This window comes from Vibrio lamellibrachiae (genome assembly GCF_050337265.1).
GTDB lineage: Bacteria > Pseudomonadota > Gammaproteobacteria > Enterobacterales > Vibrionaceae > Vibrio > Vibrio kyushuensis.
This window is the reverse complement of the sequence record NZ_JAKJSU010000004.1, coordinates 865,070-922,740: the sequence shown is the minus strand read 5'-3', so window position 1 is coordinate 922,740 and position 57,671 is coordinate 865,070. Positions and strand designations below refer to the sequence as shown.

Annotated in this window: 54 protein-coding genes and 1 pseudogene (2 of these 55 running past the window's edge); 34 read left to right on the top strand and 21 right to left on the bottom strand. The window is 42.5% G+C overall.

The window, feature by feature from the left end:
- Nucleotides 1-1,466 carry the 5' end (the start) of a ribonuclease E gene (gene rne, locus L4C54_RS04375; protein ID WP_428807224.1) on the bottom strand. 1,540 nt of this gene lie to the left of the window's left edge, so only the first 1,466 of its 3,006 coding nucleotides appear in the window; the start codon lies at nt 1,464-1,466; the stop codon falls past the left edge of the window.
- 596 nt (nt 1,467-2,062) lie between these two features.
- On the opposite strand from rne, the gene rluC reads away from it, so the two are divergent.
- Entirely contained in the window at nt 2,063-3,013 is a 951-nt protein-coding gene (rluC, locus tag L4C54_RS04370) for a 23S rRNA pseudouridine(955/2504/2580) synthase RluC (protein WP_428807223.1), read from the top strand.
- An 80-nt stretch (nt 3,014-3,093) separates the two neighbouring features.
- Here rluC and L4C54_RS04365 read toward each other — a convergent pair whose 3' ends face one another.
- Nucleotides 3,094-3,678 (bottom strand): Maf family protein, encoded by a 585-nt coding sequence (locus L4C54_RS04365; RefSeq protein ID WP_428807399.1) that lies wholly within the window; start codon nt 3,676-3,678, stop codon nt 3,094-3,096.
- 147 nt (nt 3,679-3,825) lie between these two features.
- On the opposite strand from L4C54_RS04365, the gene yceD reads away from it, so the two are divergent.
- The 15 genes from yceD to L4C54_RS04290 all read left to right on the top strand — a co-directional run bounded on the left by yceD (nt 3,826) and on the right by L4C54_RS04290 (nt 16,868).
- On the top strand, nt 3,826-4,353 hold the full coding sequence (yceD, locus tag L4C54_RS04360; RefSeq protein ID WP_428801334.1) for a 23S rRNA accumulation protein YceD: 528 nt from the start codon (nt 3,826-3,828) through the stop codon (nt 4,351-4,353).
- 48 nt (nt 4,354-4,401) lie between these two features.
- Entirely contained in the window at nt 4,402-4,572 is a 171-nt protein-coding gene (gene rpmF / locus L4C54_RS04355; RefSeq protein ID WP_004737376.1) for a 50S ribosomal protein L32, read from the top strand.
- Nucleotides 4,573-4,581: 9 nt separating this feature from the next.
- A complete protein-coding gene (plsX, locus tag L4C54_RS04350) occupies nt 4,582-5,607 on the top strand; it encodes a phosphate acyltransferase PlsX (protein WP_428807222.1) in 1,026 nt (341 codons plus the stop codon).
- Between the two features lie 5 nt (nt 5,608-5,612).
- Entirely contained in the window at nt 5,613-6,563 is a 951-nt protein-coding gene (locus L4C54_RS04345; RefSeq protein ID WP_428801336.1) for a beta-ketoacyl-ACP synthase III, read from the top strand.
- Nucleotides 6,564-6,659: 96 nt separating this feature from the next.
- Complete coding sequence (gene fabD / locus L4C54_RS04340) at nt 6,660-7,586, top strand: ACP S-malonyltransferase (RefSeq protein ID WP_428807221.1); 927 nt, start codon at nt 6,660-6,662, stop codon at nt 7,584-7,586.
- A 44-nt stretch (nt 7,587-7,630) separates the two neighbouring features.
- Nucleotides 7,631-8,365, top strand: a complete 735-nt coding sequence (fabG, locus tag L4C54_RS04335) for a 3-oxoacyl-ACP reductase FabG (protein ID WP_428801728.1) — start codon at nt 7,631-7,633, stop codon at nt 8,363-8,365.
- Between the two features lie 236 nt (nt 8,366-8,601).
- Nucleotides 8,602-8,835 (top strand): acyl carrier protein, encoded by a 234-nt coding sequence (gene acpP / locus L4C54_RS04330; protein WP_012603569.1) that lies wholly within the window; start codon nt 8,602-8,604, stop codon nt 8,833-8,835.
- A gap of 91 nt (nt 8,836-8,926) precedes the next feature.
- A complete protein-coding gene (gene fabF / locus L4C54_RS04325) occupies nt 8,927-10,168 on the top strand; it encodes a beta-ketoacyl-ACP synthase II (RefSeq protein WP_428807220.1) in 1,242 nt (413 codons plus the stop codon).
- Between the two features lie 103 nt (nt 10,169-10,271).
- Complete coding sequence (pabC, locus tag L4C54_RS04320) at nt 10,272-11,075, top strand: aminodeoxychorismate lyase (protein WP_428807219.1); 804 nt, start codon at nt 10,272-10,274, stop codon at nt 11,073-11,075.
- A complete protein-coding gene (gene mltG / locus L4C54_RS04315) occupies nt 11,072-12,088 on the top strand; it encodes an endolytic transglycosylase MltG (RefSeq protein ID WP_428807218.1) in 1,017 nt (338 codons plus the stop codon). The genes pabC and mltG overlap by 4 nt, the downstream gene beginning before the upstream one ends.
- The gene (gene tmk, locus L4C54_RS04310; protein ID WP_428807217.1) at nt 12,085-12,720 is read left to right on the top strand and encodes a dTMP kinase; all 636 of its coding nucleotides are present in this window, start codon (nt 12,085-12,087) and stop codon (nt 12,718-12,720) included. The genes mltG and tmk overlap by 4 nt, the downstream gene beginning before the upstream one ends.
- On the top strand, nt 12,721-13,683 hold the full coding sequence (holB, locus tag L4C54_RS04305) for a DNA polymerase III subunit delta' (RefSeq protein WP_428807216.1): 963 nt from the start codon (nt 12,721-12,723) through the stop codon (nt 13,681-13,683).
- Nucleotides 13,674-14,441, top strand: coding sequence for a TatD family hydrolase (locus tag L4C54_RS04300; RefSeq protein ID WP_428807215.1), 768 nt, complete (start codon nt 13,674-13,676; stop codon nt 14,439-14,441). The genes holB and L4C54_RS04300 overlap by 10 nt, the downstream gene beginning before the upstream one ends.
- Before the next feature lie 445 nt (nt 14,442-14,886).
- Nucleotides 14,887-16,320 carry a PTS glucose transporter subunit IIBC gene (gene ptsG / locus L4C54_RS04295; protein ID WP_428807214.1) on the top strand — a complete coding sequence of 478 codons (1,434 nt, stop codon included), beginning with the start codon at nt 14,887-14,889 and terminating at the stop codon, nt 16,318-16,320.
- A gap of 140 nt (nt 16,321-16,460) precedes the next feature.
- Nucleotides 16,461-16,868, top strand: a complete 408-nt coding sequence (locus tag L4C54_RS04290; RefSeq protein ID WP_428801729.1) for a hypothetical protein — start codon at nt 16,461-16,463, stop codon at nt 16,866-16,868.
- 79 nt (nt 16,869-16,947) lie between these two features.
- On the opposite strand, the gene L4C54_RS04285 is transcribed toward L4C54_RS04290, so the two are convergent.
- The 3 genes from L4C54_RS04285 to L4C54_RS04275 all read right to left on the bottom strand — a co-directional run bounded on the left by L4C54_RS04285 (nt 16,948) and on the right by L4C54_RS04275 (nt 19,570).
- Nucleotides 16,948-17,043, bottom strand: coding sequence for a MetS family NSS transporter small subunit (locus tag L4C54_RS04285; RefSeq protein ID WP_017034046.1), 96 nt, complete (start codon nt 17,041-17,043; stop codon nt 16,948-16,950).
- A gap of 2 nt (nt 17,044-17,045) precedes the next feature.
- Nucleotides 17,046-18,515, bottom strand: a complete 1,470-nt coding sequence (locus L4C54_RS04280; protein ID WP_428807213.1) for a sodium-dependent transporter — start codon at nt 18,513-18,515, stop codon at nt 17,046-17,048.
- A gap of 470 nt (nt 18,516-18,985) precedes the next feature.
- Nucleotides 18,986-19,570 carry a porin family protein gene (locus L4C54_RS04275; protein WP_428807212.1) on the bottom strand — a complete coding sequence of 195 codons (585 nt, stop codon included), beginning with the start codon at nt 19,568-19,570 and terminating at the stop codon, nt 18,986-18,988.
- Between the two features lie 132 nt (nt 19,571-19,702).
- Here L4C54_RS04275 and cydH point away from each other — a divergent pair, with 132 nt between their 5' ends.
- Both cydH and L4C54_RS04265 read left to right on the top strand, forming a co-directional pair.
- On the top strand, nt 19,703-19,792 hold the full coding sequence (gene cydH, locus L4C54_RS04270; RefSeq protein WP_428807211.1) for a cytochrome bd-I oxidase subunit CydH: 90 nt from the start codon (nt 19,703-19,705) through the stop codon (nt 19,790-19,792).
- Between the two features lie 13 nt (nt 19,793-19,805).
- The gene (locus L4C54_RS04265) at nt 19,806-20,987 is read left to right on the top strand and encodes a patatin-like phospholipase family protein (protein ID WP_428807210.1); all 1,182 of its coding nucleotides are present in this window, start codon (nt 19,806-19,808) and stop codon (nt 20,985-20,987) included.
- Nucleotides 20,988-21,032: 45 nt separating this feature from the next.
- Here the strand turns inward: L4C54_RS04265 and pyk are convergent, their stop codons facing one another.
- Nucleotides 21,033-22,478 (bottom strand): pyruvate kinase, encoded by a 1,446-nt coding sequence (gene pyk / locus L4C54_RS04260; RefSeq protein WP_428807209.1) that lies wholly within the window; start codon nt 22,476-22,478, stop codon nt 21,033-21,035.
- A 263-nt stretch (nt 22,479-22,741) separates the two neighbouring features.
- Between pyk and mlc the strand changes: the two genes are divergently transcribed.
- A complete protein-coding gene (gene mlc, locus L4C54_RS04255; RefSeq protein ID WP_428801350.1) occupies nt 22,742-23,959 on the top strand; it encodes a sugar metabolism global transcriptional regulator Mlc in 1,218 nt (405 codons plus the stop codon).
- A 123-nt stretch (nt 23,960-24,082) separates the two neighbouring features.
- Nucleotides 24,083-25,030, top strand: a complete 948-nt coding sequence (locus L4C54_RS04250; RefSeq protein WP_428801351.1) for a chemotaxis protein CheV — start codon at nt 24,083-24,085, stop codon at nt 25,028-25,030.
- Nucleotides 25,031-25,344: 314 nt separating this feature from the next.
- Here L4C54_RS04250 and L4C54_RS04245 read toward each other — a convergent pair whose 3' ends face one another.
- From L4C54_RS04245 to L4C54_RS04230, 4 genes are all read right to left on the bottom strand, one after another.
- Nucleotides 25,345-28,416, bottom strand: coding sequence for an error-prone DNA polymerase (locus tag L4C54_RS04245; RefSeq protein WP_428807208.1), 3,072 nt, complete (start codon nt 28,414-28,416; stop codon nt 25,345-25,347).
- Nucleotides 28,417-28,458: 42 nt separating this feature from the next.
- A complete protein-coding gene (locus L4C54_RS04240; protein ID WP_428801353.1) occupies nt 28,459-29,880 on the bottom strand; it encodes a Y-family DNA polymerase in 1,422 nt (473 codons plus the stop codon).
- Between the two features lie 3 nt (nt 29,881-29,883).
- The gene (imuA, locus tag L4C54_RS04235) at nt 29,884-30,561 is read right to left on the bottom strand and encodes a translesion DNA synthesis-associated protein ImuA (RefSeq protein ID WP_428807207.1); all 678 of its coding nucleotides are present in this window, start codon (nt 30,559-30,561) and stop codon (nt 29,884-29,886) included.
- Between the two features lie 176 nt (nt 30,562-30,737).
- Entirely contained in the window at nt 30,738-31,478 is a 741-nt protein-coding gene (locus L4C54_RS04230) for a YciK family oxidoreductase (RefSeq protein WP_428807206.1), read from the bottom strand.
- A 108-nt stretch (nt 31,479-31,586) separates the two neighbouring features.
- Here L4C54_RS04230 and sohB point away from each other — a divergent pair, with 108 nt between their 5' ends.
- Nucleotides 31,587-32,648 (top strand): protease SohB, encoded by a 1,062-nt coding sequence (sohB, locus tag L4C54_RS04225; protein WP_428807205.1) that lies wholly within the window; start codon nt 31,587-31,589, stop codon nt 32,646-32,648.
- Nucleotides 32,649-32,728: 80 nt separating this feature from the next.
- Here the strand turns inward: sohB and rrtA are convergent, their stop codons facing one another.
- Nucleotides 32,729-33,280, bottom strand: a complete 552-nt coding sequence (gene rrtA / locus L4C54_RS04220; RefSeq protein WP_428807204.1) for a rhombosortase — start codon at nt 33,278-33,280, stop codon at nt 32,729-32,731.
- Between the two features lie 3 nt (nt 33,281-33,283).
- Here rrtA and L4C54_RS04215 point away from each other — a divergent pair, with 3 nt between their 5' ends.
- A complete protein-coding gene (locus L4C54_RS04215; RefSeq protein WP_428807203.1) occupies nt 33,284-33,928 on the top strand; it encodes a tRNA-uridine aminocarboxypropyltransferase in 645 nt (214 codons plus the stop codon).
- Nucleotides 33,929-33,931: 3 nt separating this feature from the next.
- Here L4C54_RS04215 and L4C54_RS04210 read toward each other — a convergent pair whose 3' ends face one another.
- From L4C54_RS04210 to L4C54_RS04195, 4 genes are all read right to left on the bottom strand, one after another.
- Nucleotides 33,932-35,251, bottom strand: a complete 1,320-nt coding sequence (locus L4C54_RS04210) for an anti-phage deoxyguanosine triphosphatase (protein ID WP_428807202.1) — start codon at nt 35,249-35,251, stop codon at nt 33,932-33,934.
- A 79-nt stretch (nt 35,252-35,330) separates the two neighbouring features.
- On the bottom strand, nt 35,331-37,823 hold the full coding sequence (locus tag L4C54_RS04205) for a bifunctional diguanylate cyclase/phosphodiesterase (RefSeq protein ID WP_428807201.1): 2,493 nt from the start codon (nt 37,821-37,823) through the stop codon (nt 35,331-35,333).
- Nucleotides 37,824-37,888: 65 nt separating this feature from the next.
- Nucleotides 37,889-38,491 (bottom strand): 5'-deoxynucleotidase, encoded by a 603-nt coding sequence (yfbR, locus tag L4C54_RS04200; protein WP_428807200.1) that lies wholly within the window; start codon nt 38,489-38,491, stop codon nt 37,889-37,891.
- Between the two features lie 171 nt (nt 38,492-38,662).
- Nucleotides 38,663-39,877 (bottom strand): pyridoxal phosphate-dependent aminotransferase, encoded by a 1,215-nt coding sequence (locus tag L4C54_RS04195; protein ID WP_428801362.1) that lies wholly within the window; start codon nt 39,875-39,877, stop codon nt 38,663-38,665.
- 217 nt (nt 39,878-40,094) lie between these two features.
- Between L4C54_RS04195 and L4C54_RS04190 the strand changes: the two genes are divergently transcribed.
- The 6 genes from L4C54_RS04190 to menE all read left to right on the top strand — a co-directional run bounded on the left by L4C54_RS04190 (nt 40,095) and on the right by menE (nt 47,495).
- Nucleotides 40,095-41,402: an isochorismate synthase gene (locus L4C54_RS04190; RefSeq protein ID WP_428807199.1), complete on the top strand. Its 1,308-nt coding sequence runs from the start codon at nt 40,095-40,097 to the stop codon at nt 41,400-41,402.
- Nucleotides 41,402-43,141 (top strand): 2-succinyl-5-enolpyruvyl-6-hydroxy-3-cyclohexene-1-carboxylic-acid synthase, encoded by a 1,740-nt coding sequence (menD, locus tag L4C54_RS04185; RefSeq protein WP_428807198.1) that lies wholly within the window; start codon nt 41,402-41,404, stop codon nt 43,139-43,141. Before L4C54_RS04190 ends, menD begins: the two co-directional genes overlap by 1 nt.
- A complete protein-coding gene (menH, locus tag L4C54_RS04180) occupies nt 43,131-43,913 on the top strand; it encodes a 2-succinyl-6-hydroxy-2,4-cyclohexadiene-1-carboxylate synthase (RefSeq protein WP_428807197.1) in 783 nt (260 codons plus the stop codon). Before menD ends, menH begins: the two co-directional genes overlap by 11 nt.
- A 58-nt stretch (nt 43,914-43,971) precedes the next feature.
- On the top strand, nt 43,972-44,838 hold the full coding sequence (gene menB, locus L4C54_RS04175) for a 1,4-dihydroxy-2-naphthoyl-CoA synthase (protein ID WP_428801366.1): 867 nt from the start codon (nt 43,972-43,974) through the stop codon (nt 44,836-44,838).
- A 258-nt stretch (nt 44,839-45,096) separates the two neighbouring features.
- Complete coding sequence (gene menC, locus L4C54_RS04170; protein ID WP_428807196.1) at nt 45,097-46,083, top strand: o-succinylbenzoate synthase; 987 nt, start codon at nt 45,097-45,099, stop codon at nt 46,081-46,083.
- Complete coding sequence (gene menE / locus L4C54_RS04165) at nt 46,083-47,495, top strand: o-succinylbenzoate--CoA ligase (protein ID WP_428807195.1); 1,413 nt, start codon at nt 46,083-46,085, stop codon at nt 47,493-47,495. The genes menC and menE overlap by 1 nt, the downstream gene beginning before the upstream one ends.
- Before the next feature lie 107 nt (nt 47,496-47,602).
- Here menE and nagE read toward each other — a convergent pair whose 3' ends face one another.
- Nucleotides 47,603-49,072 (bottom strand): N-acetylglucosamine-specific PTS transporter subunit IIBC, encoded by a 1,470-nt coding sequence (gene nagE, locus L4C54_RS04160; protein ID WP_428807194.1) that lies wholly within the window; start codon nt 49,070-49,072, stop codon nt 47,603-47,605.
- Nucleotides 49,073-49,250: 178 nt separating this feature from the next.
- Here nagE and L4C54_RS04155 point away from each other — a divergent pair, with 178 nt between their 5' ends.
- Together L4C54_RS04155 and L4C54_RS04150 are read left to right on the top strand one after the other, a co-directional pair.
- Nucleotides 49,251-50,129 carry a LysR substrate-binding domain-containing protein gene (locus L4C54_RS04155; RefSeq protein ID WP_428807193.1) on the top strand — a complete coding sequence of 293 codons (879 nt, stop codon included), beginning with the start codon at nt 49,251-49,253 and terminating at the stop codon, nt 50,127-50,129.
- Nucleotides 50,130-50,245: 116 nt separating this feature from the next.
- On the top strand, nt 50,246-50,419 hold the full coding sequence (locus L4C54_RS04150) for a hypothetical protein (protein WP_428807192.1): 174 nt from the start codon (nt 50,246-50,248) through the stop codon (nt 50,417-50,419).
- Between the two features lie 36 nt (nt 50,420-50,455).
- On the opposite strand, the gene L4C54_RS04145 is transcribed toward L4C54_RS04150, so the two are convergent.
- The 3 genes from L4C54_RS04145 to L4C54_RS04135 form a co-directional block, all read right to left on the bottom strand.
- Nucleotides 50,456-51,379: a YeiH family protein gene (locus L4C54_RS04145; protein ID WP_428807191.1), complete on the bottom strand. Its 924-nt coding sequence runs from the start codon at nt 51,377-51,379 to the stop codon at nt 50,456-50,458.
- 147 nt (nt 51,380-51,526) lie between these two features.
- A complete protein-coding gene (locus L4C54_RS04140; RefSeq protein WP_428807190.1) occupies nt 51,527-53,401 on the bottom strand; it encodes an MFS transporter in 1,875 nt (624 codons plus the stop codon).
- Nucleotides 53,402-53,416: 15 nt separating this feature from the next.
- On the bottom strand, nt 53,417-54,007 hold the full coding sequence (locus L4C54_RS04135; RefSeq protein WP_428807189.1) for a TetR/AcrR family transcriptional regulator: 591 nt from the start codon (nt 54,005-54,007) through the stop codon (nt 53,417-53,419).
- A 177-nt stretch (nt 54,008-54,184) separates the two neighbouring features.
- On the opposite strand from L4C54_RS04135, the gene L4C54_RS04130 reads away from it, so the two are divergent.
- A complete protein-coding gene (locus tag L4C54_RS04130) occupies nt 54,185-55,075 on the top strand; it encodes a Tim44 domain-containing protein (protein ID WP_428807188.1) in 891 nt (296 codons plus the stop codon).
- 90 nt (nt 55,076-55,165) lie between these two features.
- On the opposite strand, the gene aqpZ is transcribed toward L4C54_RS04130, so the two are convergent.
- On the bottom strand, nt 55,166-55,861 hold the full coding sequence (aqpZ, locus tag L4C54_RS04125; RefSeq protein WP_428801376.1) for an aquaporin Z: 696 nt from the start codon (nt 55,859-55,861) through the stop codon (nt 55,166-55,168).
- Between the two features lie 249 nt (nt 55,862-56,110).
- On the opposite strand from aqpZ, the gene L4C54_RS04120 reads away from it, so the two are divergent.
- Nucleotides 56,111-56,431 carry a DUF1244 domain-containing protein gene (locus L4C54_RS04120; RefSeq protein ID WP_428807187.1) on the top strand — a complete coding sequence of 107 codons (321 nt, stop codon included), beginning with the start codon at nt 56,111-56,113 and terminating at the stop codon, nt 56,429-56,431.
- Between the two features lie 143 nt (nt 56,432-56,574).
- Here L4C54_RS04120 and L4C54_RS04115 read toward each other — a convergent pair whose 3' ends face one another.
- Entirely contained in the window at nt 56,575-57,201 is a 627-nt protein-coding gene (locus L4C54_RS04115; RefSeq protein WP_428807186.1) for an outer membrane beta-barrel protein, read from the bottom strand.
- 112 nt (nt 57,202-57,313) lie between these two features.
- Between L4C54_RS04115 and L4C54_RS04110 the strand changes: the two genes are divergently transcribed.
- Together L4C54_RS04110 and L4C54_RS04105 are read left to right on the top strand one after the other, a co-directional pair.
- Nucleotides 57,314-57,481: a hypothetical protein gene (locus L4C54_RS04110; RefSeq protein ID WP_428807185.1), complete on the top strand. Its 168-nt coding sequence runs from the start codon at nt 57,314-57,316 to the stop codon at nt 57,479-57,481.
- Nucleotides 57,447-57,671: pseudogene (locus L4C54_RS04105) on the top strand (PhnE/PtxC family ABC transporter permease); its annotated part runs 24 nt beyond the window's last position; the annotation flags it as partial. The gene L4C54_RS04110 and the pseudogene L4C54_RS04105, both read left to right, overlap by 35 nt.

Here is a 57,671-nt window from a genome sequence, read left to right as displayed (position 1 = left end):
TCACGGACACGAATAACCTCGAAGTGAGGTGTTTCCATATCTGAATTAGGAACAACAGTGATCTTAACTTCTTGGTTCTTCTCAATGTGGTTAACTGAGCGACGTTTTTCATTTAGAAGGTAAGAGGCGATTGGCACAGGAACAACAGCTAATACTTGAGCTGTATTGTCTTTTAGTGCTTCTTCTTCAATTAAACGAAGTACAGATAGCGCTAAAGATTCGTTATCACGTACCACACCAGTACCGGTACAACGAGGACAGATATGGTGGCTAGCTTCTGCCAATGAAGGGCTTAAGCGTTGGCGTGACATCTCTAATAAACCAAATCGCGAGATACGACCAATTTGAACGCGTGCACGATCTAGACGAACGGCATCACGAAGGCGGTTTTCTACTTCACGTTGGTGGCGAACTGGTGTCATATCGATGAAGTCGATAACAACCAAGCCACCCAAGTCACGTAGACGCAGTTGACGAGCAATTTCATCAGCCGCTTCAAGGTTTGTATTTAATGCTGTCTCTTCGATATCGCCGCCTTTAGTTGCACGAGCAGAGTTGATATCGATAGAAGTAAGAGCTTCTGTTGGGTCAATAACAATTGAGCCGCCGGATGGAAGACGAACTTCACGTTGGAAAGCAGATTCAATTTGGCTTTCGATTTGATAGTGACTAAATAGAGGCACCTCACCGTCATACTTTTTAACGCGACTAACAAAGTCAGGACGAATTAAACGAATATGCTCAAGAGCGCGTTCATAGATAGTGTTGCTATCAATCAGTATCTCACCAATATCACGACGTAAATAATCGCGAATTGCACGTACAATAACGTTGCTCTCTTGGTGGATAAGGAAAGGCGCAGAGTTAGAGTCAGATGCCTGTTTGATAGCGCCCCAATGGTTTAATAAAACATTAAGGTCCCACTCTAGCTCTTCTGCACTTTTACCAACACCAGCAGTACGAACAATTAGTCCCATGCCTTGTGGTAGTTCAAGTGTGCTCAGTGCTGCTTTAAGTTGGGTACGCTCATCACCTTCGATACGGCGAGAGATACCGCCAGCACGAGGGTTATTTGGCATAAGAACTAGGTAACTACCCGCAAGTGAAACGAAAGTCGTTAATGCAGCACCTTTGCTGCCACGCTCTTCTTTTTCAACTTGGACAATAACTTCTTGTCCTTCTTTCAATACTTCTTTGATGTTTGGGCGACCTTGGTAGGTGTAACCTGCTGGGAAGTATTCGCGAGCAATTTCTTTAAGAGGAAGGAAACCGTGTCTGTCTGCACCATAATCAACAAAAGCAGCTTCTAGGCTTGGTTCGATGCGGGTAATACGGCCTTTATATATATTTGCTTTCTTTGATTCGTGCCCAGGACTTTCAATATCTAAATCAAACAGTCGCTGGCCATCAACCAAAGCAACACGCAACTCTTCTTTTTGAGTTGCGTTAATTAACATTCTTTTCATTTAATAATCTCGTTATCTTTCTTTATATTAATTGTTCTTATTGCTTTAGTTCGTTTTCACGGTGCCAGATCCCATGGCTAAAAAGTGCAGCCTCCCGGCTGGAGGGGATGCTCTATGGGCACGTCAGTTGTCACAAACTCTAAAGCTTGTGACCCGCGAGTTGCGGAGAATACTCAACATGAAAATACGACGAGTAGAGCAATAAGTTGACTTAATTCAGAAGAGTCTTACGCCAGTTGCGGCACTACGGAATAAAGTAATCTACTCAGTTAACTGTGCTATATCACGTTTGATTTTGTTTAAATAATCATCGAAGCGTGAATTGCAGCTGTGAACTATAGCAGTGCAAAGAAATCACAGCAATCTGCTTTGTTATAAACAGGCAAAAAAAAACAAACTTTACTCTTTCAATTGCTCGGTATTCTATTGTTTTCCTGTGTATTTCTATCTTCATTAGGTCAATGTTTGATAGGGCGTTTATTTTTTATCCACAGCCAAGAGTGGAATACCGCTTAAGGGTTACTTCATATGTAATATCAATATATCTTGCATAAGAAAATATGAAATATAGCGTGTTTGGGTGATACAATAGCGAAATGAGTGAAATTAGAACTAAAGTCCAATTTGTCGATATCGATGAAGACATGGCTGGTCAGCGTATTGATAACTTCTTACGCAACCAATTGAAAAATCTTCCCAAAAGCATGGTTTATAGAATCGTGCGTAAAGGTGAGGTAAGAGTAAATAAAAAACGCATTAAAGCTGAATACAAGCTCCAACCCGGAGATATTGTTCGCATTCCTCCCGTTACGCTTGAAGAGAAAGATGATGAACCAGTCATTAGTACCAAGCTAAACAAGGTAGCGCAGCTTGAAAGCAATATCATCTTCGAAGACGATCACCTTCTGATCTTAAACAAGCCATCAGGTTTAGCTGTTCATGGCGGAAGTGGTTTGAAGTTTGGTGCAATAGAAGCGTTACGTGCTTTACGCCCAACAGCAAGGTTCTTAGAGTTAGTGCATCGTATCGATCGGGATACGTCAGGCATTCTATTGGTTGCTAAGAAACGTTCAGCTCTTCGCCATCTGCAAGCTCAATTTAGAGAAAAAACGGTTAAGAAGTTTTACTTTGCTCTTGTGATGGGTCAATGGAAGGGTACGTGTAAGGTAATCAATGCACCGTTACTGAAAAATGAAGTAAATAGTATTGTGCGTGTTAACCCGAAAGGGAAAGCGTCTGAAACACGTTTTAAAATTATTGAAAAGTTTGATGATGCGACGTTAATTCAAGCAAGTCCGATAACTGGCCGTACACACCAAATTCGTGTTCATGCCCAGTATGCGGGTCACCCGATAGCTTGGGATGACCGTTATGGTGATCGTCGCTTTGATGCCTATACCGGAAAATGTGGTTTAGACCGACTGTTTTTACATGCTGCCAATATCAAGTTTATTCATCCATCAACGGAAGACAGTGTGGATATCAGTGCACCGATGGAAGCGAAACTAGAGCGTGTGATTAAGTCACTTAAATCAAAAAATAGATAACGATTACCATTAATGAAAAGCAGCTAATCTACACACAGATTACGTTAGCTGCTTTTTCAATTCATATTTCCTAATAATAGCTAACCTAGAACATCAAACCCTTGTGAATTAAGCATGCTCACTAATTCAATTAACGGCAATCCAATCAATGCGTTTGGATCTTTTCCCTCTAATTTATTAAATAGAACAATGCCTAATCCTTCACACTTAAAACTTCCCGCGCAATAAAACGGTTGCTCTTTGTCTATGTAATTCTCAATGGTTCTTTTACTTAATTGACGAAAGTGAACATGAAATTCGTCAACAATGGTCTCGCAAAGTTTTGTTTCCGAGTTATAAACGGTTAAACCAGTATAAAATGTGATCTTTTTTCCACTCTGGGCACTAAGTTGAGCTATTGCTTTATCACGATTTAAAGGCTTTCCAACGATATTACCGTCGATGACGCAGACTTGATCACTGCCTATTACCAAGCTTGGTTTTTCAACGTGACAAGATGTGGCTTTTACTTGTGAAAGGCGCGAGACTAACGCCTCAGGGCTTTCGTTTGGGAGCGGTGTTTCATCACAATCTGGTTGCGCTGTTTCAAAGGGAATCGATAGCTTACTAAGCAGCTGTTGCCTAAATGGCGAAGTCGAGGCCAATATTAGTTGGTAATTGTGCATTTTTAGATACAATGTGTGGGTTTTAGACCACAGCATAACTTAATCGTTACTGTTGTTTATAATTCTCTCTCTTGAAAGGCAAAAAAGTCTAACTTTTTTACCTTTTTCTTTGACTAAACGTATTTTGAAAGATAAGATTCGCGCCCTATGCAAAAGGTAAAAATACAACGCACGGTTCATCCTGCAAAAACGGCACAAAGAAGAACAGACATAGATGGCATCATCCAAGTCAGTCTTCTGAAACGTTTAGAGGAAGCAACCGAAGGCGTTAAACGCGACGCAGAAGTCTCAGTGTCATTTGGGCTTGATGAACAGCGACTCGTAGTTATCTCTGGTAAAGCTAACGTCGAAGTCGACTTGGAATGTCAACGCTGTAATGAGGTTTTCACACATAGTTGTGATGTCCAATTCACATATACTCCTTGTAATGAGAAGAGTGAAGAGGAAGCACCGGAAGAGTACGATTTGGTAGATCTGAACGAGTACGGTGAGTTAGACCTGATTGAGTTAGTTGAAGATGAGTTCATCTTAAATTTGCCACAAATAGCAATGCATGACGAAGCGGATTGTAGCGTTAATTCAAATAACATGGTGTTTGGTGAAATTCCTGAAGAAATTATTGAGGAAGAAGAAAAACCGAACCCCTTTGATGTTTTAAAAAACTTAAAGCGCTAACTTATTAACAAATAAGTATCTTTAAGAATTTACATAGGAGTAGGGTCAATGGCCGTACAAAAGAGCAAGAAATCACGTTCAATGCGTGGCATGCGTCGTTCACACGATGCACTTACTACAGCTGCACTTTCTGTAGATGCAACTTCAGGTGAAACTCACCTACGTCACAACGTGACTGCCGAAGGTTTTTACCGTGGCAAAAAGGTTATCAACAAGTAAGGTTGACCTTTGCAAAATATAACCGTTGCGCTTGATGCAATGGGCGGGGATTTCGGTCCTCGTGTTACAGTGCCTGCCGTCGTGCAGGCACTGTCGTCTTTCCCAGAGCTAAAAGTCATTTTAATAGGTGATCGGACTTCGATCGCAACTCAATTATCTTTACTTGGTTATGACACCAATGATCGCCTGATCATTGAACATAGTGACCGAGTCATTTCCAATTTCGAAAAACCTTCTCTAGCTTTACGTAACAGTGCTGGTACGTCGATGCGAATGGCGATTGATGCTGTTGCTAGCAATCAAGCCGATGCATGTCTCAGTGGCGGAAACACAGGTGCTTTAATGGCGTTGTCTCGTTTTCGTTTAAAGCTACTTCCTGGAATTGAAAGACCAGCATTAATTTCAGCGTTGCCCACAGCCCAAGGAAACAAGACTTGGATGCTAGATTTAGGGGCTAATGTTTCTAGTGATGCTGATTCCCTTTTTCAGTTTGCTGTAATGGGGAGTGCCTTAGCAGAGCAGTATTTATCAAGGCCAGCGCGCGTCGCTATCCTCAATATTGGCGCAGAAGAAATCAAAGGCAACGATCTTGTTAAGCGCTGCTCAGAAATGCTATCTCAAACTCAATCTGTTAACTTCATTGGTTACATAGAAGGCAATCAATTGCTTCATGACGCGGCAGATGTGGTCGTTTGTGATGGGTTTGTAGGCAATGTGTGTTTAAAGGCATGTGAAGGTACCGCTCAACTCTTTATCGATAAGCTCAAATCAAGCATGATGAAGAGTTCCATCAAAGGGTGGGTGGCTAGGAAATTATTTTCAGGTCTATTTGACGAGTTAAAAACATTGAACCCCGACCAGTATAATGGTGCAAGTTTGCTAGGATTGCGCGGTATTGTTATTAAAAGTCATGGAAGTGCCGATGTATCTGCCGTCGTTAATGCGATTGGCGAAGCGGTACATGAGGTCAAGCGACAAGTTCCTAGTCGTATTAGCGATCGTTTAGAAGCGGTTTTACTCGAGAGGCATTATTAGTTTTCATGTATAGCAAAATATTAGGCACAGGCAGCTACCTGCCATCTCAGGTGCGTACAAACGCAGATCTAGAGAAAATGGTAGAGACAAGCGACGAATGGATCGTGACTCGTACGGGCATTAAAGAACGTCGTATTGCAGCTGAAGACGAAACGGTTGCAGATATGGCTTATCATGCAGCGGAAAATGCCATTGAAATGGCAGGCATCGATAAGAACGATATTGATTTAATTATTGTCGCGACAACAAGTAGTAGCCATGCATTCCCTTCATCAGCTTGCCAAGTTCAAGGTAAGCTTGGTATTAAGGGGTGTCCTGCATTTGATATCGGCGCGGCATGTTCTGGTTTTGTTTATGCCTTATCTGTAGCAGACCAGCATATTAAGACTGGCATGTGTAAAAACGTGCTAGTGATTGGAGCCGATGCACTGTCTAAAACGTGTGATCCAACCGATCGTTCAACCGTCATTCTATTTGGTGATGCCGCTGGCGCAGTTGTTATTGGTGCAAGTGAAGAGCCGGGCATTCTATCTACTCACATCTATTCAGACGGTAAGTTTGGTGAGTTATTAAGCCTTGGTGTACCTGAGCGCGGTGGCGATGCTGATAAATGGTTGCATATGGCTGGCAATGAAGTCTTTAAGGTTGCGGTAACTCAGTTATCGAAGCTTGTTAAAGACACTTTAGCGGCAAATGATATGGATAAATCTGAGCTTGATTGGTTAGTACCACATCAGGCAAATTATCGAATTATCTCGGCGACAGCTAAAAAACTAACGATGTCGTTAGATCAGGTCGTTATTACACTAGATCGACACGGTAATACTTCTGCAGCCACTGTCCCTACAGCGCTTGATGAAGCGGTTCGTGATGGGCGCATTCAACGTGGTCAGATGCTCTTATTGGAAGCATTTGGTGGTGGTTTTACTTGGGGTTCAGCACTGGTTAAGTTCTAAACTCTTAATAATTTTTAGGTTAAGGCGCACTTGTCGAGGTTAAACCGACGTTGGTGTGCCTTTTCTCTTTCATAAATATGTTTAAGGAAAATAACAATGAGCAAATTTGCTATCGTATTTCCAGGTCAAGGTTCTCAAGCCCTCGGTATGCTTGCAGAGCTAGGTGAACAGTTTGATGTTGTTAAGCAAACCTTTGCTGAAGCATCGGATGTTCTAGGTTATGACCTTTGGGCTTTAATTCAAGACGGCCCTGCTGAAGATCTAAACCAAACGTTCCGTACTCAACCGGCATTACTCGCCTCTTCAGTATCTATCTGGCGCGTATGGCAAGAGCTTGGTCTTGAGCAACCTGCAAACCTAGCGGGTCACAGCTTGGGCGAATACTCTGCACTAGTATGTGCAGGCGTTATCGATTTCAAACAAGCAATCAAATTGGTTGAGCTACGTGGCCAGTTAATGCAAGAAGCAGTTCCTGCAGGTGTTGGCGCAATGTACGCAATTATTGGTCTCGATGACGAGTCAATTGCAAAAGCTTGTGAAGAAGCAGCGCAAGGTGAAGTGGTTTCTCCGGTGAACTTTAATTCTCCTGGCCAAGTCGTTATTGCTGGTAATAAAGATGCAGTTGCTCGCGCGGGTGCACTATGTAAAGAAGCAGGGGCAAAACGTGCGCTCCCACTTCCTGTTTCAGTACCTTCTCACTGTGCTCTAATGCAGCCAGCTGCAGACAAACTTGCCGTTGCTCTTGAAGAGATTGAGTTCAATACACCAACGTTGCCTGTTATTAACAATGTCGACGTAGCAGCAGAAACAGATCCTGCAAAAATTAAAGCCGCTTTAGTTCGTCAATTGCACAGCCCAGTTCGTTGGACTGAAGGCGTTCAATTGATGAGTGAGCAAGGCGTAGAAAAATTATTAGAGTTTGGCCCTGGTAAAGTTTTAACTGGCCTGACGAAACGAATCGTAAAAACACTGACAGCAGCACCTGTGAATGACAGTGCATCTTTAGATGCCGCTAAGTCATAATCAAGTAACGCTTTAGTCGTTAAGAACACAAGGAATAACAAATGATGAACCTAGAAGGCAAGATTGCCCTAGTTACAGGCGCAAGCCGTGGTATTGGCCGTGCAATTGCAGAGTTGTTGGTTGAACGTGGCGCTACAGTGATTGGTACAGCGACAAGTGAAAATGGCGCAGCTGCAATCAGCGAGTATCTTGGCGAGAATGGTAAAGGTCTTGCACTTAACGTGACTGATGTAGACTCAATCGCTGCAACATTGAAGACAATCAATGACGAGTTTGGCGTTATCGATATTCTTGTAAATAATGCAGGTATCACACGCGACAATCTTCTAATGCGTATGAAAGACGATGAGTGGAACGATATCATCGACACTAACCTAACGCCTATCTTCCGCATGTCTAAAGCGGTGCTTCGCGGCATGATGAAAAAGCGTAACGGTCGTATTGTAAACGTTGGTTCTGTTGTTGGCACAATGGGTAACGCAGGACAAGCAAACTACGCAGCGGCAAAAGCAGGCGTGATCGGTTTCACTAAGTCTATGGCACGTGAAGTAGCTTCTCGTGGCATCACAGTTAACACTGTCGCTCCGGGTTTTATTGAAACAGATATGACGAAAGCTTTGAACGATGAGCAACGTGCTGCTACGTTATCAAATGTTCCAGCAGGTCGCTTAGGTGACCCACGTGAAATTGCATCAGCAGTCGCATTTTTAGCGTCTCCTGAAGCGGCTTACATCACGGGTGAAACTTTGCATGTTAATGGCGGCATGTATATGGTTTAATACCACAGTTTTTGACATTTAGAATGAGTTTAAATTTAAACTTGCTCTACACTGTTGAGAACTTGACTGCATCATGCTCAAGAGTTGTGCATGATTTAAGTCAAAAATGTACTGAATTTCGGTTAAAATCGCTAAAATTGTGGTTTGACCAGCAAGGTCTCTCTTGCAACTTTCAATAGTTTGAATAAACTACGGAATCATCGCATTTAGGCGACATCTGTAAAGGAAAAAGAAAAATGAGCAACCTCGAAGAACGCGTAAAAAAAATCATCGTTGAACAGCTAGGTGTAGACGAAGCAGAAGTTAAAAACGAAGCTTCTTTTGTTGACGATTTAGGTGCAGATTCTCTAGATACAGTTGAGCTAGTAATGGCTCTAGAAGAAGAATTTGATACTGAGATTCCAGATGACGAAGCTGAGAAGATCACTACTGTTCAAGCTGCTATCGACTACGTAACCAGCGCTCAGTAATATCTCTCCCAGGCGGCTTTCTAGCCGCCTGTGTTTTTTCTAGTATTTCTATACCTTTCATAGAACAATTTCAATTCCGGAGAATTATATCGTGTCCAAGCGTCGTGTTGTTGTCACTGGCATGGGTATGTTGTCACCGGTAGGCAACTCTGTAGAATCTTCATGGAAAGCCCTGCTCGCCGGTCAAAGCGGTATCGTTGATATCGATCACTTTGACACTACCAATTTTACTACTCGTTTTGCAGGTTTAGTTAAAGACTTTAACTGCGAAGAGTATATGTCTAAAAAAGATGCTCGTAAGATGGATTTATTTATCCAGTACGGCGTCGCGGCAGGTATCCAAGCAATGGATGACTCTGGCCTACAAATCACTGAAGAAAATGCTCCACGCGTTGGCGTAGCAATTGGTTCAGGTATTGGTGGCTTAGAATTAATCGAAAAAGGGCACAATGCTCTTCTCGAAAAGGGTCCCCGTAAAGTAAGCCCATTTTTTGTTCCATCAACAATCGTAAATATGGTTGCTGGACACTTATCTATCATGCGTGGCTTACGCGGTCCAAATATTGCTATCTCTACAGCATGTACTACAGGTCTTCATAATATTGGTCATGCGGCTCGTATGATTGCTTACGGTGATGCTGAAGCTATGCTAGCTGGTGGATCTGAAAAAGCATCATGTGAACTTGGTATGGCAGGTTTTGGTGCAGCTAAAGCGCTTTCAACTCGCAATGATGAACCTCAAAAAGCTTCTCGTCCTTGGGATAAAGACCGTGACGGTTTTGTTCTTGGCGATGGCGCTGGCATGATGGTACTTGAAGAGTATGAACACGCTAAAGCTCGTGGAGCAAAAATCTACGCTGAACTTGTTGGTTTCGGTATGTCTGGTGATGCTTATCACATGACATCACCAAGCGCAGACGGATCAGGTGGTGCGTTAGCAATGGAAGCTGCAATGCGTGATGCTGGTATTACTGGTGAGCAGATTGGCTACGTTAACGCTCACGGTACTTCAACTCCAGCAGGCGATGTTGCAGAAGTTAAAGGCATTAAACGTGCTCTAGGCGAAGCTGGTTCAAAACAAGTATTGGTATCATCAACGAAATCAATGACGGGTCACTTACTGGGCGCTGCAGGTTCTACTGAAGCAATCATTACCGCTCTGTCTTTAGTTGATCAGATTGTTCCACCAACGATTAACCTTGATAACCCAGAAGACGATTTAGATATCGATCTTGTTCCACATACCGCTCGCAAAGTGGATATGGAATTCGCTGCGTGTAACTCATTTGGTTTCGGCGGAACAAACGGTTGTTTAATCTTTAAGAAGATCTAAACAGGCGAAAGTCTTAAATTGACTTGTATTGAAACGGCTTGATGCTTAGCATTAAGCCGTTTCTGTTTTTGTAATCTCGTCAATCTGGATAAAGGGAATCAATATGTTTTGGGTAAATGGATTACCTTGTAACACCATCTCATTGACCGACCGCTCTTTTCAGTACGGAGACGGTTGCTTCACCACAATGCTCACGGCTCACGGTGAGATACAACATTGGCAACAACATCAATCTCGAATGCAGCGTTGCCTTGAACTATTAAATATTGCTCAACCGGATTGGAAGCAAGTCCACGAATGGTTAAAAAATGCCGCTATACACGATCCAAAATCAGGACTTCGGCTTAATATAACGCGCGGAGAAGGTGGGCGAGGCTATAGTTCACTAGGTATATCTGAGATGAATGTGGTGATCAGCGATTTTGCTTATCCAACTCATTATGAGCAATGGGCAGAGCAGGGTATTGAACTTGGCATGTGCAATCGCCGACTTGGGCTCAACCCAACCCTAGCAGGACACAAACACAACAACCGATTAGAGCAAGTGCTTGCAAAGCAAGATATCGATGAGCAAGGACTTTTAGATGGCATTGTGCTTGATATTCATGATCAAATAATTGAAACCACCATGGCCAATTTATTTTGGGTAACGGGTGACACCCTATATACTCCCTCACTGGAAAATAGTGGTGTATCTGGCGTGATGAGACAGTTAGTCATAACTTGCGCAAAGAAGCAGGGAATGCCCATTAAGGTTGGCCAGTATTCGTTAACTGATCTGATGCAAGCGGACGAAATTTTCATAACAAATTCTATTTGTACGGTCGTTCCTATCATCAAAATTAAAAAATCGACATTCACTATCGGGTCGAATACACGAAACTTTCAGGAGAATTTTAATTCGTGATTAAGAAGTTATTTATTTTATTAGTAGTACTTACAGCGATGGTTGTAGGTGCTTTTTTTTACGTAACAGGGGAAGTCGATCAGTATCTAGATCAGCCGCTTAGCCTTGAGTCTGAACAGATTTTTACTATTGAATCAGGTACAAGCTTTAATGGTGTTTTGTCTAAGTTTAAAGCGCAAGGTTGGATAGAAGATAGCCAATTTAAACCTCTAGTACGTCGTTTTTATCCTGATCTCACACAAATCCGGGCAGGGACGTTCCAACTCAAGCCTGAACAAAGTTTACGAGACGGTTTGTTATTTCTTATACAGGGCCGAGAGCATCAGTTTTCGATCACCTTCGTTGAAGGTACACGCTTTGATGAGTGGCTTGAAGCACTGGCGTCTGATCAGTATCTAGAACATACACTGGGTCAACTCAGTGAAGAAGAGATCGCAGCCAAACTGGGTAGTGAGTATGAAAAACTTGAAGGTTTGATGCTTGCAGAGACCTATAACTATACATTGGGTACAACGGATCTTGATATATTAAAGCGCGCCCATAAAAAGCTAAACGAAGCACTTAATGAAGAGTGGCAAGAGAAGCAGTCTGATTTACCGCTGAAATCGCCATATGAAGCCTTAATTTTGGCGTCGATCATTGAAAAAGAGACAGCCGTAGAGTCAGAGCGCGAACGGGTAGCATCAGTGTTTGTTAATCGCCTTAATAAACGAATGCGTCTACAGACCGATCCGACGGTCATTTATGGAATGGGTGATAGTTACCAAGGAAGAATTGGTAAAAAGGGGCTTAGAACGCCAACACCGTATAACACCTATACCATTTACGGCTTACCACCAACGCCAATTGCAATGCCGGGTAGAGCTTCAATTGCAGCAGCACTCAACCCTGAAGATGGTAATTATTTATACTTTGTAGCAAGTGGTAAAGGTGGTCATGTATTTTCTAAAAACTTAAAAGACCACAACACGGCAGTAAGAGCCTACTTAAGAGAGATAAGAAGTCAAAAATGAATAAAGCAAAATTTGTTGTAGTTGAAGGTTTAGAGGGTGCAGGTAAAAGTACTGCGATTAACGCTATTTTGGCGACATTACGTCAATCAGGTATTGCTGACATCACTCAAACTCGTGAGCCTGGCGGTACGGTTCTCGCCGAAAAAATGCGAGCTTTAGTCAAAGGAGAGCATCAAGGCGAAAAACTGCAAGATATGACTGAGTTGCTGCTTATGTATGCGGCTCGCGTACAGCTCGTTGAAAATGTCATTAAGCCCGCATTAAACAGTGGCTCATGGGTTGTGGGCGATCGCCACGATATGTCCTCTCAGGCGTATCAGGGTGGTGGAAGACAGATTCCAGCATCAACAATGCTAGCACTTAAAGAAACCACTTTAGCGGGCTTTAAGCCTGATTTCACACTGTACTTAGATTTAGACCCACGAGTAGGGCTAGAACGAGCACGAGGTCGTGGAGAGTTAGACAGAATTGAAAAAATGAACATTGAGTTTTTCGACAGAACTCGAGCAAAATACTTAGAGCTAGCCGCACAAGACAGCAGTGTGGTTGTCATTAATGCAGATCAGAATATTGAACAGGTATCCGCTGATATTAAAGATGCGTTACTTGTTTGGTTAGGTGAGAATTCATAGATGCAATTGCTTTACCCCTGGTTAGATGAGACGTGGCAACACTGGCAACGAAACTTAGAAAACGATCAGTTTACCAACTCAACACTTCTTGTTGCTCGTGATGGTCTTGGGGCTGAACAGTTAGTTAAACGCTTTAGTCAGGCGCTAATGTGTAGCAATGACAAAACTCAAGCTTGTGGTTTCTGTCATAGCTGTAGTTTGATGCAATCGTCTAATCATCCTGATGTACACTTTATCTCTCCTGAGAAGGAAGGAAAAAGTATTTCGGTCGATCAAATTCGCCAATGTAATCAAATTGCCCAAGAGTCATCGCAGTTATCGGGTTTCCGTCTGTTTGTCATTCAGCCAGCAGAAGCGATGAATGAATCAGCAGCGAATGCTCTGTTAAAAACACTTGAGTCCCCCGGAAATCAGTGTTTATTCTTGTTAGTGACTCAGCGGAAAGAACTGTTGCTACCGACTATAGTCAGCCGTTGCCAACAGTGGAATGTCAAAGCCCCAAGCTCTGAAGTCGCTTCTTTGTGGGTTGCTGAGCGATTAAAACAGGATGTTCCCCAGTATATTGCTCATTTAAATGATAATGCACCGCTAAAGCTAGAAGCATTTATCAAGCAAGATCATCTAAAGAGTTACAACGCGATCGAAGCTTCAATGCTTTCCATGGTTAAGGGTGAAGATAGTTTTTTAACGTTGGGTAAGAACCTAAATGACGGCTCAGTCGAAAAGCTTCAGTGGTTGTGGTATCTACTCTGTGAGGCGCAAAAAGCGCATTTTCAGGTCGCGGAAACATCATCACATTCTGCTGCTTATGAGCTGTCACAATATGTAAGCTATGATTTACTGTATCAACAAACACAAAGTCTTAGTGCTTTGATTACTCAGCTACGAACGTTCCCTGGGCTTAATCATGAGCTGTTGATTTCAGATTGGTTAATTAAATTTAATGAGGAAGTATGTTCGTAGATTCACACTGTCATTTGGACAAACTAGATTACAACGAGTGTCACTCAGGAATAGAAGATGTCCTTGAGAAAGCAAAAAATGCGAATGTTACTCAGCTTCTCTCGGTTGGTGTCACGCTAGATTCATTTCCTAATATGATTGAGATGATAGCGCCGTTTGATCATGTGCACGCGTCTTGTGGCGTACATCCTCTAGATGTAGAGAGTGATTTTGCTTTGGATATTCTTCATGAGTATGCAAAGCACGACAAAGTTGTCGCTATCGGTGAAACTGGGCTTGATTATCATTACAAACCAGAAACGGCTGATTTACAGAAGTTGCGTTTTTCTCAGCAAGTGGAGTTAGCGGTAGAGCTCAACAAACCACTGATTATTCATACGCGTAATGCACAGGCCGACACTTTATCTATTTTGAAAGAAGGTAACGCTCAATCGTGTGGTGGGGTGATTCATTGCTTTACTGAAGATTTAAAGTTTGCCGAAGCTGCTATGGATCTGGGTTTTTACATTTCTATCTCTGGAATTGTTACCTTTCGCCAAGCGAAAGAGCTTAAAGAAGTCGTTAAATCTTTGCCTTTGGATCGCCTTCTAATTGAAACCGATTCACCTTATCTCGCTCCCATTCCCCATCGTGGAAAAGAGAACCAGCCAGCGTATGTTGTCGAGGTTGCTGCTTATATTGCACAGCTAAAAGGTATCTCTTTGTCTGAGGTTGGGCAGAAAACAACCGAAAACTTCTCGAATCTTTTTTTGCGATAGAAAGTGTAACTTGGATATAAAAAGAGCTTAGGCTCTTTTTTTTTGTTTCAAAAGTGATGAAGCACGCAAAAATCTCGTTGTTTACGAAATATGTTGAAATATAGGCATGAATTGGTTGAATTGTAATTTTGTTACATAAAATAACAATCGGGTCTATTTTATTTACTTCGTGAAATTAATCGTTATTAATCTTATTTTTATATTTATCAATTGGATAGGGTGTTATTTGACTATGTTAACGACCGTCACTAACTGTGATCTATCCAATATTTTGAAACTAAATTTCGTAACTGTATAGAAAGTATGAAGGGCATCAATATATATTTAGAGGCGAAAAATATAATGCAATACGTGGTTACATTTTCGCTGGGTGCTAACATCAAAGCTACGGGGGTATGCAGTTAGCACCTTGAAAAATTCTAATAATTTATTCAGGAGCACAATTATGTTTAATAACCTTTTTGCTAATTTGCAAAGAGTCGGTAAGTCACTGATGCTACCAGTATCAGTTTTACCGGTTGCAGGTATTCTGTTAGGAGTGGGCGCTGCCAATCTAGGTTTTATTCCAGAAATCGTTTCAAACTTAATGGAACAAGCTGGTGGTTCGGTATTCGGTCAAATGGCACTACTGTTTGCAGTAGGTGTTGCTCTTGGCTTTACAAATAATGACGGTGTAGCTGGTCTTGCTGCAATCGTTGGTTACGGCATCATGACAGCGACATTAAGTGTTATGGCTGGCGTTATGGGCGTAGAGAGCATTGATACTGGTGTTCTTGGCGGTATTCTTGTTGGTGGTGTAGCTGCATGGGCTTTCAACCGCTACTACAAATTACAGCTTCCTGAGTACCTTGGCTTTTTCGCTGGTAAACGAGCGGTGCCAATCATCACAGGTTTCACTGCTATCGCACTAGCTGTTGTACTTTCTATCATCTGGCCACCTATTGGCGCTGCAATCGGTTCATTCTCTGATTGGGCTGCACACCAGAATCCACAAGTGGCATTCGGTATCTACGGCATCGTTGAGCGTTCTCTAATTCCATTTGGTCTTCACCACGTTTGGAACGTACCATTCTTCTTCGAAGCTGGTAGCTGTGTAAACGCTGCAGGCGAAGCAAATACGGGTGTTCTTACTTGTTACTTAGTTGCTGATGAAGCGACACGTGCTGCAGGTAATGGCTTTGGCCAGCTAGCTGGTGGTTACATGTTCAAGATGTTTGGTCTTCCTGCTGCTGCAATCGCAATTGCACATTCTGCGAAGCCAGAGAACCGCGCGAAAGTTATGGGTATCATGGCTTCAGCGGCACTAACATCTTTCCTAACAGGTATTACAGAACCAATCGAGTTCTCATTCCTATTCGTTGCTCCAGTTCTTTACGCAATTCACGCTCTTCTAGCGGGTTCTGCTTACGTTGTTGCTAACACATTAGGTTTTGTACACGGTACTTCGTTCTCACACGGTCTAATCGACTTCTTAGTTCTTTCTGGCAACGCTCAGAAGATGATACTAATGGTTGGTGTTGGTCTTGTTTACGCGGCAATCTACTACGTAGTATTCCGCGCTGTAATCAAGGCGATGGATCTTAAGACTCCTGGTCGTGAAGACGAAACAGAAGATGCAGCTACTGCTACTTCAGGCTCTGAGCTTGCAGGTGAGTTAGTTTCTGCATTCGGCGGTAAAGCAAACATCACTAACCTAGATGCTTGTATCACTCGCCTACGTGTTTCTGTTGCAGAGACTGATTCAGTTGACCAAGACAGACTAAAACAGCTAGGCGCTGCAGGTGTAGTTGTAGTATCAGGTGGCGTTCAAGCTATCTTCGGTACTAAATCTGATAACCTGAAAACAGACATGGATGAGTGGATTCGTACTAACGGATAATTCGATTCATATCTAACAAAAGGAGGCTTCGGCCTCCTTTTTTGATCGCCTTAGTTTAAGTTTCTTCTTCGCATTTACCTTCTCCTGACATTTTGAACGGTATTCAAAATAGAATACGGGTGATATTTTTGGAGAACATGATGAAAAAGTTAATTCCTTTATTTGCAACCGTTGCTTCCTTTTCTGTTCTCTCTGAAGAGTCTTCTAACTCAACAAACTTTTCAGTGGGAATGGCAGTAGATCAGCAACTCAGTGTTGTGGTTGAACTAGATAGCCAATATCGCTTTACTATTGGTAACAAAGGCGCTGCTTTTGATTACATAATCAAACGAGGCAGCTTTGATGCTGACTTACCGTTGTCTTGGTATGTGGGTGCAGGCGCGTGGGGTGAATGGGATCATGACTTTGGTGCTCGTGTTCCGTTAGGCCTGAAGGTCGATTTACCAAAAGGCTGGGATATGTACGCTCAAGTACACCCTGAACTCAACCTTTATAAAAGTGCTGAGCTTCAAATTGGTGCAGCGGTCGGTATTAAATACGCGTTCTAATCGTGACTCGTTTTGACACTAATTCAGAATGTAAAAAAGCCAGCATTATGATGCTGGCTTTTGTCTTTAGAAGAGCGTGTTACTGCTTATTCATTGCTCTTCGAATACAGTAAATAGCACCGCCCCACGTGATTCCAAGGCCTAATACCATCATAATGATTGCGCTAGTTGTCATAATTAAGCTTCCTTCTTGCTCGTTAGGTTGATAATAACGCCACCGACAAACAGCAGTGCTAATAGACCCCAACCAAGTAGTAATAGGTCAGACTGAGCGTAGCCGCCGTAACCTTCAGCAAGTGTTGTTTTCAATGTATTAAAGACGATCACTGCTAGAATTGCAGGGCTGATGAAGCGTAGGCATATTTCAAACCAACCACCGACTTCAAAATCAGAGACTTTGTTTACGTAGCTACGAACATTAGAGATCTTGAATACCCAAATCATTAGCAGTAACTCAACAAAACAGCTGACAACGATACCGATGTTATTAGTAAAGTAATCAACTAGGTCAAGTAGTAGCAATCCGCCATTTGTTGCGAAGGCAAGTGAAACGATAGCGCCTACACCACAAACAATAGTTGCTGCTTTTTTACGGCCCCAGTTCAGTTTGTCGATGATAGCTGATGTAACTGCTTCAATGATTGAAATATGAGAACTCAATCCTGCAATGGTTAGAGCTAAAAACAGTAGTGGACCAAAAATGTACGGTGCTGGAAGTTCATTAATCGCCGCTGGTAGTGTTACAAACGCAAGGCCAACGCCTGCAGATACAACGTCAGTAAGCTCTTTCCCTTGTTCATGAGCCATGTAACCCAGAATAGAGAAAATCATGATACCGGCAAGAATAGAGAAGCCACAGTTAATCAATACCGTCATAAAGGCGTTGTTATTGATGTCTGACTTTTCAGGTAAGTAGCTTGAGTAAGCCAGCATGATTGCAAAACCAATACTTAGCGTGAAGAAGATTTGACCATAAGCCGCAGCCCAAACTTTCAGATCCCAGATTTTGCTAAAGTCAGGTTCAAATAGGTAGTTAACCCCATTAAGAGCACCTGGTAGGAAAATCATACGCCCAATTAGTAAGATAACCATGATAAACAGTACTGGCATCATGATTTTAGCTGCACGTTCGATTCCTGATTTTACACCGCCAACAATGGCAGCATAAGTCACACCCCATGCAATCAGCATAGCACCAGCGATTTTCCACTGAATAGAGCCAAGATTAGAAGGTGAATTATCACCAAGCTTTAAATATTCGCTAAAGAAGAATGCGTTTGTGTCGGTTCCCCAGCTTTGGTTAAATGACATACCTAAGTATGAGATTGACCAGCCAATAACCGCCACGTAGTAAACAGCGATTGCAGCAGCAATACCTACTTGGAACCAACCAAGCCATTCAAACTTACTGTGAATTTTAGATAGTGAAATTGGTGCAGAACCGCGATTTTTTTGGCCCATACTGAATTCCATGATCATAAATGGAATACCAGCGGTGAGCATGGCAAAAAGGTAAGGGATAAAAAATGCGCCACCACCGTTTTCATATGCCATATAAGGGAAACGCCAAATGTTTCCTAGGCCAATTGCAGATCCTACAGCGGCTAGAATAAATCCAGCTCGAGATCCCCATTGTTCTCGCTTCATATTGAACTCCTTTACAAACTCTGAGGTATGAAGCTTTTCTTAGGCAGATAAGGCGATAAAAGGATGAAGTACACTGCGACCAAGTTTGGTCTGAATAATTGCTCTATCATCCGTGATATAGCGATAAACTAGATGTATATTCTAGCTGCGACAAGAAAACTCAGAATATTGTTCTTTATTGTCTAATGTGTGTTTGCGTAAACTGAAATAATCAGCTGCGCATTGAGAGTGAGATTACCGATATAACTATTATTGTGCAATAGAATATGTTCAGTTGAATATATCGCAGGCTTTGCGAAAGTGCTGATTTTTATGAGCTTGATCGATGTAACGTGTTGCTTAGGTGGGAATAAATGGTGTTATAGGCTGATTTTAAAAATATTACTGAATTATACAACTAATTTAATTATAAGAATGTATGACTATAAAGTAGCCATTTATTAAGATTAACGTGCTGCAGCTAGAGTTGGCTAGAAACGTACTACTAATCCAATATTTGCAGAGAATTGGTTCATCCAATCCGTTTTAAAGTGGATGGTACAGCTTTCAGACGTTGGAAGGTTACAGATCCCTGTAGTTTCGTTGTCGACGACAGTACCTAACCAGCGAAGTTGGCTATTGAGTGAGATGGTATCGCTAATTTCATACTCGAATCCACCAAACATACTGGCAGAGAAGCCGTATTTGTCATCAGCCCAATCAACATCAACATATGATGCTCCAAGGCCTACACCAACATATGTTTTGAATTTATCTTGGACGGGGTAATAAATGCTGCTTTGAAAGTGCAAATATTTGATGGCACTTTTTTCGTTGAGCTTTTCAATGCTGCTATTTTGTTGGCCATAGAATAGACCGATCCGACCTTTATCTAGCGTTGTTTCAAGCGTGAGTGCATAGCTCTCAGAGCCCTTAAGGTCATATTCGACCTCATCTTGGTCAACCACAGAGCCACCTCCTGTATAACCGACCCATGGCGTAAGGTAGAAATCTGCATGGACAAATGTGCTAGCGAACAGAGTACATAATCCTGTAGTGATAATTTTATGGTTCATAACGATGTTCCCTTAAAGGCCAAGCAGTTAACCAAGTGTGAAGCTAATGGCATAATTGTGCACGGAAAATGCACATAATTTGAAGATGCTTCACACAGCTGTTATTACTTTAATATACACAAGGTGGAATTTATGGAACAAGAATTAAAGTACTCGCTTCTTATCACGGTGATTGTTTTTACTGTTTTATTGACGTTTGGAGCAATTGTCGTCACTCACTAGTGGGGTGTTATCTATGAAAAACAGTGGTGTTATTACCAATTTATCAGATCAAGTTGATGCTCATCAGCTTTCTCAATACATCGGTGGAAAACACGCGCTTGTTGCACAAGGAGGAGGGCAGAGAAGTATTTTTACTTCCGGTGTTCTTGATGCGTTTCTAGTGTCGAATTTCGATCCATTTCATGAATTTTATGGTACATCAGCAGGCGCTTTAAACTTGTGTGCCTTTCTTTGTCGGCAGAAAGGGTTAGGTCACTCTTTTCTAGTTGAGCTCACCACAGACTCTCGTTTTTTTAATCTGTTTCACTATATCCGTCGTAAGCAATATCTAGGCATTGAATGGGCGCTCGACAGTATTAGCAGCTACCCGTATAAACTCGATATCGATATGGGGCGAAAAATATTGGGTGAACGTAGAGCTTTTGCTGCGGTGACTCATGGAACGACGTTGCATGATCATTACTTACCTATGCTTAATGAAGATTGGTATAAAGTGATGGTGGCAACCTGTGCAATACCGCGTTTATATCCTCATGAAGTCGAGATTGAAGGTGAAGGGTATGTGGATGGTGGCGTTTCTGCCGCTATTCCTGTTCAACAAGCTTGGCGAAATGAAGCTCGTTGTATCATTGTAATTCGAACCGAAGGCGCTGATCTTGAGGCTGACTCTGAAATTCTAACGTCACCTGCCGATATTCAGTGGTATCGAGAATCGCTAAACTCAATCCAAGAGCAGTGGCAGGAAAAAGTAGGACAGTGGAAATTAGATTGGAATGGTTTTTTTCAGCAACAGGTATTGAAGTCTAAACAACAAAAACATGAGCATCGCCATTTAGAGTCGATTAATGGAGGCCGCTGGTTATTTGGTGCCGATGACATTTATCGATTGAGTCATCTGATTGGCGACAAATTTGATTCAGGTTTAGCTGACATGCTGATGGCGCATTATCAAACGTATTCATTAACACAAGACTTTCTACATAACCCGCCAGATGACTGCTTTATTGTCCAGATAAAACCAGATAGTCCGCTCAAATCCAATTCGCTTATGAGCAGTAAAGAAGACCTTCTACATGATTATCAATTGGGTCTTGATGCTGGGTATCAGTTTGTCGACATGTATACCAAAGTAGAACTGAATGCTGAAAACAAGAGAGGCTCATTGAATGAGCCTCTGCATTATAATTTTGATTAAGCTCTAAGACCTATTAAGCTTCGATGACCTACCAAGCCAATGAAACTAAGTAACCGGTAATATTCTTAGACAGTTTGTGGAACCTGCAACATCCATGATATCACCCTGAGTCATAATCAAAATATCACCAAATTCGACAAGCTTACGCTCTTTGAGTGATTTAAGTGCTTCAATCGCAATATCGACGCCGGATTCAGCGGAAGTATCAAAATACAATGGGGTCACTCCACGGTACATGCTGCAGCGGTTAAGCGTGCCTTCGTTTCGAGATAGAGCAAAAATAGGCAAGCCAGAGTTTAATCTCGACATCATCAGTGCAGTTCGGCCCGATTCAGTCAATGCTACCATGCCTTTAATACCATCCATGTGGTTGGCAGAGTAGATTGTCGCCATCGAGATTGTCTCTTCCGCGGTCATGAAGGTTTTATCAATGCGGTAGCTTGACGTGTTTTCGAGTGCCTTTTTCTCTGCCCCAACACAGACCTCTGCCATCGATTTAACCGTTTCAACAGGGTAAGCACCGGCGGCTGTTTCCCCTGAGAGCATAACAGCATCGGTTCCATCTAATACGGCGTTGGCCACATCCATCACTTCTGCTCGAGTTGGCATAGGAGCGTAAATCATCGATTCCATCATCTGAGTTGCGGTAATAACAGTGCGATTAAGGGCTCTAGCACGCTGTATAAGCTGTTTTTGCACACCGACTAACTCAGGGTCACCAATTTCAACACCGAGGTCTCCACGGGCTACCATGACGGTATCTGACGCCATGATGATATCATCCATATTTTCTATTGTTGCTACGGTCTCTGCTCGTTCCACTTTGGCGACAAGGTTTGCTTCAAGCCCCGCATCTCGAGCTAGACGTCGGGCGTATTTCATATCTTCGCCATTTCGGGGAAAAGATACCGCCAGATAATCAACTTTGAGTTCAGCGGCAAGAAGAATGTCTCGTTTGTCTTTCTCTGTTAATGCATCGGCTGAAAGCCCGCCGCCTTTTTTGTTGATCCCTTTGTTGTTCGATAGAGGACCGCCTATGGTGACGATGGTATGAACGCGGTTTCCCTCGACTGAGACGACTTTTAATTGAACTCGACCGTCATCAAGAAGTAATAGATCATTAGGGACAACATCATTGGGAAGCTCTTTGTAATCTAGCCCAACGGACTCTTTATCGCCTTCGCCAAGGCCAAGGTCGCTGTCTAAAGTGAAACGGTCACCCGGCTCTAATTCTATTTTTCCATCTTTGAAGGTTGAAACACGAATTTTAGGCCCTTGTAAGTCACCTAATACCGCAATATGAATACCCAATTTAGCAGCAATTGCTCGTACTTTTTCGGCTCTATTTTTATGATCTTCTGCGGTGCCATGAGAAAAGTTCATTCTGACGACATTGGCACCCGCTTTAATAATTTGGAGTAAGTTATCGTCTTTATCAGTGGAAGGGCCAAGGGTAGTTACAATTTTTGTTCTTCGTGTTGCTGGGGTCATCCTGTTCTCCTAGATTGCAGATAGCTTTCTTAGTATATGCGGTGTTGATAATTTGGGGTGACGGATCCCTCACAATCCCACATAGAGCGATGAATTAGTTCGCGACAATAAAAAAGATTTCTATGATTTTTACTCTACAATTCGACATCTTCCGCAAAGATGAATGTTTCTACGTGATGCTTGTCACGGCAATATATCAAAGCACTTCACAATTACTTCGCAAAGTAAAAAAATTAATATGTTGTTGAATTTTGGAGTACATCATGTACATCGCCCAACCCGGTCACATTGATCATATTAAGCAAGTCAATGCTGGTCGAGTCTATAAACTCATAGACCAAAAAGGTCCCATCTCTCGAATCGATCTGTCGAAAGAGAGCTCACTTGCACCTGCAAGTATTACAAAAATCACACGTGAGTTAATAGAGTCTCATCTTATTCATGAAACAACGGTTCAGGAGTCGACTAGTCGTGGGCGTCCTGCGGTTGGTCTGCAAGTGAATAATCAAGGTTGGCAGTTTTTGTCGATGCGATTAGGTCGTGGCTATTTGACGATTGCACTTCATGAATTAGGCGGTGATGTTCTTATTGATACCAAAATCGACATTCATGAACTTGACCAAGAAGATGTATTAGCTCGGTTATTGCATGAAATTGATGAATTTTTTCAAACCTATTCAGATCAGCTAGATAGGGTGACGAGTATCGCTATTACTCTACCTGGTTTGGTGAACTCTGAAGATGGTATCGTGTTGCAGATGCCGCACTACAACGTGAAAAACTTGGCACTAGGTCCAGAGATCTACAAAGCGACTGGGCTGCCAGTTTTTGTTGCGAATGACACACGAGCATGGGCGCTAGCCGAGAAGCTGTTTGGTCACTCTCAAGATAATGACAATTCTGTTTTAATTTCAATTCACCACGGCTTAGGTGCCGGAATAATTCTTGATGGCCGAGTTTTGCAAGGTCGTCATGGCAACATTGGTGAGTTAGGCCATATTCAGATTGATCCTAATGGAAAACAGTGTCACTGCGGAAATAAAGGTTGTTTAGAAACGGTCGCGAGCTCTCAAGCGATTCGTGAAGAAGTGGCAAAGCGTATTGAAAACGGTGAAGAGTCTGTTTTGAGTAGCCTCGAAGAGATGACCATTGAATCGATTTGTTCTGCGGCTGCAGAAGGTGATGCGCTTGCGGTTGATGTTATCGAGAAGCTGGGTCGTTATTTAGGCGCTGCAATTGCTATTGTGATTAATCTGTTTAATCCAGAAAAAATCTTGATTGGTGGCGTTATTAATCAAGCCAAAAGTGTGCTTTATCCCGCCGTTTTAACCTGCATTAAAGAGCAAAGCTTACCGGTATATCACCAAGATTTAGAGCTGGTGGAATCTCGTTTTTATAAGCAAGCTACGATGCCTGGAGCAGCACTGGTTAAACAGGCTCTTTTTGATGGGCTACTTTTAATGAAAGTTATTGAAGGTTAAGCAGTTCAACACTACATATTGAAAATAAACCCACATAACATCTCTGTTATGTGGGTTTATTTTTTGTCTAAGCACTACACTATGGACTATGTTATTTATAGGCCAGTAATCCCGAGAGAATGTATGTCCGGAGTTCTTAATTCAGTTGACCAACGTACCAATTTAGTCGGTGAAAATCGTCTAGAGCTGTTGTTGTTCAGCTTAAATAGCCGTCAGATTTTTGCCATTAATGTATTTAAGGTCAAAGAGGTACTTAAGGTGCCTGTTATGACCAAGATGCCAGGGTCTCATCATAATATTACTGGTGTTGCCTCACTTCGTGGTGAGTCTGTCCCTGTGATTGATCTTCGAAGTGCTATTGGTTTTCCTCCTGCGAAAGATGACTGTCAGGAACAAAACCTGATCATTACTGAATACAATCGTTCAACACAGGGATTTTTGGTTGGGCAAGTTCGTAATATTGTGAATACCGCGTGGACTGAAATCCAGCCACCACCAAAAACGACAGGCCGAGCCAATTATTTAACCGCAATTACCCATGTTGAGGAAGATGACCGCTCTCATATTGTTGAGATCATTGACGTCGAAAAAGTATTGGCAGAAATCATTGATTACGATGTGTCTATTTCTGAAGGTATCCTAGATGAGGATCTTGCATCGCAAATGATCGGACGCAATGTGCTGATTGTTGATGATTCTTCAACTGCACGTAACCAAGTAAAGGGGACGCTCTCTCAGCTAGGGCTTAATATCATTGAATGCAGCGATGGTCTTGAAGCACTGAATTTACTTAAGTCTTGGTGTGATGAGGGGAAAGACATTTATTCTGAGCTACTCTTGATGATCACCGATGCTGAAATGCCCGAAATGGATGGGTATAAATTGACTTATGAAGTTCGAAATGACCCAAGAATGAAGGATTTGTACATTACTCTTAATACTTCTCTAAGTGGTAATTTTAACGAGGCTATGGTGGAAAAAGTTGGGTGTGATCGTTTCATCTCCAAGTTTCAACCTGACTTGTTAGTACAAGTTGCTCAGGACAGATTACGAAATGTTTTATCCGGCTAGATCTCAGTTTTTATCTGTTTTTGGAAGCTAACTCATCAATTTTGCTACAATTTAAAAGGTTTCAAAAACCGTACTATCTGTACTCTTTTATTTAAATACTTTTAGGTAGTTTCATTCTATGATCTTGATTGCAACGACATTAAGCATGTTATTGTGGAAAGTATGGAAGAAAAGGTGCACGGAAGCAGAAGTTGAATTGTAATTAACAGGTTCAACCACGGATTAAAATGGGAGGTTCTCCTCCCTTTTTATGCCTGAAATATTGTATGTTTAGATTTAAATACAACACAGAACAATGTCATTACCTGTTGAGATTAATGAAAATCTCTAGAGTGTGTATCTAGCTTTTCAAAATGTTCCGTTAAGTCAATTAATCGCCCTGCCATAATGTGTGTGACTTCGCCCTCTCGTTCTAATATGCCTTTCACCATCAATACTTTCGCAGTTAAGTAAGCTTGCTTTTGTGCTCTTGCTGTTGCTTTCCATACCACAACATTTATGTTGCCCGTGTCATCCTCTAGTGTGAAAAATGTTACGCCTGCTGCCGTGGCGGGGGACTGCCTTCCTGTTACTAATCCAACAACCGTCACCATGGATTGATGTGGTTTTTTAATCAGGTCTTTTTGACGAGTAAATCGCCCAAGTTGATTGGCTTTGTCGAGTAAGGTAATAGGGTGTTGGTTAAGAGAGACACCAGTTGTTGAAAAGTCTTCTAACAGCGTTTGCATATCACTGGGCGCTTCAATTTGGCGTTCATCTGAGTCATTCATACTCTGGAAAAGTGGCAAGTCAGTAATAGAGTCCATCATGCTCCAGCGAGCCTGATAGCGATTATGAGCAAACTCGTGCATGGCATTTGCAGAGGCCAAGAGCTCGATATCTCGCTTGTTTAAGCCAATGTGCTGTAACTGACTTGGGTGTTGATAGCCAGAGGTAGGGCGTGCTTTGATAAGCTGCTTCATCCCATCTCTACTTGCGCCTTTTATCTGCCGCAGCCCAAGGCGAATGGCTAACCCTGAGGCGTGAGGAACAACTAAATGTTGGTAGTCTGAGTGATTGACACAAATGGGAAGTACGGTGATGTTATGTCGTTTTGCGTCTTGGATGAGTTGAGCTGAGCTGTAAAAGCCCATCGGTAAACTATTGAGTAGTGACGTGTAAAATGCTTCTGGATAGTAGTGTTTTAACCATGAAGAGCAATACGCCAAGACGGCAAAGGATGCTGAGTGACTTTCGGGAAATCCATATTCACCAAAACCACAAATTTGATCGAAAATACGTTCCGCAAAATCACGGTCATAGCCACGAGATAGCATCCCATCAATCAGTTTGGTTTTAAACTTAATCAGCTCTCCACTTTTTTTCCATGACGCCATAGCACGACGAAGCTGATCGGCCTCACCGCCAGTAAATCCTGCCGCCACCATCGCAAGCTTAATCACTTGTTCTTGGAAAATAGGCACACCCATAGTGCGAGAAAGTACCTCTTTAACCTCTTCTGATGGATAGGTAACAGCTTCAATGCCATCACGCCTTTTTAAAAAGGGATGCACCATATCGCCCTGAATAGGACCAGGACGAACAATGGCAATTTGAATGACTAAGTCATAATAGCAAGCTGGCTTTAACCGTGGCAGCATGCTCATCTGCGCTCGTGATTCTATTTGGAATACGCCAACGGTGTCCGCACGTTGAATCATGGCATAGACATTGGGATCATCTTTTTTTCGCGTAATGTCCGCAATAGTGAGCGTTTTCCCGTGATGCTTTTCTACCAGAGCAAAGCACTTTCGAATTGCCGTGAGCATGCCAAGGGCAAGGACATCCACTTTAAGTAGCCCAAGGCTTTCTAAATCATCTTTATCCCACTGGATCACCGTACGATCGTTCATCGCTGCATTTTCGATAGGAACGAGTTCATATAAAGGCCCTGATGAAATAACAAAACCGCCAACATGCTGAGATAGATGACGCGGGAAGCCCATGACCTCATTGACCAGCGAGATAAAGTGTTGACCTTTTAATGAATCGGGTTTTAGACCAAGTTCAACTATTTGAGCTTGCCAACCGAGTTGGTGATCTCGACGGTTGATGTTTTTTATAAAAAAATCCAGCTGGGTTTCATTTATCCCTAAGGTTTTTCCAACGTCACGAATCGCACTTTTTAAGCGATAGGAGATAACGGAAGCCGCTAGTGCAGCACGCTCTCTGCCGTATTTTTTATAGATGTACTGAATAACCTCTTCACGTCTTTCGTGTTCAAAATCTACATCGATATCAGGCGGCTCATTGCGTTCTTTACTAATGAAACGCTCAAACAAGACGGAGACTTGCCTTGGGTCGACAGACGTGATTTCTAAGCAGTAGCAAACCACAGAATTGGCCGCTGATCCTCGACCTTGATAAAGAATATCTTGTCGCTTAGCAAACATCACAATGTCATGGATAGTAAGAAAGAAGAACGCATACTTGAGCCGTTCAATAAGCATCAGCTCTTTATCGATGATCTGTTCAATATGGTTTGGAACGCCATTAGGGAATCGACGCTGTTTACCTTGTTCAGTGAGCTGACGCAAATAGCTAATCGGTGTCATTTGATTTGGAATGAGTTCACTTGGGTATTCATAACGAAGTGAACTCAGCTCAAAATCGCAACGTTGAGCAATCGCGTGTGTCTCTGCTATCCATTCTGGCTTAAAAAGCTTCGCGATTTTTTCACGGCTGCGCAGTGCTCGCTCAGTATTAGTGATCATGTGCTGACCAATAGTATCAAGAGTACTGCCGTGTTTGATTGCGGTTAACGTGTGCTGCAGTGGAAGCCTTGTTGCGGTATGCATTAGAACGCCACCACAGGCGGTAATAGGTAGGTGAAACTCTGATGAGAGCATCTGGCAATGCGCAATGTACTCTTTATCGTTGGCGTTTAAGTGTCGTTGTAAACCAACCCAAAGGCGATGTGAGTGATGTTGATTGAGCCAATTCCCCCAATGATGATCGCTCTGTTCATAGCTAGGTAGCCACAGAATAAGACAGTGTTGAACAGACATAATATCCCATTCAGAAAGCTGATATTCGCCCTTACTTGCTCGTCTTCTTGCGTTAGTAATAATGCGGCAAAGTTCCGCGTATGCTTCTCTACTTGGGCAAAGTAAGATCAATTGGCATTCGGAATTAAGCCAAAACATGCTGCCAACAATTTGTTTGATGGCAAGTTGATGATCCTTAATCGCAGTATGTGCTCTGACGACCCCTGCAACTGAGCATTCATCTGTGATCGCTAAGGCGTGATAGCGTAAAAAATCTGCCTGAACGATAAGTTCTTCAGCATGAGAAGCCCCAGTTAGAAAGGAGAAATTACTTTGGCAAAATAGCTCAGCGTATTTCATTGCGTTACCTAGTTAGAGAAAGCTCAATTAAATCAGACACAGCTAGCTAAACTGGCCGTGTAAAAACCACTGCTTTTGATGGTCTCTAAACACCCAAATCCAACGTCCTTCAGTGCTACGGGCAATAAAGTAGTCACGAGTCATTTCATCAGCGTCCCACCAACCAGTCACAATGCGTTCTGGCCCACTGATGATGGTGGCTTTCTCTGTCAGTGGGTATGGCACAGGCTCCATGATAGAAGGTCGTAATCTAGGAGTTAACCGTGAGGTTTTATCCTTCGGAATTGAAGTGGGGTCACATAAAGTGGTGGACTTTTCTGGTCGTGGATCGTGTGTTTTGTAGACCTTACATACCCGATCCAGCCCTAGCTTGGCCTGCAGCAATGAGATCAGTTCTAATTCGGTTTGTTGGCCTTCTTTTCCACGAAAACTGGTCCCGCAGAAAATATCTTGTGTGGTGCTTTGGCGCTCACCACCTCGAGCAATGGTTAATGTGATGCCGTGAGTCGGGGCATTCAGTGCCATCGATTCAAAAGATAACCGGCACAATGTCGACCATTTAGCTGCTAAGTAGTCTCCGTTAGCCGAAGTAAAGCAGATCATTTGATCATCTTTATCTCGCAAGTGAAGTGTTAAACACAGCTCGTAGGCAACTTGATTACGCAGTGTTAAAAATAGCTCTAGTTGCATGAGTAGCTTCATAAGGGGCTTTTCTAGCCATAGCACGTTATCAATATCAAACAGTAGCTCTAAGTAGCGTTTAAAGGCTTCAGGTGGATGATAAAAGACAACAGGGTGCTTAAATTGGCCGAGTAGGCGTCCAACATAATTCACTAAGTCGATATTGAAGCGCTTAGCCAACTCCTGCATTGGCAGAGCAAGTAGCTCTTGAAACGTTTTAATGCCAATTCGACTCAGTTGTTCAACTTGCTTCTTATCAAGCTCACTTGTGGTTAAAAAATGAGACTTTATCTCTTCAATAATCGATTCTTTGTCGTTATAAATGCAGTTCTTCGCTGATTTTGAAAGTAACATCGCCGAATAGGGCGAAAACCCAGTTGAGAATTGATAGCGAAAGTTGAGCTTATTTAAGTGTCGGTGTATTGCTTGCCAGTAGCTATCAAGATCTTGATAAAGCGACAGCATATTGGTCACTTTGAGTAGAATCCCTTTTGATGGGAACAGAGTAATGTCGGAGGTCTTTAGATAAAGCCATTGAGCAATATGCGTTAGAGTTTGTTGCTCTGTTTTTCCGTCGTAGGCATGCACTTGCAGGTTTGAACACAGAGCAGCAGCACTACCAAGGCCCATTCCTATCTTAATCCCCTGATTGAGAGCTTCTTCATTTAACTGGACAATCTGATGTTTCTTTTCCTCAACGATGACTAAAGGCAACGTCGATTGCTCGGAAAAAAGCGCATCGAGTTGTAAGTATGGAAAATGAAGATAGAGCCACAATTGCACCGTTTAACCCTGTTTCAACAGCGGGAAAGGGACAATGATCGGAGACGTTTGATCAAGGGTTAGGCTTGGCCATAAATGTTCCATGTGAAGAATAAAACTTCCTTGAGGCCATCCTCCCTTGCGTTTGGTAATCGTCATTTCAAGGCCACTTCGATGAGGAGCTAATGTCATACTCAAACTCACGGGTAGTGAAAAGCGTCCTTGTTGTTGCTGACGGAAAATGAACTGTAAACAGTCACCCTCTTCACTGGCAACTTGCAGTCTTCGAGCTTGATGAACTTCTAGATCTGAATGCCATAGAAATACGTTGCTACAAGCGCCACTTTTTAAACACTGTTCTGCCGCCCACAATGCTTGTTGCTGAGTTTGAGGGTACATAATCAGAACCTTTTGATTATCAATATCTTCTGCTTCAAGTTGTTCAGCGCATAAGTAACCGGGAGGCTGAATAAATACCGACAACCGCTCAGTATCGTTCTGTTTAATATGGGGAAACATCAAGCGAAGCTCACCAATACCACTGAGAGATTGAACTTCAACGACCCCGTGTCTTGGGTAGCCACCTTCAAGCTTTTGATCCAGAGTTTCAAACCCTGTTGGTAAGTATTCACCAGAGATAGGGGTATGGGCACCTTGCCATATCATTTGGTTGTTTTTCAATTGTTCGATCAGTTCACACATATCAGTGCACACATAATTAACCTGTACATTTATACAGTATATATCATGGGAAGCATGCAGCAATAAAAAGATCAGGATTTTGGAATAAAGGAGTTAGTGCAGAATTCAGATAAGAAAATGCCCCACTGTATTGGTGAGGCATTGTGAAATACGTAAAGAGCATTTAACTTATTAAGTTATTTAGGCTGTGCGTCAATACATTGTCCGTGTAGTTCTTTCCCTTCTGGTGCCATTAAGTAGACGTACAGTGGGATAATATCTTTTGGCGTTTTTAGCAGCTCTACGTCTTCAGCAGGGAAGGCTTTAGCGCGCATACCTGTACGAGTACCACCTGGATTGATGGCATTAACTCGAATTGTTGAGTCAGAGACTTCATCAGCGAGAACTTGCATCATGCCTTCAGTGGCGAATTTAGAGATAGCGTACGCACCCCAATAAGCACGGCCAACGTGTCCAACGGTTGAAGTTGTAAACGTCACGCGTGCATCGTCTGATTTTCGTAGCAGTGGTAGCAAGGCTTGAGTCATCAAGAACTGAGCTTTGACATTTACCTGCATGACTTCATCAAACGTGTCTTCGCCAATTTGGTCAAATGGACTAATAACGCCAAGAAGGCTGGCATTATGTAAGACACCATCAAGACGGCCAAACTGACCTTGAATGGTCTCAACCATATCGATGTAATGCTGTTTTGTTGCGCCTTTCATATCCAAAGGGACAATAGCGGGTTGAGAAAAACCTGCATCGACGATTTCGTCGTAAGTTTGCTCTAATTTTTTAACGGTACGGCCAAGTAAAATAACCGTTGCTCCATGCTCAGAAAAACTCATGGCTGCTTGTTTGCCGATGCCTGCACCAGCGCCTGTGACTAAAATAACTTTATCTTTGAGGGCGTCTGCAGAAACTGAATAATCCACCGTAAGCTTCCTTATTGTTATGATTTTCTTTTTTTCTTTGTGATAAGACGGTTACAATAACCGAGTAGAACGAACAATACACTAATTCGCACATTTGAGGATATGACATTGGAATTTTTGTTGGACTATGGCCTGTTTTTGGCCAAGATTGCGACTGTCGTCGTCGCGATTATTGCGATTTTAGTTATTGCTAAAGCCGTTAGTGGTAAAGGAAGTGGGACTAAGGGTGAGTTAGAGATTACTAATCTGACAGAGCAGCACAAAGAGCGTGTTGAGCAGTTAGAACATCATCTACACGATGAGGCTTTTCTTAAAGCACGTGATAAAGCTGAGAAGAAAAGCGAGAAAGAGAAAACCAAGTCTCGTGAAAAAGACATTAAAAAAGCAGTAAAAGAAGGTGAGCTTGATTCAAAACGCGAACCACACCTGTTTGTCTTGGACTTCAATGGCAGTATTGATGCCAAAGAAGTGGCGTCGCTGCGTGAAGAAGTCACGGCTATTTTGGCGGTTGCACGTGAAGGTGATGAAGTGCTACTTCGTTTAGAATCTGGTGGCGGCATGGTACATGGCTATGGCTTGGCGTCGTCTCAACTTGATCGTATTAAAGCGGCTGGATTACCATTAAGCATCTCAGTTGACAAAGTAGCCGCAAGTGGCGGTTACATGATGGCGTGTATTGCCGACAAAATTATTTCAGCACCGTTTGCTATTGTTGGCTCAATTGGTGTGATTGCACAGCTTCCTAACTTTAATAAACTGCTTAAAAAGCACGATATTGAATTTGAGCAGTTAACGGCTGGCGAATACAAACGCACACTGACCATGTTTGGCGAAAACAGCGATAAAGCACGTGATAAATTCAAGCAAGAACTTGAAGAGACGCATGGACTATTCAAAGACTTTATTCGTGAGCGTCGCCCTGAACTTGATCTTGAAAAAGTGGCAACCGGAGAGCACTGGTTTGGTACTCAAGCCAAAGAGCTTGGTTTAGTCGACGAGATCAAAACATCTGACGATGTGGTTGTTGAAGCATGCAAAGATAAGACAGTATTGTCGATTCATTATGTGCAGAAGAAAAAAATCACCGACAAACTAGCTGGCGTTGCAGGTGAAGCGGCTGACAGTGTATTAATGAAACTGATTGCTCGTGGACAAAAGCCGATCGTTTAGTTACGCATAGTCATTAGCGTGCAGGTAACAACATAAAATTAAACGTTTAGCTTGAAGCTCTTGTTAACAGAGAAGAAAGGCTAGGCGTTTTTTTTTGTGCGGTATAAATGAACAATGTAAGCCAGCATTAAGCCTGATAAAGCGCCAAACAGGTGAGATTCAATGGCGACGCGAGCTTCAATTAAACCACTGGTCAATGCTGAAGCGCCAAAGCTATGCTCCCAAACGACTTTACCGGCTAATCCTAGCACCAGAAACCAACTGCTTTTACGACCTTGTAGGCTCTCACGAAGTGCATAATAACCAAACAGGCCATGTAGTGTTCCAGACAGTCCTGCGTAGAGTTGCATGTCGGTAAATAGGTTGCCAGTGCCTACAGCAACACTAGTCAAGATAAGTGGGATAATAAGCGCTCTTACACTGGGTTTAAAAATGAAGCAAATGAACCATAATCCGAGAAGGTTCATCGCTAGATGCGCAAAGTTGGTATGGGTGAGGTTTCCTGTTAGGATGCGCCACCATTGCCCTATATAAATGGCGTTAGCGTTCCACTCGACATAGGTTTGTAATGGCTCAAACTGTAAGCCGAAACAGATGATACTGATGACAGATAACAAAAGGTAAACGCGCAAGATATGTACCGATATTGTTTACAATGTGGAAAATCACACAAAGCTTGTATTTGTAGTTGGATTAAAAGCCTAACATCGAATGTGGAATTGATCATCCTTCAGCATTCGAGTGAAACACAACGTCCGATGGGAACGGCTAAAATATTAACGCTTTCACTAACAAATAGTTACTGCTTTGTTGGTGAAGACTTTAGCCAAGAACCAAAGCTCAATATCTTACTTAGTGATCCAGAATATACCCATTATATTATGTATCCGTGTGACGACTCTCAATGTGTTTCACCTGCGTTGTTACCATCTAACACCAGTGATTCAACAAGTAGATCAAAACATAAAAAAATAAGAGTCATTTTGCTTGATGGCACTTGGAAAAAAGCCTACAAGATGTGGCAGTTATCAGAAAACTTACATTGTCTTTCAATGCTGCATTTACCTAAAGGGCTGAAGGGGAATTATCGAATTCGTAAAGCCCCTACAGACAATAGCCTATCCACGGTAGAAGCAGGTTATCACTTGTTAAGCATCTTGCAGCCAGAGCTGGACTTTACGCCTTTGCTGACGGCATTTGATAATATGATTCAATTTCATATCAATCAAATGCCGGAAGGTGTCTTTGAACGTAATTATCGCAAAAGCCTGTCTGATTAAGGACTAACTACTAGAAAATAGCTGCTGGTGGAGTCGTTTCGCATGACCATCCGTCATCGCTGATATGTAATCTGCAATAACACGTAATTCAAGACTTTGGTTACCCGCAGCGAGTTGCCATTTCTTCTTTTCAACGTCTGGCAGTAGGCGTTCTGCATTTGCGCTTAACGCTTCGAACAGATCCATGATGATTTGCTGCCCTTTGTATTCAACCACTTGAACTTGTGGGATCTGAATGACATATTGGCTAACAAAACGTTTTAATATATCGAGTGCGTCGGCCATTTTTGGATCCAAATAGGCGTTGTACGCGAGTAACTTACTCTCAAATTTAGCATTAACCGTTTGAATGGTGACGCTAGTCAGTAGCGCGTTAACCATCCCCCCAATCGCATCTTTTCTTTGGTGGTGCTTACCTGAAAATAGCATCTCGGTGATAGAGGCAATATGTTCTTCAAACCAAGGCTCTCCGCATTCAGAAATGAGGCTCGCTGCCGCTTCTACCCATTGGTTACGATTGACCATTCCAAGCGCAATTGCATCTTCAAGGTCATGAACGCCATAGGCGATGTCGTCGGCAAGCTCCATGATTGAACAATCTAGAGATTTAAAGCGAGTTTTATTGTGTTGGTGGCTAGACAATGCAGGCGTACGCAGTTCACACAGTAAGGCTTGCTCATCACTAGATAGGGGTTTAATGACCCAATCGAAGAAGTGCTTGTCACAATCATAGATGCCTTTCGCGGGATGCCACTCTTTTGTTTTTAATCGGCGCTGATCAGAGATTGCTTTCGGCCGCTCTTTTGCTTGGGTTTGACTAAGAAAAGCAGGGTACTTGATAAGCCCTAGCAGTGCTCTTCGTGATAGGTTCATACCAAAATGTTCGGTATAGGGCTCAAGCTGTGTCACGATACGAAATGTTTGCGCGTTACCCTCAAATCCTCCGTGATCACGCATCATATAATTGAGTGCAATTTCTCCACCATGACCATAAGGCGGGTGACCAATATCATGAGCAAGACAAAGTGAATCAATCAAGCTGTCAGAAGGGAGTAACTCTCGAAACTCAGGTTGCTTTTTCTTAAGTTGAGCGACTATACCAGTACCTAGTTGGGCGGCTTCTAGTGAGTGAGTAAGGCGTGTTCGGTGGAAATCATCAACACTGTCACCATGAACTTGGGTTTTGGCTTGTAGGCGTCTAAAAGCAGCAGAATGCAAAATACGGGCGCGATCTCTTTGATACGGGCTGCGGTGATCATCTCGCCTGATTTTATGTTCATCGTCATGTCTATCTTGCCAAAGTGGGCTTAATTCAGACTCCATTCTCATGATCCTTTTGTAATGGATTACCTTTAACCAGATTAGATAGCCCAATGCTAAAGGAGAATATTAGGCTGTATAACTATAATGTACGGTCATTACGATAGTTTACAAGGTCACTCATTAGAATAGGTCTAGAAAAGTAATAACCTTGGCCAAGGTTACACTGATATTGATTCAGTTTACGATATTGCTCTAAAGATTCGATTCCTTCTGCGACGACTTTTAACGAATGAGAATCACCAATCGCGATGATCGCTTTAACCAGTGCATCACTTTGTTCGCTAACTAACAGTTTGTCGATAAAACTTCGGTCAATTTTAATTTCCGTTATTGGCAAGTTACATAGGTAGCTTAATGAAGAGAACCCTGTTCCAAAGTCATCCAGAGAAATAGAAAACTGGCATTCGCGGATCTGTTTCAGTATTGGAGTAACGAGTTCCAAATCGTTAATTAACACGTTTTCAGTGATCTCAACGGTAATACGCTTTCTGTCTATGCCGTTTGAATCCACAATCGCAGTGAGTTCTTCGACAAAGCCTTTAGCGATGAGTTGGCTTGGAGAGACGTTAATTGAAAGATCAATACTCTCAGCACTATTTGGATAGTGATCAATAATTTGTTTGCAAGAACGTTCAATGACAAATCGGCCAATTTCATGAATCAACCCAATCTCTTCTGCTTTGCGAATTAGCTCAACGGGTGAAACATGACCTAAGATGGGGTTTTCCCAGCGAATAAGTGCTTCCACGCCTTTAAGGTTGCCACTATTTAGGTCAATTTGAGGTTGATAGACCATATATAGTTCGTCGTTCTTGAGCGCGCAGCGAAGTTCTTTTTCAAGAGAGAGCTCATACTGAACTTGCTGATTTATCGATTCATCGTAGAAAAGAACATGACCTTTTTTACGAGCTTTCGAGGTGTAAAGTGCGGTATCTGCTTTAGCAATAAGATCTTCGGCGTAATGAGCATCTTGAGGGTAAAGAGCGACACCGACACTACAACTCGAAGAGATCACTTTTCCTGAAATGGTGAAATCTTTGGTTAATAGGTCACAAATATCGAGCCCTATTTTTTCAGCATCTAGGACACAGGATAAGTTAGAAAAGCAGAATACAAACTCATCACCGCCAAATCGTGCAACAATATCCTCTTTGCCAAGTAATGTTTCAAACTGAGAGCCAACTTTAGCCAGCAGGCGATCCCCAGTTGAGTGACCAAATGCGTCATTCACTTTTTTAAAATCATCCAGGTCGACGAACATAATGGCTAAAAAGTTTCCATTGTCTCGACTTTTTTCAAGTTGTTGTTCGATGAACTCAATAAGAAATAGTCGGTTGGGCAACTCGGTTAAGCTGTCATGCAGTGCAAGATATTGGAGTTTATCTTTGGTCTCTTCAAGTTCATGGAAGTCTTGTTTAATCTGTTTTTGAAAGCGCATGAAACGTCGCCCTACGGCATCACCTATATACCAGGAGAGCGCGGCCAACAGCAATGAAGCAATGAGACTAAAAAAAGTAATTTTTAGAACCTCTTCAGAGTTCTTTTGCTCGATAGAATATTGCCTTTTATCAATAAAACTCTCGATCTCTTGGGTGTAGACACCGGTTCCAAGAATCCAATCCCAATCTGGAAGGTAGCTAAGATAGCTAAGCTTGTCTGGCTCTGTAGTACCAGCAGGTAGATAGCTTGATCTATAGTTTATGAAGCCACCGCCTGTGAGTCCTTTATCAACAATCCTTTTTATATAAAAGTCACCGTTGATATCTTGCGCACCCAATCGCTCAATACCAATAAGTGCTTTGTTAGGGTGAGAAAGCAACACGCCCTTACTGTCCATGACATAAACATATCCGCCATTGCCATATTGATAGCCGGATATACGTTTTAAAAGGCGAGACTTAATATCTTGCTCTACATCGACAACGTATTCGCCTGTACCAATAAACCAATCAAATGGTTTGAAGTGAGAGACATAACCAATTTTGTCGAATTCCTTATCAACCTGATCCGGTTTACTCCACCACCAGCGGTGAAAGCCTTGCTTTTGACTAATCGCGACATTGGAGAGCTCTTGAATTACGTATGACCCACGAACATCCTGCAAATCCCACAATGATTTTCCTTCAATATGAGTCAAGATAGGGTGCATGATATTGATGCCATCGAGCTTGTAGATAAAAAAGTAACCACGACCATTATTGAAACGTACTTCACGTAGTGCGTCGGTGATCATTTCCGTAACAGCCGACTCGCTAAGCCCTGGGTTTTGTAGGTAGATGTTTTCTGCGATTGCTATCGCTTCATCAACACGATTTTTTATGTCTTGTTTAAGAATGGTTTCAGTATTGGCTTTCTCAAACTCAATCTGCTCTCTGATATTGGTTACTCGGTATTGAATCGCCTCTCGCTGTGTCTGGTAAAAATTGTCACGCAGAGATGAGATGTCTTCTCGTAGGGCTGAACGATTGGCAGAGAGAATGATAGTAATTAATATAACTACAAAAATGCCAATGATTATCATCGGAAGATATTTGATCAGGTATAGAAGCTTTCGGTCACCAGTCAAAGACACAACCGTCCTCTTATAAATATGCTTATTGAGTAAAGTGTAGTTAAGCATTTAAGAGTTGGTAGCCGTTAGGTGATTTCATCAAGGGATAACTCGAAGCTAGGAGCAAAGGTATTGAGGAAATAGTCCATTTCATCAGTGCGCCTCTCTCTTAGAGTGACATCTAGGCGCTTTTTGGCCAACGCATATTCATGATTGCCCGCACTGAGTTCCTCTAAGCATTTTAGGTATGCACAGATGGTGTCTGCTTGTTTTACCACGGCAGCGTCTTCTGGGTGGGCTTCTTGCGTAATGAGGTAGGGGGCAAAGTCCTCGCGAAACTCTTCAGGCAGCATTGACAACAGTTTTTTCTCCGCCGCGGCCTCGATTTTCTTATACTCCTTTGCTATTTCGGCGTTGTAATACTTAACAGGCGTAGGAAGATCGCCTGTGAGTACTTCACTGGTGTCATGGTACATCCCCAAAATAGCGATACGCTCTGGGTTGAGTTGTCCGTTAAATTTTTTATTTTTGATAACCGCTAGCGCATGAGCGACGAAAGCGACTTGAAGGCTGTGCTCTGAGATATTTTCGGTTGAAATAGAGCGCATCAAAGGCCAGCGCTGAATCAGCTTCATACGTGCGAGGTGAGCAAAAAAATGGCTCTCTTTTACTGCGGACTTATCTTCCATAGCGTTGACATCCTTAAGTATCACTCTTTCTTAAAGCATAAGCTAAAAGCATAAGTTAAATTGTCTTAAACAAAAATGGACACTCTCTCACTTTATGAGTAATCACTCATATATGAAAAAGTATCCATTAAGAAGCGCTCTCCATGGCTTCAGGTATTATCAGTAAACTAGCTACTGGCGATACGTCGTCAGGAAGCGTTCAAAGCGTCCAATAGCGGTTTCTAGGTCCTCTATATGTGGCAGAGTCACAATACGGAAGTGATCTGGTTTAGGCCAATTGAAGCCACTCCCTTGTACAAGTAGAACTTTCTCTTGAATCAAAAAGTCGAGCACCATTTTTTGGTCATCTTTGATGCTGTACTTCTTGGTGTCGATTTTCGGGAATAGATACATCGCTCCTTTTGGTTTCACACAAGAAACGCCGGGAATTTGGTTAATTAGTTCCCATGCTCTATCACGCTGCTCTAGTAAACGACCACCAGGTAAGATCAACTCGTTGATGCTTTGGTAGCCACCAAGCGCAGTTTGGATTGCGTGTTGCATCGGCACATTGGCACACAAACGCATTGAGGCGAGCATTTCTAAACCGGATATATAACCTGCGGCGGTATGTTTAGGGCCGGTTAAGAACATCCAACCACCACGGAAACCACACACTCGGTAAGCTTTAGATAGACCGTTAAACGTCACAACCAATACGTCTTCTGTCAGTGTTGCAATTGAGGTGTGAGTCGCGCCGTCGTACAAAACTTTGTCATAGATTTCATCGGCAAAAATGATCAGTTTGTGTTTACGGGCAATTTCGATCACTTCAAGCAAGAAGTCTCGGCTATACACCGCACCAGTTGGATTGTTTGGGTTAATTAGAACGATACCGCGAGTCTTTGGCCCGATCTTCTTTTTAATATCATCAAGATCTGGATACCAATCAGACTCTTCATCACACATGTAGTGAACGGCTTTACCGCCTGACAGCGCAACAGACGCCGTCCAAAGTGGATAGTCTGGTGAGGGTACTAGCATTTCGTCGCCGTTATTTAGCAACGCTTGCATCGCCATAACGATTAACTCAGAGACACCATTGCCAATATAGACATCTTCGACATCAAGAGAGTGGATGCCTTTTTTCTGATAATGCTGAACGACTGCTTTACGAGCAGGGTAGATCCCTTTCGAATCACAGTAGCCTTGAGAAGTAGGAAGGTTACGAATTACATCAACAAGGATTTCGTCTGGGGCGTCAAAACCAAATGGGGCGGGATTGCCAATATTCAGCTTAAGAATTTTATGCCCTTCTTCCTCCATGCGTTTAGCATGTTTGAGTACTGGACCCCTAATGTCGTAGCAGACATTATCGAGTTTTGACGACATCCCGATATTTTCCATTGCACAATCCCTAAAAATGATTCAATTCTATATTTAAAGTATCTTAATTTAGGGTTTGATAGAATTAAAATCTGCCATTTATTTAGCTGATGATTAATCTTTGTACGTTTGTTATCACAGGAATATGTAAAAAATGGGAGACAGCCTTGATTTGAGGGAAGTCTATAAATAAAGTAGCCATCTAATAATAGCAATGTCATCGATATAAGAGGTTGGTTTGTCTCATTTTCATCAAGCTGTTTCTGAACTTATTGAACGTGTAAAGAGCGCCAAAGAGGGCGAAGTACGTCTAGTTCAAGTTCTTGAGGAAAACCCAAATTTTGCTTTTATAGACTGGTTAGAAGCGCAGCCAATTTTTCCAAAATTTTATTGGCAATCAAGAGATACTCGTGAAGAGGTCGTTGCACTCGGCCAATTGTATACTTTTTCTGATCCCGCTCCTGCTTATGCCATATTAGGTGAAGACCAACGCATCTGGGGTGGTCGATCGTTTGATGGTAATACGGAAAAAAACCGCCGCTGCATGCCTTCGTTTTTCTTTTTACCACAGGTTGAGTTGATTCGATTTGATGATACTTGGTCTCTTGCCGCTAATATCACAACAGACAAACACCGTACTTTAGCAACATTAAACAAACTGAAAGGCGATGTAACTCCACTGCTTCCTTTGTCTTCTCATATCGACAGTGTTAGCCACACACCAAGTAACAGTGAATGGCAATATTTAGTCGATAAGGTACTGTATGGCATCGCAGTTGGTGATTTTAAAAAGGTTGTGCTCGCTAGAAAAACTGTACTTCAGCTTGATAAGCCGGTGTGCGCTGCTCAATTACTCAAAGCCAGCTACCAAAAAAATCATCACAGTTTTCACTTCTTGATGTCACTTGATCAGAAACACAGCTTCATGGGCTCAACCCCAGAGCGTTTATATTCTCGTTTAGGTCAGGAGCTTCATACAGAAGCGTTAGCGGGTACGATTGGCCGCGGTGTCAATGCGACTCAAGATATGAAATTAGCCAATTGGCTCTCGCAAGATACAAAGAACCTGAATGAAAACCAGTATGTTGTGGATGACATCGTTGATCGCTTAACGCCGCATTCCGAAGATATCTATGTTGAGCAAGACACTCGTTTGGTTAGGTTGCGGAAGGTTCAGCACCTAAAACGAAGTATTCGAGCGCATTTACACAAAGGTACCAATGGTGTTCAGTTGTTAAGTGCCCTCCAGCCTACTGCTGCTGTCGCGGGGTTGCCTCGTAAAGAATCAATCGAATTTATTCGTCAACATGAACCTTTTGCCCGTGGGTGGTATGCGGGTTCGGTTGGCTATGTGAGTCATCAAAAAGCGGAATTTTGTGTTGCTATACGAAGTGCACTTGTACTTAATGATCAAGTTCAGCTGTTTGCTGGGGCAGGCATTGTACCGGGTTCTGTCGCGAGCCATGAGTGGCAAGAGTTGGATAAAAAAATGTCTACGCTGCTCTCGCTAATTTCAGACAGTACTCCACTAGGTGTTGCATCATAATGGCTCATCAAGCAGTGATGAATCGAATATGGTGTGAAGTGATTCTAGAAGAGTTGACTCGCTTTGGTGTTACTGACGTGTGTATTGCTCCCGGTTCACGATCAACACCATTAACGCTTGAAGCTGATGCGAACGCTAAGCTAAACATACATACCCATTTTGACGAACGTGGTTTAGGTTTTTTGGCGTTAGGTTTGGCCAAAGCGAGCAAAAAGCCCATTGCTATTATCGTCACCTCTGGCACCGCGGTTGCTAATTTACTTCCTGCTATAGCTGAAGCGAAATTAACCGGCGAGAAGTTAGTTGTATTGACGGCTGATAGGCCACAACAATTAGTGGGTTGTGGTGCTAATCAAGCCATTGCCCAGCAAGGTATCTTTTCATCGCATGCGAGTGCCGCTCTTAATCTTCCCAGCCCATCGGATAGCGTCAGTTTAAATTGGTTGCTATCGAGTATTGATGAGGTCATGCACCAGCAAAACCAAGTTGGTTCAGCGGTACACATTAACTGTCCATTCCCTGAACCTCTTTACTCGGTTCATGATAAAAGCATATTTGATGATTATCTTACGACAATACAAATGTGGCAGAACTCTACACAGCGTTACACACAACAATGTTGTGGTCACATTGATCATTTAGTTCACCCTGATCTTTTTACTAAAAAGGGCATGGTGATTATCGGTAGTGTGAGCTTAGATGAGGCAAACCAAGCGTTGGAACTTGCTTCGACATTAGGCTGGCCGGTGTTGTGTGACCCACAATCTGGTGTGAGCAGTGATTGGGTTCATTATGACTTGTGGCTGCAGATGAAAAGCGAATCAATGGAGTCTCAATCGATTCTGACCCAATGTGAAGCCGTTGTGCAGTTCGGTTCAAGAGTTATCTCTAAACGACTCAACCACTGGCTTGAGAAACACATATCAACCACAGGCTGTGATTATTTCTATATTGATCCAAGTACTGTTCGAAATAACCAATCACACTTGAACCAAATTCATTGTGTAGCGAATATTTCGAACTGGGTGCAGACGCAGTTAAAAAGGTTAACCCACTCCAATGTTGAGGCTGGGAATTGTGGCTGGGCTGATGATCTTAAATTTCTATCGACAGTAGTAAAGATTGAAGCTCGTAATCAGTTAGAGAGCGGTGATGATCTAACTGAAGTTAGTTTGGCCTATTCAATAACACAGCTTCAACAATCGTTGCCTAAAGAGGTTTCATTCTTCTTTGGGAATAGCCTTTTTGTTCGTCTTGTCGATATGTTTTCATCATTGGAAAAGCGTGACATATTTACGAATAGAGGGGCGTCCGGTATTGATGGTTTGGTTGCCACGTCGGCCGGTGTACAGCGCTCAACACAACAACCAATGATTCTATTTATCGGTGATACGTCGCTGCTTTATGATTTCAATTCATTGGCGTTATTCACTCATCAAGAGACACCCGTTGTGGTTTTGGTTACGAACAATGATGGCGGAGCAATTTTCGATCTACTGCCTGTACCTGAAGCGCAAAAGCAGGCACTTTATCAAATGCCTCATGGCTACCAATTTGAGTATGCAGCTAAGCAATTTGGTTTGGCCTACGATAGGCCGAATACTCTTTCAACTTGTCTTGAAACAATGACAAACCATCTCACTGAAGGGCATGGCGCTTTAATTATTGAAGTTCAAACACCGCCAAATCAGGCCTCCACCCAGCTAAAAGAGTTCTATAAACTTATTCATGCTTCATAGTCATCAGTATAATCGACCGCACACTATAGAAAAACCAACGATGGTTTTTCTTCATGGGTTGCTTGGTAGTGGCAGTGATTGGCAGCCCTGTATTGATCTTCTTAAGCAATATTCGTGTATTACCCTCGATCTTCCCGGTCATGGTCAAAGTACGAGCATGACGTGCTACGACTTTGATGATTGTTGCGCTATGATTTCCAACACACTGGACTCATTACTTCCCCCTAATCAACCTGTGATTCTAATTGGTTACTCCATGGGTGGAAGAGTCACGATGCACGGTGTTGCTAATCAACACTTTTTATCACTAAACCTTCAGAGTCTGATTATTGAAGGTGGTAACTTTGGTCTTCAGAATCAAAACGATAAACAAGTAAGGCTAGTGAGTGATACTCATTGGGCTAATCGATTCATTCATGAGCCAATTGAGCAGGTGTTAATCGATTGGTATCAGCAAGGTGTTTTTTCTTCACTAAATCATGAGCAAAGACAAGTATTAGTACTCAAGCGTAGTGCTAATCTTGGCTCTTCTGTTGCCAATATGCTGCTCGCGACATCATTAGCGAAGCAAGATCATTTGTTAGAAGCGATCAAAGAGCAGAAGACACAAGTGCATTATGTTTGTGGTGAGAAAGACAATAAATTTAGTCAGATTGCTCGTGAAAGTGGTCTGTCATTTAATCAAGTAATCGGTGTTGGGCACAACGTTCATCAAGAGAGCCCGCACGCCTTTGTGCAAATTATAAATGAACATGTGATGTTGAATTTATAACGATGCAAGACATTATGCTCGCTAAAACGAGCGACTAATTGAACAAATGGATATTAAGATGGCAAAAACTGTAGGCATTACCGAAGAAGAACTTTATGCACCTGCCGAATGGCAAGATTGTACTAACGAATACGAAGATATTCAGTATCATAAATCTGCAGATGGCATTGCAAAAATCACGATTGCACGTCCTCAAGTGCATAACGCATTTCGCCCGCAGACCGTAAAAGAGATGATTGATGCATTAGCGAATGCTCGATATGACGAAAAAGTCGGTGTCATCATCCTAACGGGTTTAGGTGAGAAAGCATTTTGCTCTGGGGGCGATCAAAAAGTTCGTGGTAACTATGGTGGCTATCAAGATGATAGCGGTACACACCATCTCAATGTTTTGGATTTCCAGCGTCAAATTCGTACCTGTCCTAAACCTGTTATTGCAGCCGTTGCTGGTTGGGCTGTTGGTGGCGGTCATGTTTTACATATGATGTGCGACTTAACGATTGCCGCTGAAAATGCTCAGTTTGGCCAAACAGGACCTAAAGTTGGTTCGTTTGATGGTGGTTGGGGAGCTTCTTACATGGCAAGGATTGTTGGCCAAAAGAAAGCTCGCGAAATTTGGTTCTTATGCCGTTTCTATGATGCACAAGAAGCGCTAGATATGGGCCTTGTGAATACAGTTGTTCCGGTTGAAGACCTTGAGAAAGAGGCGATTCGTTGGTCTCGTGAAACTCTGCAGCATAGTCCAATGGCACTTCGTTGCTTGAAAGCGGCACTCAATGCTGATTGTGATGGTCAAGCCGGCTTGCAAGAGTTAGCGGGTAACGCGACGATGATGTTCTACATGACAGAAGAGGGTCAAGAGGGGCGCAATGCATTTAACGAAAAACGTCGACCTGATTTCGATAAGTACCCGCGTAATCCTTAAAAAGGTTTGGCCAAAACTATACGTTGTTTAAGTAACCTATATATTGCTTAGGTAAGCTATTGCTCGAGTGATACATAGCCGATAGGCAAAATGCACGAAGTATTGAGGTGCATTTTGTTTATCGAGAAAAGAAATATCGGCATTCTGCGGTCTATTTAAACTGAAGCTTTAGATTAAGTAAGTTAGAGATGAACTTATGACCTGATTAGATGGTCTATGTAGTACTCATGATCGCGCATCAAACAAGCGGAATCTTATATGAAATCAGCCAAACTGTATCGTTATCAATTACCTATGGATAGCGGTGTTATTCTACGAAACCATAAGCTGACCGAGCGTGTTGGCTACGTGGTGGAACTTACCGAAAATGGCCGTACAGGACGCAGTGAGATAGCCCCACTTCTAGGCTTTAGTGTTGAAACAACAGAAGAAGCCGGAATTCAAGCTCAGCAACAGCTAGAGATGTGGGTTTCTGGGCAAAGCTTTGACTACAACGAATTGTACCCATCTGTCGCGTTTGGTCTTTCAATGGCAGAACTTGAACTGTCGGGTGAATTACCGAAAGAAGGTAACTACCGCGCTGCGCCTTTATGCAGCGGAGACCCAGATGAATTGATTCCTGTATTGAGCGCGATGGAAGGAAAGAAAGTTGCGAAAGTAAAAGTGGGTTTATACGAACCTATTCGTGATGGAATGATTGTTAGCTTATTACTAGAGTCTATTCCCGATCTCTCTCTACGCTTAGACGCAAATCGTTCTTGGTCTTTGGATCAAGCGCAGAAATTTGCAAAATATATAGCGCCATCACTTCGCCAGCGAATTAACTACCTAGAAGAACCTTGTATGGCACCTGGAGATAGTTTTTCTTTGGCTATGGATACAGGAATAGCGATAGCTTGGGATGAAACACTTCAGCATGCCGTACAAAAACACGACTTTGCTTTAGAAGATCTGACCGGAGCTAAAGCGATTGTTATTAAGCCAATGTTAATTGGTTCGGTTCAGCGTTGTATTGAATTAATCGAAAAAGCAAAAGTACTGAGCATACAAGCCGTTATTAGCTCAAGTATCGAATCTAGCCTTGGCTTAGATCAACTTGCTCGCTTCTCTAAATGGCAACTTCCAGAAGAAGTTCCTGGCTTAGATACGTTAAATTTATTTAAGAGCCAGCTTGAAACACCTTGGCCTGACTCTACTCTACCCATTTCCCGTTTGGATGACCAACAACTGATGTGGCAGTCATAGTGTCAACGACAACGGTATCTATTAAAAAATGGGCTCAAAGGAGCCCATTTTCTTGCGCACTCATTACCCCCGAACATAATTACACTTGGGCTCAATTGACTGGTGAAATTCATCAGTTTTCTGCGCAACTACGATCGCAAGGTGTAAAGCAGGGCGATGTGGTCACCATCGTTGGTAAGAACCAAACAGAATCACTGCTTGTCTATTTAGCTTGTTGTGAGTTAGGTGCAATTACTGCTTTAACGATGCCACAGCCTTTGTCTGCGTTAACTCAAAAACTTAATTGTTTGTACAAACAACAGCAGTCTCGATATCTATGGTTAACCGATGATGTTTGGCTCGGTTTTTCAGATCAAGAACAGCAAGACTTAGAAACCAGTTGCAGTTTGCTGGCGTTCGATACGTCTACCGACAGATCCGAAGTTGAGCCTCTTAGTAAAATAAACACCGATGATTTAGCATCAGTCATCTTCACCTCGGGTTCAACTGGCTTGCCTAAAGCGGTCGCTCATAGCTTTGCTCAGCATTTTGCTTCAGCTCAAGGGCTAATGAAAGAATTTAGTTATGGTACTGCGGATACGTGGCTGTTGAGTTTGCCGATGTATCACGTGTCTGGTTTGGCCATCGTTTACCGTTGGTTGGCTGCTGGTGGTTGTTTGAAGTTAGGCGTAGGGGATCTGTGCAAAGATATACAAGATGTGACCCATGCTTCACTTGTTGCTACGCAATTAAGTCGCTTGATCGCGAGCGACCAGCCTTTGGCGTTATCGAGAGTTCTACTCGGTGGAAGTCATATACCACAAGAATTGACAAAAAAATGTGCGAGTTTCGGTATCGATACATGGCTAGGTTATGGTATGACAGAAGCGGCTTCTACTGTAACCGCCAAACAGATTGATGATAATCCAACAGCAGGAAAATTGTTGCCAAATCGACGCCTAAAAATTGAAGGTAACCGGATCTATATTGGTGGTGAAACACTAGCAAAAGGCTATTTTTTTCAAGGAAGCATCACACCATTAATTGATCTGGAAGGTTGGTTTGACAGTAAAGATTTGGGTCAATGGGAAGGTGACGAATTACGTATTATGGGTCGGGCTGATAACCAGTTTATTTCTGGCGGTGAGAATATTCACTGTGAAGAAATTGAAGCGCAATTGAATCAACATCCCGATATTGTTCAGTCTATCATAGTCCCGATTGAAGATAGTGAATTTGGTCATCGTCCTGTCGCTATCATTGAAAGCTCTATACCTATAGATGAACTCGATATTGTGGATTATTTGCAGCATAGATTAGAAAGATTTAAATGGCCTGTTTCATATTATCTTATGCCACAGGAGATGCTGAATTCCGGTATTAAAGTGTCGAGAAGTGCATTAAAGAAGTGGCTAGAAAGCCGAGTAAAGTGAAGTGCAGAATCGGTGACTAATCGTTCCTGCACTTCGGGGGGCGTGGTGGAGGTGAGGCCACCACAATTATAAATTGTTGCTAGTTAGATATTTCTGCTCAGCTGGTGTTAGTTGGCTAAAGCAATCTTCATCTGTTCGGCAACTTTATCAACCTTGCCAAGCCCGATGATAACTTGTAATCCACCTTTACCAACTTTCACTACACCAGCCGCACCAAGTTGCTTCAGCTTGTCAGTGTCTGCTACAGAAGAATCTTTAACGGTTAAGCGAAGGCGCGTAATACAGTTATCAACTTCAAGGATGTTCTCTGCACCACCAAGAGCTGCGATGTAGCTTTCCGTTAGAGCCGCTAGGCCTTCTTCAGTCGTACCTGCTTCACCTTCTGCTTCCATCTCTTCACCACGTCCTGGCGTAGGTAGGTTGAATTTAATGATAGCGAAGCGGAATACCGCGTAGTAAATACAGAAGAATACGAGACCTTGTGCAATTAGCATGTACCAGTTAGTTGCTAGTGGGTTTTGGCTTGAAAGTACGAGGTCTACAAAACCTGCCGAGAAGCCAAAGCCTGCCATCCATTCCATACTTGCTGCTATGTATAGTGAGATACCTGTTAGGATTGCGTGGAAAAGGTACAGTAGCGGCGCTAGGAACATAAAGCTGAATTCTAGCGGCTCTGTAATACCTGTGAAGAATGAAGCTGTAGCCGCTGCAACCATAATTGCGAATACTTGGTTCTTGTTTTTAGCGTCAGCACAGTGATACATAGCAAGCGCTGCACCTGGAAGACCAAACATCATAATTGGGAAGAACCCAGCTTGGTACATACCCGTTTTACCCGGGATACCAGTACCGTTAGCAATAGATTCTGCGCCGCCAAGGAAGTTAGGGATATCGTTAATACCAACAACGTCAAACCAAAATACAGGGTAAAGAGCGTGGTGCATACCAACAGATAGGAATAGTCGGTTGAAGAAACCAAATAGACCAGCGCCAATTGCGCCCATACTTTCTAGTTTGATGCCAAGAAGAACTAGTGTGTCGTAGATCGCAGGCCAAACGTAAAGCAGCGCAAATGAAAGTGCCATACCAGCAGCAGACGTTAGGATTGGAACTAAACGCTTACCACTAAAGAATGCGAGTGCTTGTGGAAGTTCAACAGTCGAGTAACGGTTGTAGATTTCAGCAGAAAGAATACCGACAAGAATACCGATAAACTGGTTGTTGATCTTACCAAATGCTGCTGGAACAGCATCCGCATCTACACCGGTTAACTGTGCGACAGCACCCGGTGCGAGTAGCGTTGTCACGACTAAGAACATGACGAAACCGGAAAGTGCAGCAGAACCGTTTTTGTCACGGCTTAGACCAAATGCAACACCAACGGCAAATAGCACAGACATATTGTCAATGATTGCCGCGCCAGATTTAATAAAGAATGCGGCTAGGATACTTTCAGAACCCCACCCAACAGGATCGAGCCAATAGCCAACCCCCATTAGAATAGCTGCAGCAGGTAGCGTAGCAACTGGTACCATCAGCGCCTTACCTACTTTTTGCATATAACCAAGAATATTCATGTATGCCCCTAAGTTTTCTATAGATTGATTTTTTTAATGCGTTCAAACGAATCAAAAGTAGTCATCAATTGATACCGCTTACACTTTTCTGTTCTAGCGTCATTAGAAACTTATTTTTTAATGCAAACAAACGAAATGGATCGTAGTATGGATTAAAATTTTTAATGGGTGACTTGTTGTGGCTAACCATCAATTACTATTGAGAAACTTACATACGTTTAATATTGCAGCTGAGAAGATGAGCTTTACTCTTGCAGCTAAAAAGCTGCATTTAACACAAGGCGCAATAAGCCATAGAATCAAAGTGTTAGAGAGCGAGCTTGGCTTCAGTCTTTTTGTTAGAGGCACTCGACAACTTGAGTTAACAGAGGAGGGCGAGCGATTTCAGAAAACACTGTCTAAGTCGCTAAGTACTATTTTCGGAGAGATTGAAGATATCAATAATGCTGATCTTTATGGACAAATAAACATTGGTACTAGCCCAACTTTTGCAAGTGAATGGCTGATCCCACGCCTAGCTGACTTTAAACAGCGATACCCTAACTTTAATCTCAATTTGTTTTCCCAGGAAGAGCAGGATTTTCATAAAAATCAATTGGATATAGCAATTTACTACGGTGATGACGATCTGAAGGATATGTATAGAAATAGACTTTTTGGCGAAAAGTATGTCCCGGTTTGTACACCAGAGTATGCAAAAAAACATCGGATATTTGAAGATGGATTAGACTCTCTAAATCGAATCAACTTCATTCACGCACTGGGTTCTGATGCTTGGCAACGCTGGATTAAACATTTTAATATTGAACTTTACCCTTTCAAACACTTTTATTGTGTTAGCCACCGAGAGATGGGCGTTAAATGTGCCTTAAACAACATCGGTGTAGCGATGGGGCGTCTTCATTTTGTCAAAGGATACCTTGATTCTGGAGAGCTAGTTACGCCTTATTCAGCAATGGATACTGAGCATGGCTATGAATTGATTTGTCCGTTAGGCACTGAAAAGAGGCCAAAAGTAAGGACGTTTATCAACTGGATTGAAGGGCAGTTAAGCTAACTCAAACCTAGGTTAGTTAATTTTGGCATTAAATAGTCCAAAACAGAATTTTACTCTATATAGCGTTAACTCATAATAGAAGGTATGAATTAACGAATTATGAATATAGGCGTAAAATGAAAGCAATATTTTTAGCGAGTACAATCTTAATGATCGCGCTAGCACTCTATAGTGAAGGTTTAGTAAAAGCGCTTGCTGAACTGTTTGCTTTCCTAAGCCTAATTAGCTTTGTGGTTAGTGTTAAGCATAAAAGAAAGGTAGGCGTGGGAGTCGAGGCTGAAGAGCTATAACGCACCTTCAGCCTGAAAAAAGAGTCTTACGTGATATTAGAATAACGTTAGCCATGCTAAAGATGTTGTCGAAATTAACACCCACAAAGTAACCCCAAATAATAACGGCTTTGGTCCAGCTGCTTTTAGCTTCTCAAGTGAAATCCCACACCCAATCAAAAACAAACACACAACCAGAGTTTGTTTCGCTACTGCAAATACTCCTTGGTAAATGAATTCAAATTGAGGCAGAAGATCGCTGACAACGATTGCAACACAATAGAAAACGATGAAAAGGGGAATCGTTACTTTTTTTGATTCACTACTGAATATAAATGAGCTAATAAGAGCGACAGGTACAATCCACAGTGCTCTAGCAAGTTTCAATGTAGTCGCTGTCGTTAAAGCTTCCTCACCGTAAGCAGAAGCAGCCCCAACAACCGAAGATGTGTCATGTATAGCAATCGCTGCCCAAGTCCCAAAAGTATGTTGGTCAAGCCCAAGAGCGTGCCCTATGACAGGGAAAATAAACAACGCAATAGAATTGAGAACGAAAATAACGGCTAAGGCTAATCCTGTCTTATCATCATCGGCTTTAATAGCATGTGATACAGCGGCAATGGCACTTCCTCCACAGATCGCTGTACCTGCTGAAATTAGGTAACCCGTTACTTTATCGAGCCCAATCGCTTTGGCAAAGAACCACCCAATGATTAACGTCCCGGCGATAGTCGTAATAATGATGCCGATGCCATTCGAAGTAACGGCTATCGCTTCTTCTAACTGAATACCAAACCCTAAACCCACAATCGAAACCGCTAAGAGCTTTTTCGTCATTTTCCCTATGGCGATGTTTTTAGGTATTAGCCCAAAGCTTGCTAGAAGGAACCCAATAACTAGCGCTGTTGGTGATGAAACGTAAGGCGTTAAACAGAATATGCCAGCAAGCCAAAAAGGGAGTTGATGTTTTAATTGGGTCATAGTGTTGTTCATTGGCGATAAGAGCGTTTAGTGTATAGGAAAAAGTAGATCAGTCAGTCTTAATGTTTTGAACAAGCGTTCACTTTAGCTGAACGCTTGTTTCTGCACATCAATTTTAGAGTCACACCTAAATATAGTGCGTGAGTTCTATTGGAAGTTGCCACGAAGTTTAGAGACCTTGTCTCTCATATAATTTGCCGTTGCGTCAGTAGGCTCAACAGGAGGGCCCACTTCAATTTCAATCTTAGACCAAAATCTTCTTGGCAGCCCTTTACATGCACTGCCTTTGTAGCGGCTAAAGTAGCTGCCCCATAAGCCTTTCAGTGCCATTGGGATAACGGGCACAGGGCTGCGTTTGAGTATGATGTCCATGCCTCGCATAAACTCGGCGACTTCACCATCCGATGTTAAGCTGCCTTCAGGGAAAATACAGACAATGTGCCCTTCGTTAAGTGACTCCTCAACTTCTTGAAACGCTCGTCGGATTGAGGTTTTTCGACTTGCGGAGATCGGAATCACTCCCGCTCGATTTAAAAAGCCTTTAAGAGGTGGAAGGTTTGCGTACTCTTCTTCCATAACAAAGCGAATCAAACGAGGGCAGACAGCACTAACGAGTAGGGCATCCATGTAGCTTACATGGTTGCAGACAATAAGAGCCCCGCCTTTTTTAGGTAGGTGCTGAAGGTTCTTATGCTTAACTCGATACATAGTGTGAGTCAAAATCCACATTAAAAACCGAATAACAAAAATAGGTACTTGAATACACAGGTATATAGAAACCAGAAGATTCAGTATGGCTAGTAATGTAAACAGTTGGGGAATACTAAGTCCAAGCACACTTAGGAAAACAATGCCTAGGATTGCACTGCCTACCATAAAGAGAGAATTAAAAATATTTAGAGCGGCAATGACCTGTGCTCGCTCTTTAGGCTGAGCTCGAAGCTGCAATAGAGCATACAGAGGAACAATGAAGATGCCTCCTGAAGCGCCAAGCAGTAACAAGTACGCAAAGACGGACCAAAGCGGTTGATAAGAAACAAATTCAGAAAAAGTCGTAAAGATAGGTAATGACTCTGGAATAGCAGCAATCATTAAGTAACCGAAAATGGTGATGCCTAGGCTGCCAAGTGGAACAATGCCCACTTCAATTCTATGGTTGGATAACTTGTCACAAGCTAGTGAACCAAAGGCTATGCCTACAGAGAAAAGTGCCAATAGAAATGAAACGGCACTTTCTTGTCCGTTGAGATACACCTTCGTGAAATTTGGGAACTGGGTTAAATAGGTCGCACCTAAGAACCAGAACCAGCTGATCGCCATAATAGACTGAAAAATCACTCGGTCTGATTTAGCGATAGCTAATGTTTGTCTCGTTTGTTTGATTGGCTGCCATTTAAATTCTAACTCTGGAGCACTTGCAGGGGCTTCGGGTATTGAACGACTAGCGAGATAACCAATGATTGCAGAAACGATTACGCAGAAAGCGGCAATGTATTTAGCACCCTCTGAAGAGGCAATAACGCCGGCGGCCACTGTACCTAATAAAATGGCTAAGAATGTCCCCGTTTCGACAAGGGCGTTCCCTTGAACAAGTTCATCAGATTTTAGGTGCTGTGGTAATAAAGCGTATTTTACTGGGCCAAAAAATGCCGACTGCGTCCCCATAAGGAAGAGCAAAATCAGCAAAATAAAGTAACTTTCAGTAATAAACCCAACCGCGCCTAAACACATAATGCCGATTTCAAATTGCTTTATAATACGAATCAGTTGGGACTTTTCGTATTTATCCGCGAGGACACCTGCTGTCGCTGAAAAAAGGAAAAACGGCAGGATGAAAAGTCCAGCGGCCAAGTTAATAAACAAGTTGCTAGAAAACGGCAAACTCCCTACCGCAGCAAATGCGACAAGGAGAAGTAGGATATTCTTGAATATGTTGTCGTTAAAAGCGCCAAAAAACTGGGTAATAAAATAAGGTAAAAAGCGCTTTTTAGTCAGTAAAGAAGCCTGAGGATGCTCCGGCATTGCAGGTCCTTATTATTACCAATTGGAGAGATAATTAGAGAGTAAATTTTCGATCAGCTCTTTACCATCGATAGGGGCTGCTGCGAAGAATTTATCATCAACACTAAGAAGTGTAATACCATGAACACCAGACCACAATACTCGGCTTGCTTGTAGAATTTCATTTTCAGTTCTTTGAGGCGCGACAATTCGCAGTAAGCTTTCGAGCATCCCTGTCATGTTATCGATACGTTCTGATTGCCATTGAGGTAATGTCTCACCATTCATGTTATGAGCAAAAATCAGCTGCCAACGATGGGGGTGCTTTTGAGCAAAGTCATGATAACAATAGGCAAGTTCATAAAGCGCAGACTGTGGATCAGCACTGTTCTCGACAACGTCACGAGCTTCCACGCCTAATTCGTCAAGAGTTTGAGCAACAGCGTGGAGTAATAATAAATTATAATTACCGAATACATTCACCAACGTACTCGGAACATAGCCGATCATATTCGCTATTTTTCTCAAGCTTAGGTCGTGATGTGGCTGGTCAGCCAAAAAATCTTTAACAGTGTTAAGAGTAAGAGCGACGAGCTCTTCACGGGTGTGATCGTTTCTACGGGCCATGATAACTTTATAATTATGAACAACGTTCAATATTCTAGGGAACGAAGAGGGAGGCGTCAACTAAGTCACACAATTTTTGCAATATTCTGATACACACAATCTAATTTGATAGTTTGCATAGTGTTACGAAGTCGTTATGATTAACGTGCTTCTATAATTATTTCCCTGAGGAAAAGCATGAAAAAGATTTTTTCACTGGTAGCGTTACTAATGGTATCAGTCGCTGTCGCTCCGCTAGCCGAAGCGAAAAGGATGGGTGGCGGTAAGTCATTCGGTAAGAGCTTTAAAACAGCTCCCGCACCAAGTCAGCAAACCACCAATACTAGCCGTGTTAACAGAGAACAGGGCGCAGCACAGAATACTAGCCGTAAGGGGGGGTTAATGGGTGGTCTAATGGGCGGCTTGTTAGCCGGTGGTCTATTAGCAGCATTCTTTGGTGGTGCATTTGACGGTATCCAGTTTATGGATATCTTAATTATGGGTTTGATTGCTTTCCTAGCCTTTAAATTCTTGCGTGGCATGCTCGGCTCGAAACAAGGCAGTATGAATCAGCAACGTCAACAGCCTGCTTTTGGTGGTACCAACCAGAAATTTGAACAGCCAAACGTTCATAATTTTGAGCAGCAAGCGAATAATTCAAACCAAGGCACTGCGAATTCTGCGGGTGGCTTTGGTACACAAAGCGATGTCCCACACAACTACCCACCGTCGTTTGATAAAACGGCATTTGTTGATGGCTCACGTGAGCACTATCGTATCCTTCAAGGCGCTTGGAATCATAATCAACTAGATACGATTCAAGAGTATGTCTCGCCAAGTCTTTTTGAAGATTTAAAAGCGGAACGTGCCAAAGCGCAAGGCGAACAGCACACCGACGTAATGTATGTTGATGCTGAAATTGTTCGTGCAGATTACGACGCGAGTAAAGCTCAGTTAAGCTTGCAATTTAGCGGTCGCTTCCGTGATACAACGGAAGGTGTTGAAGAAGATATTACGGATATCTGGCACTTAGAGCGCGATCTAACTCAAGACAATGCACCTTGGTTGATTGTTGGTATTCAAGGCTAAACGGCCGTTACCTAATCACTCAGTGTTTTGCATAAAAGAGAGCCCGATTACATATCGGGCTTTTTTGATGATGGAATAAATCGTTGCTAATTATGCTTCTTGCTTTCCGGCAATTGCTTTATATGCGATTGCTCCAAGAATAGCACCGACAATAGGCGCTACCCAGAACAGCCAAAGCTGCGACACTGCCCAGTCACCCACATAAAGAGCAACAGCAGTACTGCGAGCAGGGTTAACCGACGTGTTCGTCACTGGAATGCTGATTAGGTGAATTAGAGTTAACCCAAGCCCTATAGCAATTGGAGCAAAGCCTTGTGGTGCTCTATTGTCTGTTGCGCCCATAATGATGATTAAAAACATCATGGTCATAATTACTTCTGTGATAATGGCAGCAGTCATTGCGTACTGACCTGGCGAGTGCTCACCAAATCCGTTAGCAGCAAAACCTGAAGCTGTAACGTCAAACCCTGCTTGTCCTGTCGCTATTAGGTACAAGGCTCCCCCAGCAATTACACCACCAATGACTTGAGCAATAATATAAGGAAGAACATATTTAGCTTCGAAACGGCCACCAACCCAAAGGCCAACAGTCACCGCTGGGTTCAAGTGACAACCAGAGATATGTCCGATTGCATAAGCCATAGTCAGAACCGTAAGACCAAATGCGAGTGACACTCCTAATAGACCGATACCAACATCGGGAAAACCTGCTGCTAATACAGCGCTACCACAACCGCCTAATACTAACCAAAATGTACCAAAACCTTCTGCTAAATACTTGTTCATGAATTTTCCTACTGTTGTTGATTGACGAAACGCGAGGAATGTAATGCAGCAATGTCAGAGCAGTGTGATAGCAATATTAAATTTGATGAATATGGTGGCGTTACTTATGTGCGTCTCATATTCAATACAGAAGTTAGTGCTTACTTTGGCTTTCACAGCTAATTTGGTTGTCTGTATTTTTTGTTTGAGTAATTTAAAACAAATGCACATAATCAGACGACAAATAAAACAAGCAGCAAGGAAGTAAAAGTGACTGAATTTAAATACAAAAACTTATCTCAACAAGAGCAAGATAAACTCGATGCGGCTGTATTTCGCCGTCTACTTTCTCATCTAGATGAAAATAAAGACGTGCAGAATATCGACCTTATGATTCAGGCTGGCTTCTGTAGAAACTGTTTTAGTAAATGGTATAAAGCGGAAGCAGAGCAGAACGGTTTAGAGCTAGATATTGATGATGCACGAGAGCGTGTTTACGGCATGACTTACGATGAGTGGAAACAGAACCATCAGCCTAAAGCGACACCAGAGCAAATGGCCGCGTTTGAAGCGAAGCAAAATAAAGGCTAACTTCAGTTTTGATTAGATAGCAAAAAGCCCACCTCAATTAGGTGGGCTTTTTATTCTTCGCTACACAGAGTTAGCTAAGGAACAAAATAATGCCTTAAGTACACTCCCTATACTTAAGGCATTAGGCAGTACTTTGTTCTTAATTAGAAACGGTAGTCTAGAGAGATAGTAAATTCACCGTGATTAGAAATTGATTCTTTATAATTACCTTCTGTATAAGAAAATGACTCAAACATATGACGGTATTGCAGGTCTGCAGATAGGTCATTAGTCAGTTTATATTGAGCGCCAACTTGTAACCCATAAGTAAAATCTGATTTACTCTCCTCAACACTATAACTTAGGTAAGGGAAGTTATAGTATCGTTCCTCTTCCTTTAATGTGTTTTTAACCATTCCGGCTGTAGCGCCGCCGAAAACAGAAAAGTCTGAACTGATAGAGTGAATGTAGTCATAAGACATCAAAAATTCAGTTTGTTTGAAATCTATAGTGTAGTCAGAGCCAGACAATCCAGGGGTACTTTCAGCGTAGACCTCATCGTTAAGAACAAAATTGGCAGTTCCGGTTAATCGGTGGTTTTCTGTGATATATGCACCACCTCGGATATGCAGAGCTAAACCGCTATTTTTACCAGTGTATCCATGACCGTTATTCGCAATTTCAGCTTTTGTAGTGTGGTAACCAAGACCACCACCTACAAAGTATTCTGTCGCCATTGCTGAAGGTGCAGCAAGAGTTGTGATTGTTAACGCTAAAAGTGTTTTGTTCATTTCTGTATCCAAAGGTTGGGAGCGATTTGGTGGAGGATTATGCAGATATGAGTCAAGTGGCACTAATGACTTCTAGATATGTCGGTGTTAACTGTTAGTTATGAGGTGTTAAATGAGTGCTCTATTAGGTGGCGATATTGTCATTACCTACCACCTTGAGAGAACAAAGCTAGGTGGGTACATATTTTTGAACCGAAATTGCAGCAACCAGTTACATATCGACTTAAATCTGCCATCGACAATAAGTAAATCTGTCAATTGTGCCGAAGGTACTGCCTAATTTTATTGGTACGACATAATTACGATGGGACATCAATATTCGTGAATCAACTGTGTTGGGTTTGGTTGGAGCGGGAGGGGATGGCTTAAAGCTTCAGGAATCAATGCCCATACTGGCGTGGCCACAAGTTGCTGTTATTTTCTGCGCGATATTGCATACATCAGAATGGATCTTGTACTGCGTTGATTTA

Coding starts and splice junctions, on each gene's coding strand:
- L4C54_RS04215 (WP_428807203.1), top strand. CDS start 33,284: ATGTACCGATATTGTTTACAATGTGGAAAATCACACAAAGCTTGTATT.
- L4C54_RS04285 (WP_017034046.1), bottom strand. CDS start 17,043: ATGACAACTAGCGCAATCATTATGATGGTATTAGGCCTTGGAATCACG.
- L4C54_RS04265 (WP_428807210.1), top strand. CDS start 19,806: ATGAAAAACAGTGGTGTTATTACCAATTTATCAGATCAAGTTGATGCT.
- fabG (WP_428801728.1), top strand. CDS start 7,631: ATGAACCTAGAAGGCAAGATTGCCCTAGTTACAGGCGCAAGCCGTGGT.
- L4C54_RS04345 (WP_428801336.1), top strand. CDS start 5,613: ATGTATAGCAAAATATTAGGCACAGGCAGCTACCTGCCATCTCAGGTG.
- aqpZ (WP_428801376.1), bottom strand. CDS start 55,861: ATGAACAAGTATTTAGCAGAAGGTTTTGGTACATTTTGGTTAGTATTA.
- imuA (WP_428807207.1), bottom strand. CDS start 30,561: ATGTGTGAACTGATCGAACAATTGAAAAACAACCAAATGATATGGCAA.
- yfbR (WP_428807200.1), bottom strand. CDS start 38,491: ATGGAAGATAAGTCCGCAGTAAAAGAGAGCCATTTTTTTGCTCACCTC.
- acpP (WP_012603569.1), top strand. CDS start 8,602: ATGAGCAACCTCGAAGAACGCGTAAAAAAAATCATCGTTGAACAGCTA.
- L4C54_RS04115 (WP_428807186.1), bottom strand. CDS start 57,201: ATGAACAAAACACTTTTAGCGTTAACAATCACAACTCTTGCTGCACCT.
- pyk (WP_428807209.1), bottom strand. CDS start 22,478: ATGACCCCAGCAACACGAAGAACAAAAATTGTAACTACCCTTGGCCCT.
- fabD (WP_428807221.1), top strand. CDS start 6,660: ATGAGCAAATTTGCTATCGTATTTCCAGGTCAAGGTTCTCAAGCCCTC.
- L4C54_RS04245 (WP_428807208.1), bottom strand. CDS start 28,416: ATGAAATACGCTGAGCTATTTTGCCAAAGTAATTTCTCCTTTCTAACT.
- tmk (WP_428807217.1), top strand. CDS start 12,085: ATGAATAAAGCAAAATTTGTTGTAGTTGAAGGTTTAGAGGGTGCAGGT.
- rpmF (WP_004737376.1), top strand. CDS start 4,402: ATGGCCGTACAAAAGAGCAAGAAATCACGTTCAATGCGTGGCATGCGT.
- cydH (WP_428807211.1), top strand. CDS start 19,703: ATGGAACAAGAATTAAAGTACTCGCTTCTTATCACGGTGATTGTTTTT.
- pabC (WP_428807219.1), top strand. CDS start 10,272: ATGTTTTGGGTAAATGGATTACCTTGTAACACCATCTCATTGACCGAC.
- L4C54_RS04280 (WP_428807213.1), bottom strand. CDS start 18,515: ATGAAGCGAGAACAATGGGGATCTCGAGCTGGATTTATTCTAGCCGCT.
- L4C54_RS04110 (WP_428807185.1), top strand. CDS start 57,314: ATGAGTGCTCTATTAGGTGGCGATATTGTCATTACCTACCACCTTGAG.
- L4C54_RS04135 (WP_428807189.1), bottom strand. CDS start 54,007: ATGGCCCGTAGAAACGATCACACCCGTGAAGAGCTCGTCGCTCTTACT.
- menB (WP_428801366.1), top strand. CDS start 43,972: ATGGCAAAAACTGTAGGCATTACCGAAGAAGAACTTTATGCACCTGCC.
- yceD (WP_428801334.1), top strand. CDS start 3,826: ATGCAAAAGGTAAAAATACAACGCACGGTTCATCCTGCAAAAACGGCA.
- holB (WP_428807216.1), top strand. CDS start 12,721: ATGCAATTGCTTTACCCCTGGTTAGATGAGACGTGGCAACACTGGCAA.
- L4C54_RS04130 (WP_428807188.1), top strand. CDS start 54,185: ATGAAAAAGATTTTTTCACTGGTAGCGTTACTAATGGTATCAGTCGCT.
- L4C54_RS04300 (WP_428807215.1), top strand. CDS start 13,674: ATGTTCGTAGATTCACACTGTCATTTGGACAAACTAGATTACAACGAG.
- menD (WP_428807198.1), top strand. CDS start 41,402: ATGGCTCATCAAGCAGTGATGAATCGAATATGGTGTGAAGTGATTCTA.
- L4C54_RS04145 (WP_428807191.1), bottom strand. CDS start 51,379: ATGACCCAATTAAAACATCAACTCCCTTTTTGGCTTGCTGGCATATTC.
- menC (WP_428807196.1), top strand. CDS start 45,097: ATGAAATCAGCCAAACTGTATCGTTATCAATTACCTATGGATAGCGGT.
- L4C54_RS04150 (WP_428807192.1), top strand. CDS start 50,246: ATGAAAGCAATATTTTTAGCGAGTACAATCTTAATGATCGCGCTAGCA.
- L4C54_RS04275 (WP_428807212.1), bottom strand. CDS start 19,570: ATGAACCATAAAATTATCACTACAGGATTATGTACTCTGTTCGCTAGC.
- mlc (WP_428801350.1), top strand. CDS start 22,742: ATGTACATCGCCCAACCCGGTCACATTGATCATATTAAGCAAGTCAAT.
- L4C54_RS04140 (WP_428807190.1), bottom strand. CDS start 53,401: ATGCCGGAGCATCCTCAGGCTTCTTTACTGACTAAAAAGCGCTTTTTA.
- menH (WP_428807197.1), top strand. CDS start 43,131: ATGCTTCATAGTCATCAGTATAATCGACCGCACACTATAGAAAAACCA.
- L4C54_RS04290 (WP_428801729.1), top strand. CDS start 16,461: ATGAAAAAGTTAATTCCTTTATTTGCAACCGTTGCTTCCTTTTCTGTT.
- nagE (WP_428807194.1), bottom strand. CDS start 49,072: ATGAATATTCTTGGTTATATGCAAAAAGTAGGTAAGGCGCTGATGGTA.
- L4C54_RS04250 (WP_428801351.1), top strand. CDS start 24,083: ATGTCCGGAGTTCTTAATTCAGTTGACCAACGTACCAATTTAGTCGGT.
- L4C54_RS04210 (WP_428807202.1), bottom strand. CDS start 35,251: ATGGAGTCTGAATTAAGCCCACTTTGGCAAGATAGACATGACGATGAA.
- rluC (WP_428807223.1), top strand. CDS start 2,063: ATGAGTGAAATTAGAACTAAAGTCCAATTTGTCGATATCGATGAAGAC.
- ptsG (WP_428807214.1), top strand. CDS start 14,887: ATGTTTAATAACCTTTTTGCTAATTTGCAAAGAGTCGGTAAGTCACTG.
- L4C54_RS04195 (WP_428801362.1), bottom strand. CDS start 39,877: ATGGAAAATATCGGGATGTCGTCAAAACTCGATAATGTCTGCTACGAC.
- L4C54_RS04365 (WP_428807399.1), bottom strand. CDS start 3,678: ATGCACAATTACCAACTAATATTGGCCTCGACTTCGCCATTTAGGCAA.